Annotated in this window: 51 protein-coding genes and 2 tRNA genes (2 of these 53 only partly in view); 24 read left to right on the forward strand and 29 right to left on the reverse strand. The window is 67.6% G+C overall.

Annotated elements, in window-relative coordinates:
- Window positions 1–92: the 3' portion of a YbfB/YjiJ family MFS transporter gene (locus FZ938_RS06480; protein WP_149197795.1), read on the forward strand. It extends 1132 nt beyond the left edge of the window; only the last 92 of its 1224 coding nucleotides appear in the window; the start codon falls outside the window, past its left edge; it ends in the stop codon at window positions 90–92.
- A 121-nt stretch (window positions 93–213) separates the two neighbouring features.
- The gene (locus FZ938_RS06485) at window positions 214–624 is read left to right on the forward strand and encodes a CBS domain-containing protein (protein WP_246457667.1); all 411 of its coding nucleotides are present in this window, start codon (window positions 214–216) and stop codon (window positions 622–624) included.
- A gap of 38 nt (window positions 625–662) precedes the next feature.
- On the opposite strand, the gene FZ938_RS06490 is transcribed toward FZ938_RS06485, so the two are convergent.
- Both FZ938_RS06490 and FZ938_RS06495 read right to left on the reverse strand, forming a co-directional pair.
- Window positions 663–1382, reverse strand: a complete 720-nt coding sequence (locus tag FZ938_RS06490; RefSeq protein ID WP_149197797.1) for a TerC family protein — start codon at window positions 1380–1382, stop codon at window positions 663–665.
- A 188-nt stretch (window positions 1383–1570) separates the two neighbouring features.
- Window positions 1571–1822: a hypothetical protein gene (locus tag FZ938_RS06495; protein ID WP_149197798.1), complete on the reverse strand. Its 252-nt coding sequence runs from the start codon at window positions 1820–1822 to the stop codon at window positions 1571–1573.
- 330 nt (window positions 1823–2152) lie between these two features.
- On the opposite strand from FZ938_RS06495, the gene nhaA reads away from it, so the two are divergent.
- The 3 genes from nhaA to hemN all read left to right on the forward strand — a co-directional run bounded on the left by nhaA (window position 2153) and on the right by hemN (window position 5437).
- Window positions 2153–3355: a Na+/H+ antiporter NhaA gene (nhaA, locus tag FZ938_RS06500; RefSeq protein ID WP_149197799.1), complete on the forward strand. Its 1203-nt coding sequence runs from the start codon at window positions 2153–2155 to the stop codon at window positions 3353–3355.
- Window positions 3356–3518: 163 nt separating this feature from the next.
- Window positions 3519–3956, forward strand: coding sequence for a DUF4112 domain-containing protein (locus FZ938_RS06505; RefSeq protein ID WP_149197800.1), 438 nt, complete (start codon window positions 3519–3521; stop codon window positions 3954–3956).
- Window positions 3957–4024: 68 nt separating this feature from the next.
- A complete protein-coding gene (hemN, locus tag FZ938_RS06510; RefSeq protein WP_149197801.1) occupies window positions 4025–5437 on the forward strand; it encodes an oxygen-independent coproporphyrinogen III oxidase in 1413 nt (470 codons plus the stop codon).
- A 116-nt stretch (window positions 5438–5553) separates the two neighbouring features.
- On the opposite strand, the gene xopAW is transcribed toward hemN, so the two are convergent.
- The gene (gene xopAW, locus FZ938_RS06515) at window positions 5554–6369 is read right to left on the reverse strand and encodes an EF-hand domain-containing protein (RefSeq protein ID WP_174757209.1); all 816 of its coding nucleotides are present in this window, start codon (window positions 6367–6369) and stop codon (window positions 5554–5556) included.
- Window positions 6370–6651: 282 nt separating this feature from the next.
- Between xopAW and FZ938_RS06520 the strand changes: the two genes are divergently transcribed.
- Window positions 6652–7092 (forward strand): SH3 domain-containing protein, encoded by a 441-nt coding sequence (locus FZ938_RS06520; RefSeq protein WP_246457671.1) that lies wholly within the window; start codon window positions 6652–6654, stop codon window positions 7090–7092.
- A gap of 125 nt (window positions 7093–7217) precedes the next feature.
- Window positions 7218–8153, forward strand: coding sequence for an ImuA family protein (locus FZ938_RS06525; protein WP_246457673.1), 936 nt, complete (start codon window positions 7218–7220; stop codon window positions 8151–8153).
- Between the two features lie 27 nt (window positions 8154–8180).
- On the opposite strand, the gene FZ938_RS06530 is transcribed toward FZ938_RS06525, so the two are convergent.
- Window positions 8181–8363, reverse strand: a complete 183-nt coding sequence (locus tag FZ938_RS06530) for a hypothetical protein (RefSeq protein ID WP_149197804.1) — start codon at window positions 8361–8363, stop codon at window positions 8181–8183.
- Window positions 8364–8794: 431 nt separating this feature from the next.
- On the opposite strand from FZ938_RS06530, the gene FZ938_RS06535 reads away from it, so the two are divergent.
- Both FZ938_RS06535 and FZ938_RS06540 read left to right on the forward strand, forming a co-directional pair.
- The gene (locus FZ938_RS06535) at window positions 8795–9445 is read left to right on the forward strand and encodes a DTW domain-containing protein (RefSeq protein ID WP_246457676.1); all 651 of its coding nucleotides are present in this window, start codon (window positions 8795–8797) and stop codon (window positions 9443–9445) included.
- A 295-nt stretch (window positions 9446–9740) separates the two neighbouring features.
- Entirely contained in the window at window positions 9741–10319 is a 579-nt protein-coding gene (locus FZ938_RS06540; protein ID WP_149198587.1) for a tyrosine phosphatase family protein, read from the forward strand.
- Window positions 10320–10357: 38 nt separating this feature from the next.
- Here FZ938_RS06540 and FZ938_RS06545 read toward each other — a convergent pair whose 3' ends face one another.
- The 3 genes from FZ938_RS06545 to FZ938_RS06555 form a co-directional block, all read right to left on the reverse strand.
- A complete protein-coding gene (locus FZ938_RS06545) occupies window positions 10358–10993 on the reverse strand; it encodes a 2OG-Fe(II) oxygenase (RefSeq protein WP_149197805.1) in 636 nt (211 codons plus the stop codon).
- Between the two features lie 78 nt (window positions 10994–11071).
- On the reverse strand, window positions 11072–11728 hold the full coding sequence (locus tag FZ938_RS06550; protein WP_149197806.1) for a 2OG-Fe(II) oxygenase: 657 nt from the start codon (window positions 11726–11728) through the stop codon (window positions 11072–11074).
- 159 nt (window positions 11729–11887) lie between these two features.
- Complete coding sequence (locus tag FZ938_RS06555; protein ID WP_149197807.1) at window positions 11888–12865, reverse strand: mitochondrial fission ELM1 family protein; 978 nt, start codon at window positions 12863–12865, stop codon at window positions 11888–11890.
- Between the two features lie 152 nt (window positions 12866–13017).
- Between FZ938_RS06555 and FZ938_RS06560 the strand changes: the two genes are divergently transcribed.
- Entirely contained in the window at window positions 13018–13584 is a 567-nt protein-coding gene (locus FZ938_RS06560) for an Lrp/AsnC family transcriptional regulator (protein WP_149197808.1), read from the forward strand.
- 19 nt (window positions 13585–13603) lie between these two features.
- Here FZ938_RS06560 and chrA read toward each other — a convergent pair whose 3' ends face one another.
- Complete coding sequence (gene chrA, locus FZ938_RS06565) at window positions 13604–14905, reverse strand: chromate efflux transporter (RefSeq protein WP_149197809.1); 1302 nt, start codon at window positions 14903–14905, stop codon at window positions 13604–13606.
- A 181-nt stretch (window positions 14906–15086) separates the two neighbouring features.
- Here chrA and FZ938_RS06570 point away from each other — a divergent pair, with 181 nt between their 5' ends.
- Entirely contained in the window at window positions 15087–16016 is a 930-nt protein-coding gene (locus tag FZ938_RS06570) for a dienelactone hydrolase family protein (protein WP_246457680.1), read from the forward strand.
- A gap of 48 nt (window positions 16017–16064) precedes the next feature.
- Here FZ938_RS06570 and greA read toward each other — a convergent pair whose 3' ends face one another.
- Window positions 16065–16538: a transcription elongation factor GreA gene (greA, locus tag FZ938_RS06575; protein ID WP_085090382.1), complete on the reverse strand. Its 474-nt coding sequence runs from the start codon at window positions 16536–16538 to the stop codon at window positions 16065–16067.
- 96 nt (window positions 16539–16634) lie between these two features.
- Window positions 16635–19883, reverse strand: a complete 3249-nt coding sequence (gene carB, locus FZ938_RS06580; protein WP_149197811.1) for a carbamoyl-phosphate synthase large subunit — start codon at window positions 19881–19883, stop codon at window positions 16635–16637.
- Window positions 19884–20145: 262 nt separating this feature from the next.
- Here carB and FZ938_RS06585 point away from each other — a divergent pair, with 262 nt between their 5' ends.
- Window positions 20146–20973, forward strand: a complete 828-nt coding sequence (locus tag FZ938_RS06585) for a PAS domain-containing protein (protein WP_149197812.1) — start codon at window positions 20146–20148, stop codon at window positions 20971–20973.
- Between the two features lie 13 nt (window positions 20974–20986).
- On the forward strand, window positions 20987–21358 hold the full coding sequence (locus tag FZ938_RS06590; RefSeq protein WP_149197813.1) for a hypothetical protein: 372 nt from the start codon (window positions 20987–20989) through the stop codon (window positions 21356–21358).
- A gap of 88 nt (window positions 21359–21446) precedes the next feature.
- Here the strand turns inward: FZ938_RS06590 and FZ938_RS06595 are convergent, their stop codons facing one another.
- The 5 genes from FZ938_RS06595 to FZ938_RS06615 form a co-directional block, all read right to left on the reverse strand.
- Window positions 21447–22064, reverse strand: a complete 618-nt coding sequence (locus FZ938_RS06595; protein ID WP_149197814.1) for a cytochrome c3 family protein — start codon at window positions 22062–22064, stop codon at window positions 21447–21449.
- Window positions 22061–22597, reverse strand: a complete 537-nt coding sequence (locus FZ938_RS06600) for a nitrate reductase cytochrome c-type subunit (protein WP_174757210.1) — start codon at window positions 22595–22597, stop codon at window positions 22061–22063. The genes FZ938_RS06595 and FZ938_RS06600 overlap by 4 nt, the downstream gene beginning before the upstream one ends.
- 14 nt (window positions 22598–22611) lie before the next feature.
- On the reverse strand, window positions 22612–25110 hold the full coding sequence (gene napA, locus FZ938_RS06605) for a nitrate reductase catalytic subunit NapA (RefSeq protein WP_149197816.1): 2499 nt from the start codon (window positions 25108–25110) through the stop codon (window positions 22612–22614).
- 73 nt (window positions 25111–25183) lie between these two features.
- Complete coding sequence (locus tag FZ938_RS06610) at window positions 25184–25450, reverse strand: chaperone NapD (RefSeq protein WP_149197817.1); 267 nt, start codon at window positions 25448–25450, stop codon at window positions 25184–25186.
- 9 nt (window positions 25451–25459) lie between these two features.
- Window positions 25460–25654 (reverse strand): periplasmic nitrate reductase, NapE protein, encoded by a 195-nt coding sequence (locus FZ938_RS06615; protein ID WP_109075229.1) that lies wholly within the window; start codon window positions 25652–25654, stop codon window positions 25460–25462.
- 270 nt (window positions 25655–25924) lie between these two features.
- On the opposite strand from FZ938_RS06615, the gene FZ938_RS06620 reads away from it, so the two are divergent.
- Complete coding sequence (locus FZ938_RS06620; RefSeq protein ID WP_149197818.1) at window positions 25925–26668, forward strand: MgtC/SapB family protein; 744 nt, start codon at window positions 25925–25927, stop codon at window positions 26666–26668.
- 195 nt (window positions 26669–26863) lie between these two features.
- Complete coding sequence (locus tag FZ938_RS06625; RefSeq protein ID WP_149197819.1) at window positions 26864–28876, forward strand: sensor histidine kinase; 2013 nt, start codon at window positions 26864–26866, stop codon at window positions 28874–28876.
- Window positions 28877–28886: 10 nt separating this feature from the next.
- Here the strand turns inward: FZ938_RS06625 and FZ938_RS06630 are convergent, their stop codons facing one another.
- The 5 genes from FZ938_RS06630 to msrA all read right to left on the reverse strand — a co-directional run bounded on the left by FZ938_RS06630 (window position 28887) and on the right by msrA (window position 33317).
- The gene (locus FZ938_RS06630; RefSeq protein WP_149197820.1) at window positions 28887–29501 is read right to left on the reverse strand and encodes a pyridoxamine 5'-phosphate oxidase family protein; all 615 of its coding nucleotides are present in this window, start codon (window positions 29499–29501) and stop codon (window positions 28887–28889) included.
- Window positions 29498–29998, reverse strand: a complete 501-nt coding sequence (locus FZ938_RS06635) for a DinB family protein (protein ID WP_149197821.1) — start codon at window positions 29996–29998, stop codon at window positions 29498–29500. Before FZ938_RS06635 ends, FZ938_RS06630 begins: the two co-directional genes overlap by 4 nt.
- Before the next feature lie 27 nt (window positions 29999–30025).
- The gene (locus tag FZ938_RS06640) at window positions 30026–31963 is read right to left on the reverse strand and encodes a DNA translocase FtsK (RefSeq protein ID WP_149197822.1); all 1938 of its coding nucleotides are present in this window, start codon (window positions 31961–31963) and stop codon (window positions 30026–30028) included.
- On the reverse strand, window positions 31960–32493 hold the full coding sequence (locus FZ938_RS06645; protein WP_149197823.1) for a PAS domain-containing protein: 534 nt from the start codon (window positions 32491–32493) through the stop codon (window positions 31960–31962). Before FZ938_RS06645 ends, FZ938_RS06640 begins: the two co-directional genes overlap by 4 nt.
- A 182-nt stretch (window positions 32494–32675) precedes the next feature.
- Entirely contained in the window at window positions 32676–33317 is a 642-nt protein-coding gene (msrA, locus tag FZ938_RS06650) for a peptide-methionine (S)-S-oxide reductase MsrA (RefSeq protein WP_149197824.1), read from the reverse strand.
- Window positions 33318–33501: 184 nt separating this feature from the next.
- Here msrA and FZ938_RS06655 point away from each other — a divergent pair, with 184 nt between their 5' ends.
- Entirely contained in the window at window positions 33502–33963 is a 462-nt protein-coding gene (locus FZ938_RS06655) for a hypothetical protein (RefSeq protein WP_149197825.1), read from the forward strand.
- Window positions 33964–33969: 6 nt separating this feature from the next.
- Here the strand turns inward: FZ938_RS06655 and FZ938_RS06660 are convergent, their stop codons facing one another.
- From FZ938_RS06660 to FZ938_RS06685, 6 genes are all read right to left on the reverse strand, one after another.
- Window positions 33970–34806 carry a TrmH family RNA methyltransferase gene (locus tag FZ938_RS06660; RefSeq protein ID WP_149197826.1) on the reverse strand — a complete coding sequence of 279 codons (837 nt, stop codon included), beginning with the start codon at window positions 34804–34806 and terminating at the stop codon, window positions 33970–33972.
- Between the two features lie 33 nt (window positions 34807–34839).
- Window positions 34840–35418, reverse strand: coding sequence for a YqaA family protein (locus tag FZ938_RS06665; protein ID WP_085090362.1), 579 nt, complete (start codon window positions 35416–35418; stop codon window positions 34840–34842).
- 120 nt (window positions 35419–35538) lie between these two features.
- Window positions 35539–35922 (reverse strand): winged helix-turn-helix domain-containing protein, encoded by a 384-nt coding sequence (locus tag FZ938_RS06670; RefSeq protein WP_149197827.1) that lies wholly within the window; start codon window positions 35920–35922, stop codon window positions 35539–35541.
- Between the two features lie 136 nt (window positions 35923–36058).
- On the reverse strand, window positions 36059–37054 hold the full coding sequence (locus tag FZ938_RS06675; protein WP_149197828.1) for a glucokinase: 996 nt from the start codon (window positions 37052–37054) through the stop codon (window positions 36059–36061).
- Window positions 37055–37116: 62 nt separating this feature from the next.
- The gene (gene otsA, locus FZ938_RS06680) at window positions 37117–38526 is read right to left on the reverse strand and encodes an alpha,alpha-trehalose-phosphate synthase (UDP-forming) (protein ID WP_149197829.1); all 1410 of its coding nucleotides are present in this window, start codon (window positions 38524–38526) and stop codon (window positions 37117–37119) included.
- Window positions 38527–39109: 583 nt separating this feature from the next.
- Window positions 39110–40066: an N-formylglutamate amidohydrolase gene (locus FZ938_RS06685; RefSeq protein ID WP_149197830.1), complete on the reverse strand. Its 957-nt coding sequence runs from the start codon at window positions 40064–40066 to the stop codon at window positions 39110–39112.
- 194 nt (window positions 40067–40260) lie between these two features.
- Here FZ938_RS06685 and FZ938_RS06690 point away from each other — a divergent pair.
- A tRNA-Val gene (locus FZ938_RS06690) sits at window positions 40261–40335 on the forward strand.
- A gap of 183 nt (window positions 40336–40518) precedes the next feature.
- Window positions 40519–41370, forward strand: coding sequence for a transporter substrate-binding domain-containing protein (locus FZ938_RS06695; RefSeq protein ID WP_149197831.1), 852 nt, complete (start codon window positions 40519–40521; stop codon window positions 41368–41370).
- 175 nt (window positions 41371–41545) lie between these two features.
- Here FZ938_RS06695 and FZ938_RS06700 read toward each other — a convergent pair.
- Window positions 41546–41621 (reverse strand) — tRNA-Ala (locus tag FZ938_RS06700).
- Window positions 41622–41786: 165 nt separating this feature from the next.
- Entirely contained in the window at window positions 41787–42176 is a 390-nt protein-coding gene (locus FZ938_RS06705; RefSeq protein ID WP_149197832.1) for a TIGR02300 family protein, read from the reverse strand.
- A 397-nt stretch (window positions 42177–42573) separates the two neighbouring features.
- On the opposite strand from FZ938_RS06705, the gene aroA reads away from it, so the two are divergent.
- The 3 genes from aroA (at window position 42574) to rpsA (ending at window position 46532) form a co-directional block, all read left to right on the forward strand.
- Window positions 42574–43932: a 3-phosphoshikimate 1-carboxyvinyltransferase gene (gene aroA / locus FZ938_RS06710; protein ID WP_149197833.1), complete on the forward strand. Its 1359-nt coding sequence runs from the start codon at window positions 42574–42576 to the stop codon at window positions 43930–43932.
- 4 nt (window positions 43933–43936) lie between these two features.
- The gene (gene cmk, locus FZ938_RS06715; protein ID WP_149197834.1) at window positions 43937–44635 is read left to right on the forward strand and encodes a (d)CMP kinase; all 699 of its coding nucleotides are present in this window, start codon (window positions 43937–43939) and stop codon (window positions 44633–44635) included.
- Between the two features lie 190 nt (window positions 44636–44825).
- Complete coding sequence (gene rpsA, locus FZ938_RS06720) at window positions 44826–46532, forward strand: 30S ribosomal protein S1 (RefSeq protein ID WP_042694362.1); 1707 nt, start codon at window positions 44826–44828, stop codon at window positions 46530–46532.
- Between the two features lie 393 nt (window positions 46533–46925).
- Here the strand turns inward: rpsA and FZ938_RS06725 are convergent, their stop codons facing one another.
- Window positions 46926–47378, reverse strand: a complete 453-nt coding sequence (locus tag FZ938_RS06725; protein ID WP_149197835.1) for a PRC-barrel domain-containing protein — start codon at window positions 47376–47378, stop codon at window positions 46926–46928.
- A gap of 760 nt (window positions 47379–48138) precedes the next feature.
- Between FZ938_RS06725 and FZ938_RS06730 the strand changes: the two genes are divergently transcribed.
- From FZ938_RS06730 to ppdK, 3 genes are all read left to right on the forward strand, one after another.
- Entirely contained in the window at window positions 48139–51891 is a 3753-nt protein-coding gene (locus FZ938_RS06730; protein WP_149197836.1) for a vitamin B12-dependent ribonucleotide reductase, read from the forward strand.
- A 254-nt stretch (window positions 51892–52145) separates the two neighbouring features.
- Window positions 52146–54401 (forward strand): putative bifunctional diguanylate cyclase/phosphodiesterase, encoded by a 2256-nt coding sequence (locus FZ938_RS06735; RefSeq protein WP_149197837.1) that lies wholly within the window; start codon window positions 52146–52148, stop codon window positions 54399–54401.
- Window positions 54402–54755: 354 nt separating this feature from the next.
- Window positions 54756–55911, forward strand: the 5' portion of a protein-coding gene (ppdK, locus tag FZ938_RS06740; protein WP_149197838.1) for a pyruvate, phosphate dikinase. Its footprint extends 1538 nt past the window's final position; the window shows 1156 of its 2694 coding nt (coding positions 1–1156); it begins with the start codon at window positions 54756–54758; the stop codon falls past the right edge of the window.

Raw genomic sequence — 55911 nt, forward strand, 5'->3', positions numbered from 1 at the left:
TGCTGCTGGTGCTGGGCATGGTGATCGCCGGGCGGCGGGCATCGGCGGGATCGGCGATGGCGACGCCCAATGCTTCGGCCCCAAAAGCTTAGTAAGTATTCGTAAGGTCTGCCTGCGACAATCGGCGCCGCTTCTGCTGCGATGCCGTTGTTCTCCCCGATCGTCAGCTTTGGCTACAGTCTGGTCCACAACAACCAGATCCTCGGGGAAGTCATGAAACGCAAGCTGGTTCCGGACGTCGTGAAGTCGCAGGAGCTGATCCTGGTGCCGGAGGATACCTCCGTCGCCACCGTGTCGAAGATGATGGCCGAAAAGAACATCGGCGCGGTTCTGGTGGTCGATCACGGCGCCCTGATCGGCATCGTCACCGAGCGCGACCTGAACAACAAGGTGCTGTCCAAGGATCTCGACCCGTCGGCGGTGGAGGTCGGCGCGGTGATGACCCGCAACCCCGATAGCCTGCCGCCCGACGCCGATGCGGTCGACGCGCTGAAGCTGATGCACGACAAGCATTACCGCCACCTGCCCATCACCCAGGGCAAGCGCGCGGTCGGCATCGTGTCGATCCGCGACCTGTTCAAGGTCGCCTACGAACATCTGATGGCCGAACGCGCCGAGGCGTGAGGGAAAAGGGGCGCCGGGAAGGGCGCCCCTCTTTGCCGTCAGTGCCCCGGGCTCTGCTTGCGCCGGGCCATCAGGTTCAGCGCCTCCACCAGGGCGGAGAAGGCGATGGCGAAGTACAGGTAGCCCTTGGGAATGTGGAAGCCGAGGCCGTCCGCCACCAGCGCCACGCCGACCAGCAGCAGGAAGGACAGCGCCAGCATCTTCACCGTGGTGTGACGGTTGACGAAGTCGCCCACCGGGCCGGAGGCGAACAGCATCACCGCCATGGCGATGACGACGGCGGCGATCATCACCGGCAGATGGTCTGACATGCCGACGGCGGTGATGACGCTGTCGAGCGAGAAGACGATGTCCAGGAACATGATCTGGACGACCACCGAGGTGAAGGTGGCGTGCTTGGGCGCCGATCCGCTCTCCTCATGGCCTTCGACGGTGTGGTGGATCTCCAGCGTGCCCTTGGCCAGCAGGAACAGGCCGCCCAGGATCAGGATCAGGTCGCGGCCCGACACCTCCCAGCCGGCGACGGTGAACAGCGGCTGGGTCAGCTGCGCCACCCAGGCGATGGAGGCCAGCAGGGCCAGGCGGGTCAGCAGCGCCAGCGCCAGGCCGACGCGGCGCGCGCTGTGCTGCCGTTCGGGCGGCAGCTTCGACGCCATGATCGAGATGAAGATGATGTTGTCGATGCCCAGCACGATCTCCAACGCGGTCAACGTCAGAAGGCTGGCCCAGACATTCGGGTCGGCGAGCAGGTCGAGCATGAAGGGGCGGGGCTCCGGCGGTCAAATGGGGGCGGTCGACAGGCTGCACGCCGGCACCGCAGGGCACCAGCGTGACCGCGACCACATGAGGTCGGGCGCGGTCCGCTGCAAGAGGGGCCAGTTCCATTTTTCCGCCATTCCTCCCCCGTCTTACCGCCGTCTTGCCGCTGATCCGGGGGTGGTGCGTTTCACCTCCAGGAGGCTGCGGCCCGCTGTCCGCCCGCTGTGGCGGGGAGGCGGGCGAAGGGGGCCGGCTCCACCTCGTGCCGTTCGACGGTCTGCCGGGTGGCCGTCCTGTCGTTGCTCACCCGATCGCTCCAGGCGCGCCGGCGGATCGCCATCTGAAGCCGGCAATCCTGGGAGCAATAGAAGGGCGCCGGACCGCGGGCGGACGTGCGGACGAAGGGCCTGCCGCAGCAGGCGCAGTAAAGCGTGGTCATGGTCGTTTCCTCCGGAACGGGCGGCCGTTTGCCGGCCTGCCCAGAGCCTTGCGGGCGATCGCCCTTCGGCTCTGCTGATGCTGTTGGGTGAATTGTGTCGGCTGCCCTCAGACGTCGCCAGCGATCAAAAGACATAAGCCCGACCGGACTCAAGTATTCGGCATCGAAATTCGGAGCAGCAGCAGCAGCTTAGATGCACAGGCGCGTCAATTCGCCGCGATGCTCTGCCGATCGTTGGTACACGGATTTTTTCGACCTCCGCATCTTCCAACGGGAGCCTGACGGTGCCATTTGTTCCTTTCGGCCAACAGACCGGAAAGACGAGATGCGATGACGCTTCGACGCCTCGCCACCTTCCTGAAAACCGAAAGCGCCAGCGGCGTGGTCCTGATGATCGCGGCGGTGCTCGCCCTGTTGTGGGCGAACTCGCCGGCGGCCCCGCTGTACGACACGATCCTGGCGACGAAGCTGGCGGTGACGGCGGGCGGCGTCGGCTTGGACAAGCCGCTTATCCTGTGGATCAACGACGGGCTGATGGCGATCTTCTTCCTGCTGGTCGGGCTGGAGATCAAGCGCGAGGTGCTGGAGGGCGAATTGTCCAGCCCGGCCAAGGCGATGCTGCCGGGCATCGCCGCGCTGGGCGGCATGGCGGTGCCGGCGCTGGTCTATTGCCTGTTCGCCCAGGCCGAACCGGGCGCCCTGCAGGGCTGGGCGATCCCGGCGGCCACCGACATCGCCTTCGCTCTCGGCGTGCTGGCCCTGCTGGGCAACCGCGTGCCGGGCAGCCTGCGCGTCTTCCTGCTGGCGCTGGCGATCATGGACGATCTGGGCGCCATCGTGATCATCGCCGTCTTCTACAGCCACGGGCTGGTGCCGATGGCGCTGGGGCTGGCGGCGGCATCGGCCGTCGGGCTGTGGCTGCTGAACCGGGCCGGGGTGCGTTCGCTGACGCCCTATCTGCTGCTGGGGCTGGTGCTGTGGGTGTGCGTGCTGAAATCGGGTATCCATGCCACGGTGGCCGGTGTCGTTCTGGCCTTCGCCATTCCGCTGCGGGTCAAGGATGCCGACGGCAAGCGGGCGGAGGATGCGCCGCTCTATTGCCTGGAGCATGCGCTGCACCCCTGGGTCGCCTTCCTCATCATGCCGGTCTTCGCGCTGGCCAACGCCGGCGTGCCGCTGGACGGCATCACCCCCGCCAGCCTGCTGGAGCCGGTGCCGCTGGGCATTGCGCTCGGCCTGTTCGTGGGCAAGCAGGTGGGCGTGTTCCTGGCCGTGTGGATCGCCGTGCATATCGGCGTGGTCGAGCGGCCGGCGCGGGCCAGCTGGAGTCAGGTCTACGGCGTCGCCGTGCTGACCGGCATCGGATTCACCATGAGCCTGTTCATCGGGACGCTGGCCTTCGCCGACCCGCAGCATGCGGTGGCGGTGCGGCTGGGCGTGCTGACCGGCTCGCTCGCCTCGGCGCTGGTCGGCTACGGCCTGCTCTATGCCGCCGGCACCGGTCGGGCACGGGCGGCGGCGCGGGCGACCTGATGCCGGTCGGCAAAGGTTATCGTCAACGATAGCTGGTCATGGTATCTGTTGGGGGCGCGAACTTTGTTCCGGTACGGCGGAACCCGTGGGTGTGCTGGGCGGTTCTTTCCTTGTGGGGGAGTCGCGCGGCAGGCGCGGGACCGACAGATCGGGGGGACATGCGATGATCGACGCCATCCGCACACGCCGGCGCACCGTTGCCGAAGATCCTCCACCGGGCGGGTCCGGCAGTTCGGTCTCCATCGATTTCCAGCGGCTGGAGCGGCTGCGCCGCCTGTCCCGCCTGATGGACAGCCGCTGGCGCATCCCCTTCACCCGCATCCCGGTCGGGCTGGACGGCATCGCCAGCCTGGTGCCGGTGGCGGGCGACACCGCGACCGCGCTGGTATCCGCCTACATCATCATGGAAGCCGCCCGCTTCGACCTGCCCAAGACGCTGGTGGCCCGCATGGTCTTCAACGTCCTGCTGGACTGGGCCGGCGGCTCCGTCCCGGTGCTGGGCACGGTGTTCGACATCGCCTTCAAGGCCAACCGGATCAACCTGAACCTGCTGCACGAGCATCTGGAACAGCGACTGGCCGCCGCGGCGGCGAAGCGCTGAAAAGGCGGTCCCTGCGATCTTGACGTGGATCAAGGCATGGGTGGGGGGACTGCGGCACTCTGTCGCTCATGAACGCCATCACCGCCCTGGCCGTAAAGCCGGCCCCCGCCCCGTCCCGTTCCCACGGTGTCGATCCCGCGCTGCTCGCCAAGTATGACGGGCTGCGGGTGCCGCGTTACACCAGCTACCCGACCGCGCCGCACTTCACGCCCGAGGTGAACGGCGACGTCTATGGCGGCTGGCTGGAGGCGATCGATCCCGCCCGGTCGGGTTCGCTCTACCTGCACATTCCCTTCTGCCAGAAGATGTGCTGGTACTGCGGCTGCCACACCAAGATCGTCGCGCGCTACGAGCCGATCGCCGAGTATCTCGGCCATCTGCGGCGCGAGATCGCCATGGTGGCCGAGCGCGTTCCCGGCCGGCTGGCGGTGCGTCACATCCATTTCGGCGGCGGCACCCCGACCATGATGGCGCCGGACGATTTCGAGGCGATCATCGCGCTGCTGCGTACCCGCTTCGAGGTCGTCACCGATGCCGAGCTGGCGGTGGAGATCGACCCCCGCACCCTGACGGCGGAAATGGCCGCGGCGCTGGGCCGTGCCGGCGTCAACCGCGCCTCGCTGGGCGTGCAGGATTTCGACGAGACGGTGCAGCAGGCGATCAACCGCGTCCAGCCGCGTGCCGTGACCGAGCAGGCGCTGGCCTGGCTGAAGGAAGCCGGGATCACCAGCGTCAACCTCGACCTGATGTACGGCCTGCCGCACCAGTCGGTGGAAAGCGTCACCCGCTCCGCCGAGATCGCGCTGGAGATGGCGCCGGATCGGCTGTCGGTCTTCGGCTACGCCCATGTGCCGTGGATGAAGACCCACCAGAAGAAGATCGACGAGTCGGTCCTGGCCGGTTCGCTCGGCCGGTGGGAGCAGTTCGCCGCCATCGGCGACACGCTGGCCGCCGCCGGCTACAGCGCCATCGGTCTCGACCATTTCGCCCGTCCCGGCGACGAACTGGCGGTGCAGCAGGAGGAAGGACGGCTGGGCCGCAACTTCCAGGGCTACACCACCGACGACGCCGAGGTGCTGCTGGGCTTCGGCTCCTCCTCCATCGGTTCGCTGCCGCAGGGCTATGTGCAGAACGCCGTGCCCTTCGACCATTACGCCACCGCCATCGAGGAAGGCCGCCTGCCCACCGGCAAGGGCATCGCGCTGACCACGGACGACAAGGTGCGGCGCGACCTGATCATGCGGCTGATGTGCGACCTGTCGGTCGACACCGCCGCCATCGCCCAAGCTCACGGCTTGCCTGAGTCGGCCTTCGACGCGGAGTTGGAGGGCATGGCCGATCTGGTCGCCGACGGCGTCGCGGTGGTGGAGGGCCGGCGCGTCCATGTGCCGGAGAGCGCCCGCCCCCTGATGCGCATCGTCGCCGCCCGTTTCGACACCCACCTGTCCAAGGGCGCCGGGCGGCACAGTCGGGCAGTCTGAGGGGCTGGGCTGTTTGAGGGGCCGGGCAGTCTGAGGGCCGTTCTTAAAAAAAGAAAAGGCGGTCGGCGCCACCCGCCGACCGCCTTTTCCCGTGCCGCGCATCCGAACCCACAAGGCTACGCGGCAACCTCGTTGATGCCCTGCATCAATGTCCGCAGCACGTCGCCGCTGAGGCGGTTGGACGTCACGCCGCCCGCCTGCTGTTGCGTGCCGCCGCCATAGGCGGCCATCCGTTCCTGTTCCGACACATAGCCGTCCTTGTTGGTGTCCAGCGGGTCGTAGCTGGTCGTGCCGCCCGCCGACGCGGTGCTGCCCGAAGACGAGGCGGAGGACGTTGCCGACGCGCCGCTGCTGCTGTCGGACGTGCTCTCCGAAGCGCTGGCCGTGCCGCTGTCGTTGGCGGGAGGCGGGGGAGGCGGCGGCGGGCGGTTGGTGTCGGCCTGCTTCAGCGCGCTGCTCAGCTCGTCCTCGGAAACCGATCCGTCCTCGTCGCTGTCGAGGCTGCTGAACAGCGACGAGGCGTCGGTGGACGACTGGCCCGCGGAGGTGAGGGCCGAGGTCAGCTCGTCGGCGCTGATGCCGCCGCTGCTGTCGCTGTCCAGGCTGGAATAGAGGTTCTGCGCGAACTGCTGCTGCATCGCGCTCGCCTGCTCCTGCGCCGCCAGCAGGGCGCTGCCGCTGCCATAGTCGAACTGGCTGGAGAAGGAGCTGAACTCCGTCGCGCTGAGCGAGCCGTTCTTGTCGCTGTCCAGGCTGCCGACCAGACTGTCGACCGCCGAGGACAGCTTGTCGCTGTCGGACGCGGCCGAGGTGCCGCCGAGCGCACCGAGAAGCTCGTCCTTGGACAGCGACGAATCGCTGTTGGCATCCGCCTTGGAGAAGAATTTCTGGAGCGTCGCCGCGGTGCTGGAACTGCCGAGGGAGGAGATCATGGCCGGATGCCCCCGTAAGGTGCCGTCGTGATGGTCAAGATACGGGGCACGCGGCCGGACTCCTGCGCTGGGGCGGTGCGAGAAAGATTGGATTTGCGTTAATTTTTTTGGTCTGGGCGACGTGCCCCAAAAAGCGCATAGCGAGGTTGGGTGTGCTGCGGTGGCGAAGAGGGGGGCACCTCCTGTATGGTCGCGCCGAAGGTCCATTGCTCCTGTCTGCCAACCCCTTTCGCCCTTCCTGCAAATCACCGATCCATATCAAGGTGAGCGATGATCCGGCGTGTGCGTTCCCTTCCGCTGATGGTGGCCCTGGCCACGCTGATGGTTCCCGGCTGCATGCCGTACCAGCGGATTCCGAATCCGCCGACCGTGCGCACCGCGCCCGATACCGGGACGGGGCTGGAACCGATCTATGGGGAATGGCAGGTGGACAAGCCGACTCCGCTCCACGCCCAGCCGTCCGCCGGTGCGGGCGTCGTCGCCACGCTGGGGGCGGGCCAGGCGGTGACCACGCTGGGCCGGGTGCGCAACAGCGATTGGGTGGCGGTGAAGGCCGGCGGGTCCACCGCCTATGTCCGGCTGCATCTGCTCAGCCTGAAAAGCAATACGCCGCGTGGCAGCCGCGGCACCTCCAGCACCCTGGCCAAGCCGACCGACAATGCCGGCCCGACCATCAAGGCCGCCCCGCGCAGCAAGATCGGCGTCACCCCCATCGCCAATTGACCTGAGAGGTCGGCGAGCCTTCGGGCAATCGGTCACAGGACAAGACAGGAGTCGCAGACTCCCCCTCGACATGGCTCCATGATAGAACATATCAGGAACATATGCCTGTCGAGCGGAGCCGAGTCATGCCTGTCCTGTCGTCCCCTTCCCCGTCCGCGGAGGCTGCACCGCGCGATCGTGCTGGGGTGCTGGCCGATCTGCGCGCGCGCATCCGGCGGATCGAGGGGGCGGGCGGGGAGGGGGGGAGGATCCTGCCGTTCGGCATCGACCCGGTCGACGCCCATCTGCCCGACGGTGGGCTGCCGCTGGGCTGTCTGCATGCGGTGGCGGCGCAGGATCCGGGGGCGGGCACCGGTTTCGCCGCGGCGCTGCTGGCCCGGCTGGCGACGCCGAGAACGCCGGCGCTGTGGATCCTGCGCGGGCGCGACCTGTATGCCCCGGGGCTGGCGACCTATGGGCTGACGCCGGACCGGCTGGTGGCGGTGCGGGCGGTGCGGCCGGTCGATGCGCTGTGGGCAATGGAGGAGGCGTTGCGCTGCTCCGCCCTGTCGGCGGTGCTGGGCGAGTTGGAGGGGCTGGACCTCACCGCCAGCCGGCGGCTGCAGCTCGCCGCCGAGTCGTCGGGGGTGACCGGCTTCCTGCTGGACCTGAGCGCGGGTTTGAGCGCGGGCGCGTCGGGTGGACGCAACCGGCGGACGGAGGGACTCAGCGCCGCGGTGACCCGCTGGCGCCTGGATGCGGCACCCAGCCTGGATGGGGAGGAGGATGCGGCCCCGCGCCCGGCCGGAGGCCCGCCGGGGCTGGGAAGACCGCGCTGGTCCGTCGCGCTGGAGCGTTGCCGGGGCGGTCGCCCGGGCCACTGGACCCTTTCCTGGGACGGAGAGGGCTGGCGCGACGTGGGGAAAGAGGATGGAAGCGGCCTTGGGCAGGCCGCGCGAAGCGACTCGGGGCTATGGCCGGCCCGGCACTCGATAGCTCTGGACTCGATGGCCCTGGACTCGATGTCCGACAACCGACAGGGTCGCTTGTCGGATCACCGCAAACCGGCTATCGCGCGCTAAACCGGCTATCGCCCGCTGAGCGCCGAATCAGTAGTTGGTGGCCCAGTCGGGTTCGCGGCGGGCGGGCTGCTCCGACCCGTCCGGCTCGGTCATCCAGCGCGGGTCATCCGCGTCCAGCGGGGCGTAGAGCGGCAGCTGGCGGGCGAACTCCGCGCTGTCGGCATCGCGGCGCTGCTTCAGCAGGCGGTCGGCAAGGTGGGCGGGCAGCATGGCAGGTCTCCTTCTGAGCGCCGGATGGCACCGTGGATCAGCCTGACTAAGGCCGGTCCTGGCCCACCCGTCGTCCTGTTTGCCTGGATATTAACTACGCAAGTTCCAGGCCAGCTGTTAAGCGCGTCACACAAGTTCCATGACACACGAGGAAGTCTCTACAAACGGTTTATACGAAGCCACTTGAACCCACATGAACCGGTATGACACGAGGGACTCTGGGGGGATCTGTCGTACACGCCGTGGCGGCCATCGCCCTTCGATCGGGCATCGCCGCCGTCCTGTGTGAGATGTGTTCCCTTCCGTGCCGTTCCAACCCATATTCGGGGCCAATCCTCTTCAAGGAATGCGTACCTCCCATGCACAGCGCCTCCGCACCCGATTCCTGTCCGACCTGCCTAAAACCTAATCATCTGTGCATTTGCGAGGCAGTGCAGCCGATCAACAACGGAGTGTTCCTGCTGATCCTGCAGCACCCGCAGGAGAAGCGGGAAAATCTGGGCACCGCCCAGATCGCCCATCTGCAGTTCGCCAATTCCATGGTGAAGGTCGGGCTGAGCTGGCCGGGGCTGAAGCGCATCCTGGGGCGGGAGGTCGATCCCAAGCGCTGGGGCGTGCTGTATCTCGGCCCGGTGAAGGACGGCGGCGCTCCCCGGCCGGAGGTGGCGGTGGTCGACAAGGACGGCCAGCCCCTCCGCGACAGCGCCGGGATCCTGGAGGATCTGGAGGGCGTCATCGTCCTGGACGGCACCTGGAGCCAGGCCAAGACCCTGTGGTGGCGCAATGCATGGCTGCTGAAATGCCGCCGCATCGTGCTGAACCCGCAGTTCCGCTCGCTCTATGGGCAGGCGCGCAAGGAGCCGCGGCGCGACAGCGTCTCCACCCTGGAGGCCGGCGCCTTCCTGCTGTCGCGGCTGGAGGGTGACCAGACCATCATGGACACCGCGCTGAAGCCCTTCTCGCTGCTGCTGAAGAAGCTGCGCACCCGCCGTCCGCGCCCGATCCCCACGTCGGCGACGCCGCCGGCCGGAGAGGGCGCCGGCCCGGCCGTTTCCGATAACGAGGGGGATGACGAAGCCTGAGCGTTCTTTCCGCCGCTGCAACCAACCGGCGGTTTGAGCCGTTGATGACGGGTGAGAGGGCCGGCTCCGGCCGGCCGCATCGCCCGTTGCAACGACGGAAGGAGAGGCTTCGTGCGCGGTATTCTGCTGTGGCTGGTCGGCATTCCGATCCCCATCATCCTCCTGCTCTACCTGTTCAACATTCTTTGACCTGACCGCCGGGTTGACGGCGCTGCGGCGCCGGGTGCCAAATACGGCTTCCCAGCTCCTTGCCCGGATCCCTGTTTTCTTCCCTCCGCAATCGAACGAGAGAATGATGGCCAGCGATTTCGTGCCTTTCGGCCTGACCGTCTGCGGTCTCAGCGAGCTTTGCAATTTCGGCGGCGGCAAGGTCAGCCATGTCCTGTCCATCCTCGACCCCGAGATGACGGAGCCGAGCGAGTTCGGCGATTACGGCGAGCATGAGCGGCTGGAACTGCGCTTCCACGACGTCATCGAACCGACCCGTGGCCAGATCGCGCCGGAACGGTCGGATGTGGAGCGTATCCTGGCCTTCGGCCGCGATCTGCTGGCCGAGCCGGTGGATTGCCGCCATCTGCTGGTCCACTGCCATGCCGGCGTGTCGCGGTCCACCGCGGCGCTGACCATGATCCTGGCCCAGGCGCGCCCCGACCTTCCGGCGGCCGATGCGGTGGGGACGGTGGTGGGCATCCGCGCCCAGACCTGGCCCAACCTGCGCATGATCGAGTTCGCCGACGACATCCTCGGCCGCAACGGCGATCTGGTCGCCGCCGTCCGCCAGCGTCACCGCACGCTGGGCAAGCAGCGCCCGGAACTGGTCCAGTTCATGATCGACAATGGCCGCATCCGCGAGGTCGAGGATCTGATCGACTGAGGGGGCGCGGCAGCCCGCCCACCCCCTCGGCCTTTCCCTCAATAACCTGCCGACTGCTGGCCGCCGAAGACGCCCTTCGCCCAGGCGCCGATGCGGTGGCGCCACTGTTCGTGCCAGATATAGACGCTGCCCTTGACCCAGTTCATCTGGATCGCGCGGCGCTGGCCTTCGAAGGGATAGTGGCCGTGCCAGGAGGTGTCGCTGCGGCGGAAGCACATCAGGGTGCCTTCCTCCGGCGGGACCTCGGCGGCGTAATCCTCCAGGTTCTGGGAGCGCAGGATGCGCAGGCGGCCGCCGGTCGCCTCCCAGGGCGGGTTCATGTAGATCAGCACGGTGATGACCTTGCTGGCCGAATCCGGATGGATCTTGCCGTCGGTCGGCCGGCACATGCCGCGCGCCGTGAACATGGTCGGATACTTCGACAGATCCAGATCGAACTTGTCGGAGAAGGCCTTGCAGACCTCCGGCCCCTTCAGTTCGCCGATCATCCGGTCGAAGCTCGGCCCCTGCGGGAAGACGCCCAGCGGGATCGAACCGGGCTTGTCGACCTTGGGATAGTCGCGGTGCAGCTCTTCAAGAAACTCCCGCTTCACGAAACCCGGAACGCACAGGAAATCATAGGGATCGTGCTGCAGGGGGGTGGCGCGGAATTTGTCCAGATCAAGCATGGACATGGCTACGGAACTCCCAAAGAGCGTGCCGACGATGGCTTTGCCCCCCAAAACCGGCGTCACTTAATCACGACGGAAGTTTTATGCAACAGGTTTGTCTGGGAAGCACAATTCTTGCCGCGCCCGCCATTCGGGGCCGACATAGTTGACGATGATCGATTTGCGCACACCGTCGATCGGACGTTTCTCGAACCCATGCCAGGTATTGCTTCCGGGGATGAAGATCAGCCCCTCGTTGAAGGCGTAGGGCGCGCGGGCGACGACCGTCCGGCTCCCGTCCAGCACGTCGGTGCCCCAGTGCGAGCAGTTCGGCCCCTTCGAGAGATAGATCAACATCGTGTATTTCTTGACGCCGATGTCAGTGTGCGGCTCCAGCCAGAAGCCGTCGGTGTCCTGGCAATATTCGATGCGCAGGCTGGTGCCGGTCAGGTCGACGTTGCAGGTCTTCTGGATCGCGTCCACCACCGGGCGGCTCTGGAAGGCCTGGGCCACCGTCTCGCACACCGCGTACCTGCCGCGGTTCTCCTCGCCGAAATAGGTGCGCGACGCGTTGTTGGTCTCGCGCTTGCCGTAGGTGTCGGACACCGGGGGCGGGCCCCAGGGCAGGTCGGCGATGGCGTCGGCGGACTCCTCCGGCAGTGCCTCGGACAGCAGCCAGTGATTGTACGGCTGGTCGAACAGCCGGCTGTTTTCCAGGCAACGCAGAAAGGAGGCGGAAACGGCGTCGGGGGTGGTCATGGCGGCGAAGTTCCGGATGGAAGGACGGCCCCGGACCGTGCTTTTCGGAGACGGCCGGTTCGCCAGCGCTTATGGCATGGCCCACGGCGGAACTCCGCACCCAAACCGGTCTTACCAGCGGGGTGCGCGCATTGGTCGCGCCGCACCCCGCCGGCGTCATCAGGACAGGCCGAAGCGCTTCCGGTGCAGGGACAGGCGGCGGCGCACCTCGTCGGCCACCACCTCAGTCTCGTTCAGCGGCGCATAGTCCCAATGGTCCAGGGAGCCGTCGAAGGGCCGCGTGATGCCGTCCTGGTACAGCCCGTCATGGAAGGCGCGGAACTTGGGCGATCCGCCCTCCAGCTCGATCACATAGACCGGCTTGCCGGTGGAGCAGGCCTCCGACGTCATCGACACGCTGTCGCAGGTCACCACCACCGCGTCGGCGAGGCCGAGATAGGCGAAGTAAGGGTTCTCGCCGGTGCCGTCCCACACCTCCGCCGGCAGGCCGGACAGGCGGGCGCGCAGGATCGCCTCGTTGTCGGCGCCGGTGCGGCGCGACGGGGTGACCATCAGCCCGGCGCCGTGGCTGCGCGTCAGGTTGGCCAGCCGTTCGGCCACGTCGCCCATGATGGTGGGCGTCAGGCGGTAGACGCCGTTGTCGCCGCCGATCAGCACGGCGATGCGCGGATGCGGCAGATGGGCCAGCCGTGGAGCGAATCGCTGTGCCGCGTCGGCCAGGATGGCGGGAGTCACCCGGTGCAGGGCGCCGCGGGTCACCAGCACATTGTCGCCGCGCAGCTTGTCGTGGCGCGGCACGACGACGAGGTCGAACCGGCGCGGGTTCATCACCGGATCCTGGATCTGGACGGTGAAGGTCCGGCCGCCCGACTGGCGGCGCACCGCCAGCGAGACGGCGATGGACTGCCGCCCGGTGCCGATCAGCACGTCGGGCCAGGGCGGCTCCACCGGATCGCCCTTCGGACCGGCGGCGAAGCGGTTGCCGATTCGCCAGTAGGGGGTCAGCTGGCGCCAGGGCGTGCGCAGGTGGACGCGCTTGACGACCGGGGTCAGGCCAAGCGACTCCGCCAGGCCGATGCACTGGTTTTCCATGCCGGCCTTGCCGTCCGACACCACCCAGCAGATCAAAGGTTGCATGAGAACTCGGATCGTTGAGGCTGCGAAGGGGATTGCGGCGAAAAGACCGTTATCCGGGTTGCTCGCCCTTGCGGGGGTTTCCGTCTTGGCGTAGACACCATGCCCGTGTAATATCCTTTCTCCAAATCACCCCCGGAGCGACCGAGTAAACCATGCGGCGGGTCAAACTCGACCGAATTGACCGTCGGATTCTGCGTGATCTGCAGAACGACGGCCGGATGACCAATGTGGAGCTTGCCCGACGTGCCGGCATCTCCGCTCCGCCCTGCCTGCGCCGCGTCCGCGCGCTGGAGGAGGCGGGATTCATCCGTGGCTACCACGCCGACGTCAACCCCGATGCACTGGGGTTCGGCGTCACGGTGTTCGCCCAGGTCGGCCTCAGCAGCCAGGCCGAAGCGGACCTAAAGAAATTCGAGGAGCTCGTCAACAGCTGGCCGCTGGTGCGTGAGTGCAACATGCTGGCCGGCGAATATGATTTCATCCTGAAGATCGTGGCGGAGGACTGGGACGACTACCAGCGCTTCCTGACGACCAAGCTGACGGCGGCCCCCAACGTCGCCCATGTGAAGTCGGCCCTGTCGATCCGCACCAGCAAGCATACCCCTGGCGTTCCCATCGACGTCGATTCGCCCGACATTCCGGAAGGGACCGAGGACGACGAGGACGAGGATTTCGTCGAGAACGAGGCCGAGACGCCCGCCCGCGCCAACCGGCGCTGAGCGGGGTCGGCGTTTCGTTTTATAGGGAAGATGCGGCGAGCGCCTGGAGCAGGCCCGCCGCCGCTCCCCCCAGCACCACCCAGTGGATCGCCATGTTGCGGCGGGTCAGCGCATAGAGCGCGGCCAGCATGATCGCCCAGGTCCAGATCATGTGCCCGGCCGTCTGGCCGTCCGGCAGCAGCACAGCCACACCCAGATAGACACCCAGGTTCAGGATCACCCCCACCACCGCCGCGGCGATGGCGGCCAGCGCCCCCGTGGCCAGACGGTTGTGGATCAGCCGCTCCACATAGGGCGCGCCGGCGAAGATGAACAGGAAGCAGGGCAGGAAGGTCAGGTAGGTCGTCAGCGCCGCCCCCAGCGTCCCCGCCAGCGCCGGCGACAGCGCGCCCGGCCGGTTCCAGCCGGCGAAGAAGCCGACATATTGCGTCACCAGGATCAGCGGACCCGGGGTCGTCTCGGCCAATGCCAAGCCGTCGACCATCTCGCGCGGGCCGAGCCAGCCATAGGCGTCCACCGCCTGCCCGGCGATGTAGGGCAGCACGGCATAGGCGCCGCCGAAGGTGACGAAGGCAGCCTTGGTGAACAGCGCCGCGATGCCCCGCCAGGGATCGGCACCGAAGGCCAGCAGGACCGCTCCGACCGGAACCAGCCACAGCAGCACGAACAGGCCCGCAAGGGCCGCCAGCCGGCCGCGTCCCGGCGCCGGCTCCGCCGGGCCGGCATCGCCGTCGGCCAGCGGATGCGGGTGGGCGAACCAATGGCGGCCCATGCGTGCCGCCACGCCGCCGACCACCGCCGCCGCGCCGATGACCAGTGGGAAGGGCAGGTGCAGCGCGAACAGCGCCAGGAAGGCGGCTCCGGCCATGGCGACGGCCGCCGGCCCCTTCAGCGTGCGGCGGCCCATCCGCCAGACCGCGGCGGCGATGATCGCCACCACCGCCGGCTTGATGCCGTCGAACAGCGCAGCGACCGATCCGGCGTCGCCATGGGCGGCGGCGATCCAGGACAGGGCGAGCAGCACCAGCGCGCCGGGCAGCACGAACAGCCCACCCGCCACCAGCCCGCCTCGCACGCCATACATCCGCCAGCCGATGTAGGTGGCGAGCTGTTGGGCCTCCGGGCCCGGCAGCAGCATGCAGAAGTTCAGCGCATGCAGGAAGCGGGTCTGATCGATCCAGCGGCGGCGGTCGACCAACTCGCCCTGCATCATCGCGATCTGCCCGGCCGGCCCGCCGAAGCTGGTCAGCCCCAGCCGCAGCCAATAGAGACAGAAGGCGCCGAAGGGCGGAGCGGGAGAGGGGGAGGGGGATTCGGTCATGGTCCCGCACCCTAGCGCAAACGCCGCCGCAAGGCAGCCGCCGCAGGGAAGCCACCGACACCCAATCCCGGCGATGGAGACAATTGCGGGGCGCCCATGGTCTTCCGCACCGCGGAGGTTTAATATTGCAACCGCGAGCGCCGCCGTCGTGGCCGGCGCCGGACGTCGGGGACGTTGCAGAATGAAGGCTTCCGCCCGCGGTCGCGCGGCTGTGTTGGGCGCGGCGTTGTGTGCCGGTATCGGGTTGACGGCTCTTGGACAATTGGCGCTGGCGGGGCCGGCGCAGGCCGCCGTCGGCGTCCATGCCGAGGAGATCGTGCGTTTCCCGTCCGTCGATGGGGATCTGACCGGTGGCGCGCCGACGATGCTGAGCGGCCGGCTGCTGCGCCCCGCCGGCAACGGCCCGCATCCGGCGGTGGTCATGCTGCATGGCTGCGGCGGCCTCTTTGCCCGCAACGGCCGGGTGTCGCCGCGCCATGTCTGGTGGGCCACCCACCTGCAGCGGCAGGGCTTCGAGGTGCTGATGGTCGACAGCTTCGGTCCGCGCGATGTGGAGGAGGTCTGCACCACCGCGCTGAAGGACCGCACCGTCCGCGCCACGGTGGAGCGCAAGCGCGACGCCTGGGGGGCGCTGGCCTTCCTGCGCAAGCGGCCGGAGGTCGACCATGCCCGCATCGGCCTGATCGGCTGGTCGCAGGGCGCCGGCACCGTGCTGGCCGCCTATGGGGCGGGCGAGGATGGGCCGGCCGGGACGGAGGAGGGCGGCTTCCGCGCCGCCGTCGCCTTCTACCCCGGCTGCAGGGCGCCGCTGAGCGACGAGGACTGGCAACCCGACGGCCCGTTGCTGCTGCTGATCGGCGGCAAGGACGACTGGACCCCGCCGGAGAGCTGCGTCGAGCTGGCCGGCCGCGACGGGGTCAAGGACAAGGTCGATCTGGTGGTCTATCCCGACGCCTATCACGGCTTCGATGCGCCGGACGCCCCGGTGCGCAAGCGCCAGGACCTCGCCACCGCCCCCGGCGGCACCGCCCATGTCGGCACGAACGAAGACGCCCGCTCGGACGCGATCCGGCGGGTGATGGAGTTCTTCAAGGAGAAGCTCAGGGGGTGATGTACGCCTGATGTCCCCTCTCCCCCGCGGGGAGAGGGGAAAACATCATCAACGGAACTCGACCGAAACGATCTCGTACAGCTTGGAGCCGCCGGGGGTGGAGACCTCCACGCTGTCGCCGACGGCCTTGTTGATCAGGGCGCGGGCCAGCGGCGCCTGGATCGACAGAAGGCGGTTCTTGATGTCGCTCTCGTCCTGGCCGACGATCTGATAGGTCGTCTCCTCATCCGTGTCCTGGTCGGCCAGGGTCACGGTCGCACCGAACTTCACGGTGTTGCCGGTCAGCTTGGCCGGGTCGATGACCTCCGCCCGGCTGATCTTGTCCTCAAGCTCCAGGACGCGGCCTTCAATGAAGCTCTGACGTTCGCGCGCCGCGTGATATTCGGCGTTTTCCGAAAGGTCGCCATGTTCGCGGGCTTCCGCGATTGCTTTGATGACCGCCGGGCGTTCGGTGATCTTAAGGTGCTTCAATTCCTCCTGGAGGCGGTTGAAGCCCGCCGCTGTCATCGGAACTTTTTCCATGTTCGGTCCATCACCGCTTGCAGTCGTTCGACCTGTCCAAAGCGACATCAAGGACGAAGACGGCGCGGAGGAGGTCCGCCGCGCCGTCGTCCGTCCTTAATACGATCCGCTAAGGTACGACTGCAACGGGGCGACTTCAAGGCTGCCGTTCCGGAGTGCGGCAATCGCTTCCACCGCCGCGCGTGCTCCCGCTACGGTGGTGTAATACGGAATGTTGTAGGTCAGCGCGGTGCGACGCAGGCTGAAGCTGTCGGCCAGCGCCTGGGCGCCTTCCGTGGTGTTGATGACCAGATGCACGTCGCCGTTGATCATGGCGTCGACGATGTGCGGCTGCCCTTCCACCACCTTGTTGATGGTCTCCGCCGGCACGCCGGCATCGTTCAGCACCTTGGCGGTGCCGGACGTGGCGAGGATGCGGAAGCCCATCTCGTGCAGCTTCTTGGAGATCACCGCCAGCGCCGGCTTGTCGTGGTCCTTGACCGAGACGAAGACGCTGCCCTTGACCGGCAGGGTGACGCCGGCGCCGAGCTGCGCCTTGGCGAAGGCGAGCGCGAAGTTGTGGTCGAGGCCCATGACCTCGCCCGTCGACTTCATCTCCGGACCCAGCACGATGTCGACGCCGGGGAAGCGGGCGAAGGGGAAGACCGCTTCCTTCACCGCGGTGTGCGGCGGGGTCGGGCCGTTCAGGGTGAAGGCGCCCAGCTTCTCGCCCGCCATGACGCGGGCCGCGATCTTGGCGATGGCGGTGCCGGTGGCCTTGGCGACGAAGGGCACCGTGCGGCTGGCGCGCGGGTTGACCTCCAGGATGTAGACGGTGCCGTCCTTGACCGCGAACTGCACGTTCATCAGGCCGACCACCTTCAGCGCATGGGCGAGCGCGTCCGACTGGCGGTTGATCTCGGCGATGATGTCGGCCGGCAGCGTGTAGGGCGGCAGGGCGCAGGCGCTGTCGCCGGAATGGATGCCGGCCTCCTCGATGTGCTCCATCACGCCGGCGACATAGACGTCGGTGCCGTCGCAGACGACGTCGACGTCGACCTCGATGGCGTCCTGCAGGTAGCTGTCGATCAGCACCGGGTTCTTGCCCGACACCTGCACGGCGGTGCCCATGTAGCGCTGGAGCCCGGCCATGTCGTGAACGATCTCCATCGCCCGGCCGCCCAGCACGTAGGACGGACGGATGACGACCGGGAAGCCGATGCGGGTGGCGACCGCCTCGGCCTCCTCCAGCGAGCGGGCGAGGCCGTTGGCCGGCTGCTTCAGGTTCAGCTCATGCAGCAGCTTCTGGAAGCGCTCGCGGTCCTCGGCCAGATCGATGGCGTCGGGCGAGGTGCCCAGGATCGGGATGCCGGCGGCCTCCAGCGCGGCGGCGAGCTTCAGCGGGGTCTGGCCGCCGAACTGCACGATGCAGCCCAGCACGGTGCCGTTGCGCTGCTCGACCCGCACCAGCTCCACCACGTCCTCGGCCGTCAGCGGCTCGAAATACAGGCGGTCGGCGGTGTCGTAGTCGGTGGAGACGGTCTCCGGGTTGCAGTTGACCATGATGGTCTCGATGCCGGCCTCCTGCAGAGCGTAGACGGCATGGACGCAGCAATAGTCGAACTCGATGCCCTGGCCGATGCGGTTCGGACCGCCGCCGAGGATGACGACCTTCTTCGCTTCGGTCGGCTCGGACTCGCACTCCGCCTCGCCGGTCCCGTCGGTCTCGTAGGTCGAGTACATGTAGGGGGTGGCCGACGCGAATTCGGCGGCGCAGGTGTCGATGCGCTTGTAGACCGGGGTGACGCCGGCCATGCGGCGCGCCGCGGCGACCGCCGCCTCGCTGGTCTTGGCCAGCTCGGCCAGGCGGGCGTCGGAGAAGCCCATCTGCTTCAGCTTCAGCCAGCCGGCCTTGTCGGTCGGCAGGCCGCCGTCGCGGATCGCCGCCTCGCGGTCGGTGATCTCCTTGATCTGCTCCAGGAACCACGGGTCGTACTTGGAGACGGCCTGCACCTCGTCGATGGTGAAGCCGTGGCGGAAGGCCTGGGCGATCACCAGCAGGCGGTCGGGGGTCGGGGTGGCCAGCGCGCCGCGGATGGCGGTGCGGTCCGGGTTCTCCTCCCCGCCGATCTTCAGCTCGTTGAAGCCGGTCAGGCCGGTCTCCATCGAGCGCAGCGCCTTCTGCACCGACTCCTGGAAGGTGCGGCCGATCGACATCGCCTCGCCCACCGACTTCATCGAGGTGGTCAGCAGCGGCTCCGACCCCTTGAACTTCTCGAAGGTGAAGCGCGGCATCTTGGTGACGACATAGTCGATCGTCGGCTCGAAGCTCGCGGGCGTGGTGCCGGTGATGTCGTTGGTCAGCTCGTCCAGGCGGTAGCCGACGGCCAGCTTGGCGGCGATCTTGGCGATCGGGAAGCCGGTGGCCTTCGACGCCAGCGCCGAGGAGCGCGACACGCGCGGGTTCATCTCGATCACGATCAGGCGGCCGTTGGCCGGGTTGACCGCGAACTGGACGTTCGACCCGCCGGTGTCCACCCCGATCTCGCGCAGCACCGCGATCGAGGCGTTGCGCATGATCTGGTATTCCTTGTCCGTCAGCGTCAGCGCCGGCGCGACCGTGATCGAGTCGCCGGTGTGGACGCCCATCGGATCGATGTTCTCGATGGCGCAGACGATGATGCAGTTGTCGGCGCCGTCGCGCACGACCTCCATCTCATATTCCTTCCAGCCCAGCACCGATTCCTCGATCAGCACCTCGCCGACCGGGCTGGCGCGCAGGCCGCCGCGCACGATGTCCTCGAACTCCGCCCGGTTGTAGGCGATGCCGCCGCCGGTGCCGGCCAGCGTGAAGCTGGGACGGATGATCGCCGGCAGCCCGACGATCTCCAGCGCGTCCATCGCCTCGTCCAGAGTGCGGACCATGCGCGATTTCGGCGATTCCAGGCCCAGCTTGTCCATGGCGTCGCGGAACAGGATGCGGTCCTCGGCCTTGGCGATGACGTCGCGCTTGGCGCCGATCATCTCCACGCCGAGCCGCTCCAGCGTGCCGTCGTCGGACAGCGCCATCGCCGTGTTCAGCGCGGTCTGGCCGCCCATGGTCGGCAGCAGGGCGTCGGGACGCTCCTTCTCCAGGATCTTGGCGACGACGGCCGGGGTGATCGGCTCGATGTAGGTGGCGTCGGCCAGACCGGGGTCGGTCATGATGGTGGCCGGGTTGGAGTTGACGAGGATGACCCGATAGCCTTCCTCGCGCAGCGCCTTGCACGCCTGAACGCCGGAATAGTCGAACTCGCAAGCCTGTCCGATGACGATCGGACCCGCGCCGATGATGCAGATGGATTTGATGTCGGTGCGTTTGGGCATGGGTCCGCTTCTCTGAAGTGTGGTCAGCCGAAAACCCCCCGGCGCCGGAGGACCGGAGACGGAGAGCGGGGATGGGCATGTCGTGCAAGGCCCCCTTATAGGGGGTTCCGGGCCGGGGGGGAAGGGGTGGCATGGATGCCACCCTCGCATGACTGAATCTCGGGCAGGACAGTTCCGGCCCATGCGGCCCTTGAACCGATGGGGAAAGGGACGCATCAATTCCCATTCTCCCGTTTCGCATACCCTTTGGAGATACGCCCCGATGAGCCACGCCTTCGCCAAGGACAGCCGCGCCTGCGCAGCCTGCGTCTCGTGGGGCGGGGAGCGCGCGCTGTCGGAGGACAACACGCTGGTGTACGTCGCCCGCCACGGGGTGGAGGGCGAATGCCGCACCGCCAGCAGCCAGGACTACCGCCGCGTCACCAAGGGCTATCACACCTGCACCGCCTGGGCGCCGCTGCCGATGCTGAAGAAGCATGGCGGACGGATCGGCCACACGCCGGCGGGACAGGCGCACACGCTGGTCACCGCCGCGGCCTCGCGGCCGATGCCTCCCGTCTCCCAACCGGTGCCGGCCGCCGCCGCCTTCGCCGACGCGCCGGTCGCGACGCCGGTGCTCGACGTGCCGCCGCCGCCCTGCCGGGCCGACCCGATCGACGTGGAGCAGTCGCCGCAGGTCCGGGTGCTCTACACCCACTGGCTCCGGCTGAAGCGCAAGCGCCGCATGCCGCTGGCGACGGAGATCGACACCTCGCAGGTTCGCGAAAGCGTGCCGCGCATCGCCCTGATGGAGCCGACCGCCGACGGCACCGATTTCGTCTACAAATCCTGCGGCCGCGCCCTGCAACGCCGGCTGTCCGAACGGCCGACGACGCGGCGGGTAAGCGACTGCCATCCGGAGCAGGCGGCGAAGCGCTGGCTGTCCGACCTGCGCGCCTGCCTGGAGAGCGGCGAGCCGCGCTGCCTGCTGGTGCGCGATGACCCGATGCTGCCGGGGGCGAAGTTCGTCGAGTTGCTGCTGCCGCTGGCCGATGTCGAGGGTGGTCCGGCAACGCGCGTGCTCGCCTACCGCCACGTGCCGGGCGGCTGAGGGGGCGGCGGCGATGGGGGAGGGGCAGAAGGAAGGGCAAAAGGGAGAAGGACCCGGTCCGGAGATCGTCGGCGTCTGGCCGGCGGCGGTGTGGATCATCGTCGGCGCCGGCCATTACCTGAACGACCCCGATCATTTCGCCGGCTGGAAGGGCGCTCTGTATTTCGTGCTGGGTACAGGGGTGGTGGCGCTGGTCGGCGGAATCGCCGGCCTGTCGGCCCGCCGCACCGTCGCCGGCATCCAGGAGCGATTGCTGAAGGAGGTCCGCCACCGGCGCGATTGGGCGAGCTGGTGGGTGGCGCTGGGTTTGCGCGGCTTGGTGGGCTTGGGCGAGGCGGTGCTGGTGACGCTGCTGGCTCTGTGGGTGGTGGCGATGCTGGGGTAGGTGTCTGATTCGAATGCCTCCCACGTTTCCCGTGAAACGCAAACAGCCCCGCTCCTTCCGGAGACGGGGCTGTTGCAGCAACTGATCCTTACTTGGCGCTGGTCTTCATGCTCCAGCCGGGCTCCACGCCGTGCATGTCGGGCAGGCGGTGGGCGATGCCCTTGTGGCAGTCGATGCAGGTGTTCTCGCCGGTGAACAGGTAGGTCTCGTGCATCTTCGCGGCGCGCGGATTCTGTTTGGTGATGTCCATCGAATCGGCGCTGTGGCAGTTGCGGCATTCCAGCGAGTTGTTGTTCTTCAGCCGCGCCCATTCGTGCTCGGCCAGTTCGCGGCGCTTGTCCAGGAACTTCTCGCGGGTGTCGATGGTGCCGAAGATCTTGCCCCAGACCTCCTTGGATGCCTGCATCTTGCGGGCGATCTTGTCGGTCCACTGGTGCGGGACGTGGCAGTCGGGGCAACTGGCGCGCACGCCCGACCGGTTGGTGAAGTGGATGGTCTGCTTCAACTCCTCATAGGGATTGTCGCGCATCTCGTGGCAGCTGATGCAGAAGGCTTCCTTGTTGGTTGCCTCCAGGGCGGTGTTGAAGCCGCCCCAGAAGACGACGCCGGCGATGAAGCCGCCCAGCGTCAGGAAACCCAGGCTGAAATGGACGCTGGGACGGGCGAACAGCCGCCAGAGGCCCAGCAGGGCGGAGCGGATCGTCATTTCTGGCCGCCTTGGGCATGGCCCAGGACCGAGTCGAAGTCTTGGAAGCTGTTGGGAACGATCGGCTGGGCGTCGGTCTGCGGCACATGGCACTGGGTGCAGAAGTAGCGGCGCGCCGCCACCGTGCCCAGGGTCTGGCCGTCACGGTCCTGGAAATGGGTGACCGACAGCATCGGCGCCTGCGAGCCGGCCGTGTTGCGGCGGTCGTGGCAGGTCAGGCACTTGTTGATGTTCAGGTCGATCTGATAGTCGCGGATGGCATGCGGGATCAGCGGCGGCTGGTCGGCGTAGTTGCGCACGCGCTTCTGGTCGTCGGTGATCTCGCGGTGGGTCGCCTCGGCCGGGACATCCAGCGTGATCGGGTGGTTGGCGGAGGGGACCTTGATCCCCCCGACCGTGCCGGTGCCGCTGGAAACGATGCCGCTGGAAACCGCGGGCTTGTCGGCGGCCACGCCGTTGGTGGCGACGCCGATGGTCAGGGCCGGAACGCCGGCCAGAAGGGCCAGCGCGGCAATCAGGAAACGGGTCTTCATGATGCCGACACTCCTCAGGCGTTCACGGGCGTGATCTTGACCGCGCATTTCTTGTAGTCGGTCTGCTTGCTGATGGGGTCGGTGGCGTCGAGCGTCACCTTGTTGATGAGGACCGTCTGGTCGAAGAAGGGGACGAAGACCAGGCCGCGCGGCGGCTTGTTGCGTCCGCGCGTCTCGACCCGCACCCGCACCTCGCCCCGGCGGGAGGTGACGCGCACCTCCTGGCCGCGCCGGACGTTCAGCTCCTTGGCGTCGTCGGGGTGCATGAAGACCACGGCGTTGGGGAAGGCCTTGCGCAGTTCGGGAACCCGCATGGTCATCGACCCGCTGTGCCAATGCTCGATCACGCGGCCGGTGCTGAGCCAGAACGGATAGTCGGCATCGGGCGCCTCGGCCGGCGGCTCGTAGGGCAGGGCGAAGACGTTGGCCTTGCCGTCCTTGTTGCCGTAGAAGCGCATGCCCTCGCCGGCCTTCACGTAGGGGTCGGAGCCCTCGCGGTAGCGCCACTTGGTCTCCTTGCCGTCCACCACCGGCCAGCGCAGGCCGCGTTCCTGGTGGTACTGTTCGAAGGGCGCCAGATCGTGGCCATGGCCGCGGCCGAAGGCGGCATATTCCTCGAACAGGCCCTTCTGGACGTAGAAGCCGGCTTCCTTGGCCTCAAAGTTGTTGTAGTTCGGGTCGAGGTCGGACAGCGGGAAGCGGTCGACCTGACCGTTGCGGAACAGCACGTCGTAGAGGGTCTTGCCGCGCAGTTCCGGCTTCTTGTTCAGCAGTTCCTCCGGCCACACCTCCTCGATCTGGAAGCGCTTGGAGAACTGCATGATCTGCCACAGGTCGGACCGCGCGCCGTCCGGCGCGTCGACCAGCTGGCGCCACAGCTGGGTGCGGCGCTCGGCGTTGCCGTAACCGCCCTCCTTCTCCACCCACATGGCGGTGGGCAGGATCAGGTCGGCGGCCAGCGCCGTGACGGTCGGGTAGGGATCGGAGACGACGACGAAGTTCTCCGGGTTGCGGTAGCCGGGGAAGGTCTCCTTCGCCGTGTTCGGGGCCGTCTGCATGTTGTTGTTGCACATGACCCAGTAGGCGTTGAGCTTGCCGTCCTTGAGCATGCGGTCCTGCTGGACGGCGTGGTAGCCGACCTTGTCGGGGATGGTCCCCTCCGGCAGCTTCCAGATCTCCTCGGCGTGTTTGCGGTGCTCGGGGTTGGTCACCACCATGTCGGCGGGCAGCCGGTGGGAGAAGGTGCCGACCTCGCGCGCGGTGCCGCAGGCCGACGGCTGGCCGGTCAGCGAGAAGGGGCCGCTGCCGGGCTGGGAGATTTTGCCGGTCAGCAGGTGGATGTTGTAGACGAGGTTGTTGGCCCAGACGCCGCGGACATGCTGGTTGAAGCCCATGGTCCAGAAGGACACGACCTTCACCTTCGGGTCGGCGTACAGCTCGGCCAGCGCCTCAAGCCGGTTCTTCGGCACGCCCGACAGCTCGTGCGCCTTGTCCAGCGTGTAGGGTTCGACGAACTTGGCGAACTCGTCGAAGGTGATCGGATCGGAATCGTTGGCCTTGTCGGCGTTCTTCGCCTTCTTCTCCAAGGGGTTGTCGGGACGCAGGCCATAGCCGATGTCGTCGCGGCCGCGCTTGAAGTTGCAGTGTTTCTCGACGAACTCCTTGTTCACCCGGCCGGTCTTGATGATGTGATTGGCGATGTAGTTCAGGATCGCCAGATCGGACCCGGGGGTGAAGACCAGGCCGATGTCGGCGAGGTCGAAGCTGCGGTGCTCGAAGGTGGAAAGGACGGCGACCTTGCAGCCGGGGTGGCTGAGGCGGCGGTCGGTGACGCGGGTCCACAGGATGGGGTGCATCTCCGCCATGTTGGAGCCCCACAGCACGAAGGCGTCGGCCTGCTCCATGTCGTCGTAGCAGCCCATCGGCTCGTCCATGCCGAAGGTGCGCATGAAGCCGGCCACCGCCGACGCCATGCAGTGGCGGGCGTTCGGATCCAGGTTGTTGGAGCGCAGCCCGGCCTTCATCAGCTTGGAGGCGGCATAACCCTCGTAGATCGTCCACTGGCCGGAGCCGAACATGCCGACGGCGGTCGGACCCTTCTTCTTCAGGGTCTCCTTCCACTTCTGCGCCATGATGTCGAAGGCGGCATCCCAGGTGATCGGCTCGAACTCGCCATCCTTGTCGAACTTGCCGTCCTTCATGCGCAGCAGCGGCTGGTTCAGCCGGTCCTCGCCATACATGATCTTCGACAGGAAATAGCCCTTCACGCAGTTCAGGCCGCGGTTCACCTCGGCCTTCACGTCGCCGTGGGTGGCGACCACGCGGCCGTCCTTGACGCCGACCATCACGCTGCAGCCCGTGCCGCAGAAACGGCAGGGCGCCTTCGACCAGTTCAGCTTGGCGCCTTCACCGGTCAGGATGTTGGCGGCCGATGCGGGCAGCGAGATTCCGGCCGCCGCGGCGGCGGCAGCGGCGGCTTGCGCCTTCAGGTAATCGCGGCGGGACAGGAACATGGCAGGCAGACTCCAGTTTCGGAGGAAATTCGGTCGGGAAGAGCGGATGCGGCGCGCCCGGATGGCGGTGCCGTCAGGCGGCGTCGATCGCGTCCGCGGGTTCGTAGTGGTGGTAGACCATGGTGGTGCTGTGCACGCCGGGGACGGCGTTCAGCAGGGCGATGCGGTCGACCACCTCGGCCGCGCTGGCGGTGACCAGGGTCACCACCGCCTTGCCGTTCTCCGCCGCGCACCACTCCAGCCCGGCGACGGAGGCCGCCACCTCGCGCACCGCGTCGGTGCGGTCGGGGCTGTGCTGGATCACGAGGCTGGAGATGTGGACTTCTGGGGCGCGGGGCATATCGGGGACTCAGTGGGTGAGGAGCTGGTACATCCAGATCGAGAATCCGTAGGCGGAGACGGTGCCGACGGCGATCACCGGCCAGACCAGGAATGCCAGCGACAGGAACATCAACCCTTCGGCCCGGCGGGTCGGGGCCGGCGCGGAGTCGGTCGCCTTCCGGTCGGACGGATGGGACAGGACGGGGGAGGGGATGGGCCTCATGGCGACACTCTCGGGCAGAGCGGGAATGGATCGGGCGGGAATGGTTTGAGCCGGCTCAGGTGCCAATCCTTTTGGCTGGTCCTTAGGTGCCGGTTTTCGGCCCTTAGTATCGGTACTTTCCGGCGGGCTGGAATTGACCCAGGTCAAGCGAGGCCATACACGCCCTGTGACGGAATGGCGCCTTGCGCCGCGCGGGCGCTCCGGCCCCGGCTGCGCTAGACTGGCGCCGAGGGCATGAGCCGGACGCTCCGGTTTGCGATAGGATGGGCCATGGACTTGCTGCGCTCCTACTGGTCGCCGGCCGAACTGGCGACCAACGGTTTGATTCTCCTGCATCTTCTGGGGGCTTTGGCGGTCGGGCTGCTGCTGGGGTACGAGCGCAGCTATCACGGCCGGGCGGCTGGGATGCGGACCTATGGGCTGGTCTGCCTGGCGTCGGCCGCGCTGACGGTGGTCAACGCCTACCCGTCGATGTGGTATGGCGGCATCGGGACGCAGGGGGCGGCGCAGGGGACGGCGCTGGCCGGCGATCCGACGCGGGTGATCCAGGGCATCGTCACCGGCATCGGCTTCCTCGGCGCCGGGGTCATCATGCGCGAAGGTCTGTCGATCCGCGGCCTGTCCACCGCCGCGTCGATCTGGGCGACCTCGGCCATCGGCATCACCATCGGACTCGGCTTCTATATGGTCGCCATCGCGGCGGCGCTGCTGACCATTCTGGTGATGAGCCTGCTGCGACCGGTCGAACGGCTGCTGCCCCATCAGTCGGTGGTCCATCTGACGCTGGTCTTCCCGCGCGACAAGGCGCCGCCGCCTGAGGCGTTGCGGGCGCAGGCCAAGGCGCACGGGTTCGAGGTGATCGACTGGGCCTTTCACCTCGCCAGCGGCAGCGGCCAGTTCGAATGCCAGCTGGTGCTGCAGGGAAAGGGCGATCCGGATCCGATGGCGCTGGTCGGCGCCCTTGCCTCGACCGACGCCGTCGTGGAGTTCAGGCTGTCTCCCTCGCGCATCTGAGGCGGCTCAAGAAGGAATGGCGGTTCCGGAGGACAAAATACATACCAGCTTAATCTTTTCCTAAAACTTTAGCTTTATTGATGCCTTGCTATGACGACGGACTTGAACAACGGCCGTGGAGGCGGAAGCGGGAAAGGCTGTTTGCCGGCCCGGCGGTCGGTCGGCGGCGCATGCGACGCGGCTCCCGCGGCTTCGATGTCCGTTCGTCTTCCCCGGATCGCAAGGCTGTTCGTCCTGCTCTGGGCGGCCCTGCCGTGGTTCGCCGGTGTGGCGCATGCGGCGGGAGCGGCCGTGGAGCCCTTGCTGCTTGGCCCCACCACCACCAGCGCGACTCTGGCCGGCCATTTCGCCCGGCTGATCGATCCCGACCGCAAGCTGGACTTCGCCGACGTTCTGAACGCCGATGCCGAGGGAGGGATGGAGCCGCGGGAGGATTTCCGCGGCGCCGGCCAGACCCGCGACATCCATTGGTACCGCTTCGACCTGATGCGCGCCCCCGGCGCCCCGGCGGACTGGCTGCTGGAGATGGGCGAGGCCTATATCGACCATCTCGACCTGTTCATTCCAAAGGCGACGGCGGCGGCAAAGGTGGCGGGGGGCCGGCCGCAGGAACCTGCCGCCTACCGGCTGGTCCGGCTGGGCGATTTCGTCCCCTTCAGCCAGCGGCCGATGAAGACCCGTCTGCACGCCCTGCCGCTGACCCTGCCGGAGGGAAAGCCGGTCTCGCTTTATCTGCGCGTCGATTCGGTCAGCGCCATCCGCCTGTCGGCGCGGGTGTGGTCACCCTCCGCCTATATCGGCCACCAGACGACCGATCTGCTGTTCCAGGGCCTGTTCCTGGGTGTGCTGGGCATCCTGGTCCTGGGCTATGTCGCGCTTGGCCTGCTTCTGCGCGACGGTGCGCTGCTCGCCTACACCGGCTATGTCGCCACCGTCTTCTGTTACTACCTGTTCGCCAACGGCATCGCCGCCACCCTGCTGCCGGACCTGCCGGGCTGGTTCATGAACATGATGGTGGGCAGCAGCGGTTTCCTGGGCTTTGCCGCGGCGCTGATCATGTGGGTCTATATCCTCGACCTGCGGACCTGGGCGCCCTGGCTGCGCCGCTGTTACCAGGGGCTGGCGCTGCTGGCCCTGCTGATGCTGCCGTCGACGGTTTCGCCGCTCTACACCCTGACCAATCCGATCGTGACGGTGTCGGCGCTGATCGTGGTGGTGGTCGCGCTGGTGCTGACCGCGCGGATGGCTTGGCTGAACCGCGGCGACCCGACCCCGCGCTTCTACCTTGCCAGCACGCTGATCTCGCTCGGCGGACTGCTGTTGACGCAGATGTCGCTGCGCGGCGTCCTGCCGGCCGATTTCGCCGTCGCCGATCCCTATCAGATTTCCTCGATGCTGGCGGTGCTGGTGCTGGGCACCGGTCTGGCCTTGCGCATCGGCCGCCTGCAGACGGAGCGGCTGCGCGCCCGCGAGGAATCGGCCTTCGCCACCAAGCGGGCGGAGGAGCAGCGCAGCTTCGTCGCCATGCTGTCGCACGAGTTCCGCACCCCCCTGGCCTCCATCGACAGCGCCGCGCAGATGATCGAGCTGTCGGGCGCGGTGGAGGCACCGTCGGCGGTGACCCGGCTGCAGCGCATCCGCAACACCACCCGCAAGATGGCGGAACTGGTGGAGCTGTTCCTGTCCGCCGACGCGCTGGACCAGGGGGCGCTGGCCCTGAAGCCGGAGCCGGTGGCGCTGGGCCAGTTGTTGGAGGAGGTTCGGGCCGGCCTGACGGGGACGGAGGCGGAAGAGCGTCTGGAGTTGTCGGTGGAGGTCCCCGACCGCGCGCTTCTGGCCGACGCGCCGTTCCTGGGGGTGGCGATCGGCAATCTGGTGCAGAACGCGCTGCGCTACTCGCCACCGGAAACGCCGGTCCGGGTGAGCGCCGGCGAGGATGGGAGCGGCATCGTCATCCGCGTCGCCGACCGGGGTCGCGGCATGAGCCCCGACGAGGTGGAGCGCATCGGTTCGATCTATTTCCGCGCCTCGTCCTCGCGTGGGACCAAGGGGTCGGGGCTGGGGCTCTATATGACGCAGAAGATCGTCGCCGCCCATGGCGGAACCCTGACGGTGGAGAGCGTGCGCGACGAGGGCTCGGTCTTCACCATCAGGCTGCCCGATGACGGCGCAAAGCTGCCGGCCGTCGGCAGGCTTGCCGCGCAATAGCGGTGGCGGTTCAGTAGAGCGACTTCGGGATCCGCTCGGCCAGCGACCGGTCATAGGCGTCGCCGCCCTCGCGTCCGGCGCTGGCCTCCGCCAGCAATGCGCCCACCGACGGCAGGTCGCTCCGCGGCACCTGGGCCGTCGGGTCCCACAGGCGGGAGCGCAGCAGGGCGCGGGCGCACTGGAAGAACACCGTCTCGATGGTGACCACCAGCACCGACTTCGGCGCCTTGCCGTCGACGGCGAAGCTGTCGCACAGCGCGGGGGCGGTATCGATCACGGCGCGGCCGTTGACGCGCAGGGTCTCGTTCAGGCCCGGCACCAGGAACAGCAGCCCGACCCGCGGATCGGCCAGGATGTTGCGCAGGCTGTCGATGCGGTTGTTGCCGCGGCGGTCGGGGACCAGCAGGGTTCGGTCGTCCGCGACCCGGACGAAGCCCGGCCCGTCGCCGCGCGGCGAAGCGTCCAGCCCGCCCGGCCCGCTGGTGGCGAGGACGAAGAAGGGCGATGCCTCGATCAGCGCGCGATAGCCGGGGGTCAGCGCCGGCACCTCCTTGGCGATGGAGGCGGTGGCCGGCTCGCCATAGAGGGCTTCCAGTGCGGCGATGTCGGTGATGCGGCGGCTCATTTCGACTCCAGCAGGAAATAGACGAAATCCAGCACCGGAGTCGCCAGCCCAAACTGGCCCAGCAGCGTGTGGGCCTGTCCGCGATGATGGGTCTGGTGGTTGAAGACGTGGGTCAGGATCTGGGCGAAGGGCAGTTCATAGGGCGCGCCGGCCATGCTGCGGTAGGAGAGGACCGACTCGAACCGCTCCGCCGGAGTCGCGGCGACCACGCGCAGGATGCGCTCGTCCTCCGCCTCGCGGGCGGCGCGCAACGCGGCGAAATCGTCATGCAGGATCTCGTCGAGCGACGACGGCTTCGGCCCGCTGCCCTCGATCCGCTCCAGCCAAACCCGGTCGGCGACCAGGATGTGGTTCAGCGTGCCGCACGTCGAGCCGAAGAAGGCGCCGCGATCCTCGCGGAACTGCGCATCGGACAACTGGGCCGCGGCGTCGTACAGGCGGCGGTTGGCCCAGCGGTTGTAGCGGGCGAGGGTCTCGAAATGCGGCTTGGGATCCATAGGGAGCCTCTTACGGGGGAGAGAGGATCAAACCCCCGCGCGCTTGGCGGACAGGCCGGCGTGGGACAGCAGGACTTCGCGCTTGCCCTGGTGGTTGGCCGGGCCGACCACGCGCTCGGTCTCCATCCGCTCGACCAGACGGGCGGCGCGGTTGTAGCCGATCTGCAGCTGGCGCTGGATGAAGCTGACCGACACCTTGCCCTCGCGCACCACCAGATTGACGGCCTGCATGTAGAGGTCGTCGCCGGTCGCGGCCGAACCGCCCTCCTCGTCCTCCACCGCGGCGGTTTCCTCCTCCTCCTCGGTGATGGCGGTGACGTAGTTGGGTGCGCCCTGGGCCTTGACGTATTGCACGATCTCCTCGACCTCCGAATCGGAGACGAAGGGGCCGTGGACGCGGGTGATGCGGCCGCCGCCCTGCATGTACAGCATGTCACCCTGGCCCAGCAGCTGTTCCGCCCCGGCTTCGCCCAGGATGGTGCGGCTGTCGATCTTGCTGGTGACCTGGAAGCTGATGCGGGTCGGGAAATTGGCCTTGATGGTGCCGGTGATGACGTCGACCGACGGGCGCTGCGTCGCCATGATCAGGTGGATGCCGGCGGCGCGCGCCATCTGGGCCAGACGCTGGATCGCCGCTTCGATCTCCTTGCCGGCGACCAGCATCAGGTCGGCCATCTCGTCGACGATGACCACGATGTAGGGCAGCGGCGTCGGCTCCGACGGCGTCAGGTCGAAGACATTCTCCGGCTCGCCCGGCGCCGGGGTGCGGCGCGGCATCTTCTCGCCGGCGGCGATCATCTCCGTCATGCGGGCGTTGTAGCCCTCGATGTTGCGCACGCCGAGCTTGGACATCGCCTCGTATCGGCTTTCCATCTCGCGTACGGCCCAGCGCAGGGCGACCACCGCCTTCTTGGGATCGGTGACGACGGGGGTCAGCAGGTGCGGGATGCCGTCATAGACCGACAGCTCCAGCATCTTGGGATCGACCATGATGAAGCGGCAGCGCTCCGGCGGCAGCCGGTAGAGCAGCGACAGGATCATGGTGTTGATCGCCACCGACTTGCCCGATCCGGTGGTGCCGGCGACCAGCAGGTGCGGCATGCGGGCGAGGTCGGCCACCACCGGCTCGCCGCTGATGTCCTTGCCCAGCGCGATGGCGAGCTGCGCCGTGGTGTTGCGGAAGGCGTCGTGGTCGAAGCTCTCGCGCAGGTAGACCATCTCGCGCACCGGGTTCGGCAGCTCGACGCCGATGACGCTGCGGCCGGGGACGATGGCGATGCGGGCGGTGACCACGCTCATCGAACGGGCGATGTCGTCGGTCAGGTTGATGACGGTGGCCGACTTGGTGCCGGGGGCCGGCTCGAACTCGTACAGCGTCACCACCGGGCCGGGACGCACGTCCATGATCTCGCCGCGGACGCGGAAGTTCTTCAGGACGGTTTCCAGCATCCGCGCGTTGCGGGCCAACACCGATTCGTCATGCTGCTGGACCGGGCGCGGCGGCGGGTTCTGCAGCAGCGAGACGGCGGGCAGCGAATAGACGGCAGGATACTCCACCGGCTCCGCCGGAGCGGCGGGCGCGGCCGGGGCGCAGGGTGCCACCGCCGCCGGCATGGGGGCTGAAACGGAGGTCGCGGCAGCCGGGGCGGCCTCGCACGGGGCGGTGGCGGGCGCTTCGGCCTCCGCCGGGTCGCGCGCCTCATAGGCCCATTCGACGCCCGACAGGAAGGCGAAGCCGGCGACCACCGCCAGCGCCTCGTCCGACAGGTTGGTGGAATAGACGGTGCCGGCGCGCGGCGTGCCGGGCAGAACCTCCACATCCCACATCACGCGGCCATCGGGGCGCGGGTTGGGGACGAGGTTGAAGGGGCGGCCGTTCAGCGCGCACCACAGATTGAACTCGTCGGCGGTCACCACGCCCGCCTGGGTGGGCGGGGCGGCGAGATGCGGCATACGCGGGGTCATGCCGAGGCTCCCGGCTTCTGAACGGTGAGGGGGACTGGACCGGAGGAGGAGCCGCCCGGCAGGGGTCGGCGCGCAGCCAGTTCGCGCGGCGTCATCTCGTAGGCGGCGACCAGCAGCTTGTCGATGCTGACCCCGTCGCTGGACATCGGCAGAACCAGCCGCTCGAAGCTGCGGGTGCGTCCGCCGAAGACGGCGGTGTGGACACGGGCGACGGGCAGCCGTTCGCGGCGCACCGTCTCGTATTCCGGCTGCAGCAATGCCCGCTGTTCCGGCGGCAGATCGTCCAGCGTGGCGCCCAGGCGCGACTGGCCGAAGGCGGCGGCCAGCGCCTTGCCGTAATAGGAATAGACGAAGGTACCGGATTCCTCTCCGATCACCTCGAACACGGCGATGTTGTCCTTCCACGGCCGCAAATCGGCCGGGGCGATGCTGCTGGGGACCGGCGGACGGCCGGCGACGGATTTGGTGAGCCAGAATTCGAGCAGGCCGCTGAGATACGGCGTCGCCAGCTCGGTTCTTTCCTTGGTCATGACAATCGCAGCTGGACGGGCGGCGCTCCCGCGGGGTAACGCCGCCGGAGCTTTCAAGAGCCGCCCGAACCATACCCGCAAGGGCCGGTGCGGCGCAACCGCAAGGGCTAAGCCCGGCAGGGACGCCGCACCCCCGCTTTTTACCGGCCGGCGTTTACCTGCGCTTCATCAGGCCTCGCCAATCACGCCGCACAGGTGACGCCGGTCCCGCCCAGCCCGCAATAGCCGTTGGGATTCTTGGCGAGATACTGCTGGTGATAGCCTTCGGCGAAGTAGAAGGGCGGGGCCTCGCGGATCTCGGTAGTGATCGGGCCGTAGCCGGCCTGGGCCAGCCGTTCTTGGTACGCCGCCAGCGTCGACTCCGCCGCCGCCTTCTGGGCAGGGCTGTGGGTGTAGACGGCCGAGCGGTACTGGGTGCCGACATCGTTGCCCTGACGCATGCCCTGGGTCGGGTCGTGCGATTCCCAGAAGACGCGCAGCAGATCCTCGACCTTCACCATCGACGGGTCGAAGACGACGCGCACCGCCTCGGTGTGGCCGGTGCGGCCGGAGCAGACCTCCTCATAGGTCGGATTCGGGGTGTGGCCGCCCTGATAGCCGACGGCGGTCACCCAGACGCCGGGAAGCTGCCAGAATTTGCGCTCCGCCCCCCAGAAGCAGCCGAGTCCGAGGTCGATGACCTCCAGCCCCGGCGGGTAGGGGCCGGTCAGGCGATGGCCGTTGACGTGATGCTGTTCGGGAACGGGAACGGGTTGGCTGCGGCCGGGCAGCGCCTCCTCCGGCGTCGGCAGCGTCGCCGGCTTGCGCAGAAAATGCCCCAGCATGGTCGGGTCTCCCATTAGTGACGATCCGGTGGATCGATGACGATCCGTTGGAGTGACCACTTATGTCGGGTGGAGTCCGGGCCGCGGCAAGGTGGCGCAGGGGAAGGGTGTGCCAGTGAACCTTCGGGCGGTTCCAGGCGTTTGACCTGTATCTCGCAAGGACCTTGAAGAAGGAAAAGCCATCATGGCCAGCACCGCCGACGACCGCCTCATCCAATCGCTGATCGACCGTGGCCGCCGCAACGGCAACCGCCTGAGCGCCGAAGCGCTGGGTGAACTCCTGCCCGTCGATACCATGACCCCGGAGGAAACCGCCGCGGTGATCGAGCGGGTGGAGGCTGCCGGAGTCGAGGTCGAACTGGACGATTCCCGCCTGATGCGGGGCCGCCCCAATCCGGCATTGGCACGCCGGCACGGCGACTATCACCGCGGCGACGGGGTCGTCGATATGGCGAACCCGGCGGCTCCGGCGGTATCGGCTCCGGGTGCTGTGCCGTCGCGCCATGGCTGGGCCAACGACATCGCGGACGGCCATGCCGGCGGCCATCACGGCAATGCGCCGACCTGGAAGCGTGACGGCGTGGAACTGCTGCCGCTGGCCTCGATGGCCGTGGTTGCGGTGGTGTTGATCGCGGCGCTCGGTTAAGCCGGCTTACCCGGCGGCCAGCGCGTGGATGAGGATGGCGGCGGTGGCGGCGACGTTCAGCGACTGGACGCGTCCGCTGCCGGGGATGGTCAGCACCGCCTCGCAGGCCGCCAGGGTGGCCGGCGGGATGCCGTCCTCCTCGTTGCCCAAGACGACCGCCGGGGGCTTTGCTCCCTGCTTGCCGCGCCAGCCGGTCAATGCGCCGGCATCGACCGTCGGCCGGGTCTGGTCCAGCGCCGTTCCGAACACCCGGTGGCTGGCGCGCAGCCGCTTCAGCACGGCCGGCAGGGCGGGCGCGCGTTCAAGCGTCACCCACTCGAACCCGCCCTCCGCCACGCGATAGGCCGCCTCCGACGGCAGGGCCTGGCCGGGATGGTCGGAAACCAGCACGCGGGGCAGGCCGAAGAAGGCGGCGGTACGCAGGATGGCCCCCAGATTGTGCGGATTGCCGACCCCATCCAGGATCAGCAGCGGCTCCGCCGCCCGGCGCGCGGCCTCCGTGTCGAACAGTGGCAGCGTCCGCGGCGCCATCAGCGCCACCACCCCGCCATGCAGCACGGTGCCGGCGACCTTCGCCAGTTCGTCGCCCTCCACCATGCGGTAGGGCTTGCGGGCCGCCGCCATCGCCTTGCAGAAGGCACCCACCGCCGGTTTCAGCCGCTCGTCGAAGAACAGGCGCTCCACCCGCTCCGGCTCATGGGCGAAGAGAGCGGAGACAGCCGACAGCCCGGCGACGCGGAACAGCTTGCGCGATTCGGTGGGCTCCGGGGCTGACGGAGGGACGGGGGCGGCGGTCCGGGTACGGGCGCGGCTGGGTTGGGGCGGGCGCCCGCGCGGAGGCATGGAGGTCCTGTCTGTCTGGAAAGAAGTGGCGGCTTACAGCAGCTTCACCACCAGGAAGCCGCCGATCAGCGCCACCGCGAACACGCTGGTGACTAGGGTCAGGCGCTTTTCGATGAAGGCGCGGATCGGCGGGCCGAAGAAATACAGCAGAGCCGCCACCAGATAGAAGCGGATCGACCGCGAGATGATCGAGGCGCCGATGAACACCCACAGCGGCAGATGCGCGACGCCGGCGGTGATGGTCAGCAGCTTGTAGGGGATGGGCGTCATGCCCTTGATGATGAGGATCTCGGCCCCATACTCGACGAAGGTGTGGCGCAGCTGCTCGAACTTGTCGGTCAGGTGATAGAACTCGATCACCCAGCGGCCGATCGTCTCGTACAGGAAATAGCCGATCATGTAGCCGGCGATGCCGCCGACGACGGAGGCCAGCGTGCAGATCGTCGCCAGCTTCCACGCCGCCTTGCGGTTGGCGATGACCATCGGCACCAGCAGCAGGTCCGGCGGCAGCGGGAAGAAGGAGCTTTCGGCGAAGGACACCCCGGCCAGCCAGGCCGTCGAATCCTTCGACGCGGCCTTGGCCATCGTCCAGTCGTAAAGACGCTTCAGCATGAATGGGCCGTCCTTCGTCGCTGCCGTTGCGGTGCACGAGGCATCTTTTAGGCGCGACGGTCGCGGTGCGCCAGTGCCCAATTCGACCGCCCCCGGACAGGGTGAAGCCCTCCGGAGGCGTTAGCCCGTTCCGGCCGGACCCGTGCCGGGCTTTTCTTCAGGAGCTTCCTCCTTCAGCACCTCGTCCAGCCAGCGCAGGTGCGGCTCGGCGGCCTTGCGCGCCTCTTCCTGGGTCCGGCGGTAGCGGGCTACCACCTCCTGGCCCAGCGGGGTCAGGCCGGCGCCGCCGCCTTCACGCCCGCCGACGCTGGTGCGGATCACCGGTTCGCGGAAGGCGGTGTTCATCGTCTCCACCAGGAACCAGGCGCGGCGGAAGGTCATGTCCAGCGCGCGCGCGGCGGCGGAGATCGAGCCTGTGCGGTCGATGGCCTCCAGCAGGGCGATCTTGCCGGGGCCGATGGCGCCCGACGGGTGCAGGAAGCGGACACGAAGATCGGCGGGCATGGTGTTCCGTTACGAATCCGAAAGGGATGGGAACAACCATGTGGGGTCCGCCCCACCGGTTCAAGCGGCAAGTGGGGCGAAAGGGGGCGGCGCCGATTGGGGGTGCGATCCGCCGCACCCCCGGCATAGATCGCACTTACTCCGCCCCGGCGGCCTCGGCGAGCCCCAGGAAGGCGGGCAGATCGTGGGTGATGACATAGGTGGGGATCGGGGCCAGGAAGTCGCGCATGCGGCCCTTTTCCGTGAAGCGCTTGCGGAAGCGGGAGTGGGTGAACAGCGTCCCCAGCTTCGGCACGATGCCGCCGGCGATATAGATGCCGCCGCGCGCGCCCAGCGTCAGGGCGAGGTTGCCGGCGACGGTGCCCAGCATGGCGCAGAACATCTCCACCGCCTCCACGCAATGGGGCTCGCTGCCGGTCATGGCGTTGTCGGCCACCTGGGCGGGGGTGAGGGCGGCCGGTTCCCGCCCATCCAGGATCGACAGCGCGCCATAGAGGTTGACGAGGCCCGGCCCGGACAGCACCCGCTCGGCCGAGACATGGTCGAAGCTCTTGCGCAACTGGCCCAGCACGGCGCTCTCCCGGTCGCTGATCGGCGCCATGCTGACATGGCCGCCTTCGCCCGAGAGCGCAGTCCAGCGGCCGTTGGCGCCCGGCACCAGACCGGACACGCCCAGCCCGCTGCCCGGCCCCAATACCCCGACGACGGCCCCCGGCTGCGGCGCGCCGTCACCGATCTGGCGCCGGTCCTCGTCACCCAGACGCGGCACCGACAGGGCGACGGCGGTGAAGTCGTTGATGACGGCCAGCCCGTCCAGCCCCAGGGCGTCGCGCACCCGGTTGACGGAGAACTGCCAGACCAGATTGGTCATGGCGATGTGATCGCCGGTGACCGGCCCGGCCACCGCGAAGGCGCCGCGCCGCGGCCGGCCGGGGGTGCCGACCGCCGCAAGTCCGACCGCCGACAGATAGGCGGTGGCCGCATCCTCGATCGAGGAGTAATCGGCGCAGCGGAGCACGCGGGTGTCGCGCACGATACGGCCGTCGATCAGGCCGAAGCGGGCATTGGTGCCGCCGATGTCGGCAACCAGAATGGGGGCGAGACTGGGGGCGGAGGAGAGGTCGGCGGCCATGGATCCGGGTCTGCGATGTTGGTGGGCCGAGCGGACGCTCGATTGATGGACCGAGCGGATGCTCAGGTGACCGGAAAGTCATACGGTGCCCGGGTCAGTGCGTCTACATAGCTTTCGCGCCACCAGCTGATGTCGTGCCGCCGCAAGGTCTGCATCAGGGCGGCATGGCGTTCCTTGCGCTCGCCCAGCGGCATGGTCAGCGCCCGCTGCAGCGCGTCGCCTACGCCCTCGATGTCGAAGGGGTTGACGATCAGCGCCTCGCCCATCTCGTGGGCGGCGCCGGCGAACTGCGACAGCACCAGCACGCCCGGATCGTCGGCGTCCTGGCAGGCGACATATTCCTTGGCGACGAGGTTCATGCCGTCGCGCAGCGGCGTCACCAGCCCGACGTTGGCCAGCCGGTAGAATCCCGCCAGCACGCGCTGGCCGAAGCTGCGGTTCAGGTAGCGGATCGGCTGCCAGTCGAACTCGGCGAAACGGCCGTTGATGCGGCCGGCCATCTCCGACAGCTCGCGGCGGATGGCGATGTATTCCGGCACATCCTCGCGCGAGGGCGGGGCGACCTGCAGGAAGGAGACGCGGTTGCAATGCTCCGGATAGCTTTCCAGAAGCTGTTCGAAGGCGGCGAATCGCTGGGGCAGGCCCTTGGAATAGTCGAGCCGGTCGACGCCGATGATCAGGCGGCGGCCGACCAGGCTCTCGCGCAACCGTTCGGCCTGGCGGGAGCGGCCGGCGGTGCGGGCCAGGCTTTCCAGCGCCGGGGTGTCGATGCTGATGGGAAAGACCTTCGCCAGCAGGGTGCGGCCGAAGGCGCGGATCATCGCCGTCCCATAGGCGCCGCGCTGTTCCACCGTGCCGTCGGTCTCGGTGCGGATGTAGTCGCAGAAGCCGCGCAGGTCGGTGATGGTGTGGAAGCCGACCAGATCATAGGCGCACAGTTCGCGGATCAGGTCGCGGTGGTTGGGCAGGGCGGTCAGCAGTTCCGGCGGCGGGAAGGGCGTGTGCAGGAAGAAGCCCATGCGCTGCGAACAGCCGCGCCGGCGCAGTTCGTCGCCGAAGGGGATCAGGTGATAGTCGTGGACCCAGATCATGTCGTCGGTGCGCAGCAGCGGCTCCAGCTTGTCGGCGAAATAGGCGTTGACCCGCTCGTATCCTTCGCGCGTGCGCCGGTTCACCGAGATCAGGCCCAGCCGGTAATGGAACAGCGGCCATAAGGTCTGGTTGGCGAAGCCGTTGTAATATTCCTCGTGGTCGCGGCGGCCCAGATCCAGCGTGGCATAGGTCAGCTTGCCGGCTTCCGTCCGGGTCGGTTCCACCTGGGACTCGCCATCGACGACCTTTCCGCTCCACCCGAACCAGATGCCGCCGGTCTTCTTCAAGGCCGCCAGGATGGCGACGGCGAGACCGCCGGCCGCCTGTTTGCCCTCTTCCATCAGGGCCACCCGGTTGGATACGACGACGAGCCTGCTCACGATGTTCTTCTCCTTATTGGCCGCCGGCAGGGGGGTCCGCAGTCCGCGAAGTCCGGCTGTCCTTGCGGACACCCTATGCGGGACCACTACGAAACGACCGTGGGCGGGCTTGGTTCCGAGCGCCGGCCGTCAAGCTCAAGACGCTGGTCCGAAGGTCCGGTACTCCCTGTCCTTTGGGTCAGATCACTCCACGAAAGGTCATGGTGCAGCGCAACATGAACTGCCTAGGCGCTATCCGGTTCGCGATACCTCCAACTCCGGTTAACGCAATGTAATGAATAAGAAATTCTTTTTGGGCTTGAAGCCGGGCGCCGCCGCGTTCATATTGTGCAGTGCGGCAACGGTCGCGCCTCGGCGTGGACATTGGCGTAACGCACTTCTTGGGCGTTTCCTCCCTAGACTGAGGCCGCGGGTTCGCCCGCGGCCCTTTTTTTATGGGAAAAGTGCCCGGATCCGACGCGCCAGCGCGCCGGCCCGGAAGGGGACGGGGGGCGGTGCCAAGCCGAAGCTTGGCCCTGACGTGATAAGGCGGAACTGTGGCAGGGACGGGGCAATGGTCCTTTGCGGGCGCCTCATCCGCGGATCAGCGCGGACCCAGCCTGTGCGGCGGAAGCAGGCCCAGCGTGTCGACCAATTCGGTCATGTGGCGGGCGAGAACGTCCAGGTAGGGTAGGGGTGTCAGTGCCGCCTCGTCCATGTAGAGGTCGCGGGCGATTTCGATCTGAAGCGTGTGGATGCCCTGGCGCGGCCGGCCGTAATGGCGGGTGGTGTAGCCGCCGGCATAGGGATTGTTGCGGCTGACGGCATAGCCCAGCCCGCACAGATACTCCTCCGCAGCGTCGATCACCGCCGGGGCGCAGGCGTTGCCGAAACAGTCGCCCAGCACGATGTCGGGATGGCTGCCGCCGCGGCCGCCGCCTCGTCCGTTGCCCCGCCGTCCATCGGTGGTGGCGCTGGCGGAAGGCATGGAATGGCAGTCGATCAGCAGCGCGTGGCCGAAGGCGTCGCGGGTTGCGTCCACCAGCTGGCGCAAGGCGTTGTGATAGGGGGTGTAGCAGCGGCTGACCCGATCCAGCGCCTCGGCGAAGCGCAGCTTGCCTTTGTAGATGTCCTCGCCGTTGGCGACCACGCGGGCGATGGTGCCCAGCCCCGCCGCCACCCGGGGCGAGCGGGTGTTGACATAGGCCGGCAGCGGATCGGTGAACATCTCCGGATCCAACTCGTAGGCCTCGCGGTTGACGTCCAGATAGGCGCGCGGGAACAGGGCGCGGATCAGCGGCACGCCCAAGCCGGGGGCGAAGGCGAAAATCTCGTCGACGAAGCAGTCCTCCGACTTGCGCAACGCGCGGGCATCCAGGCGGGATGAGGCGAGAAACGCGGCGGAATAGGCGTTCCCGCTGTGCGGCGACGCCAGCACGAGCGGCAGCCTCTGGCTCTGCGGGGCCAGGATTTCGAAGGCCGGGGCGTTTGGCGGCGAAGCGACGGCGGCCGGATCGGGACCGGCGCCGGCGTCGCGCTGCGCGTCGAAGGAGGCATCCATGGTCGAATGATGTAATGGACGCCAGCCGCCGTGTCACGGGACCTCTGTCACGGGATTGGCCACCGCTCTATCACCGGCGGATAAAAAAAGCGGGTGGGGCGATGAAAGGGCTTGCGTGTCGGCAAGGAGGTCGGTATACACCCGCCCACGCCGGACGGAACGACGCCAGACGCTCCGCCACCGGCCGCTAAAGTGGGCGGTTAGCTCAGCGGGAGAGCACTACGTTGACATCGTAGGGGTCACTGGTTCAATCCCAGTACCGCCCACCATTCTGAAGGCCGCGAACCGGAACGGGTTCGCGGCCTTCTCCATTTTGGCGCTTCCGCACCCCCACGGACGCCGCATATCTGCACTCCGCCCGCTCGGTTTGCTTCCCCCGCCAAGCCCCCTCGCCAGATCCTTCCCTGCGCCGTACCATCCGGTTCGCAAACAAAGCATTGGGAGGATCCTTCATGCCTGTCCGTACCCTGCGCCGTCGCGGCCGGAGCCTTGCCGCCGCCGTCGGCGCGGTTCTGGTCTGTGTCGTCGCCGCCCTGTCGCCCACCGGAGCCGCGGCGCAGACGGCTCCCGCCGCACAGGTCGCCGGCACGGCCACCGAGGCGTCCCGCCTGGATTCCGTGCTGTCGGCGGGCACGCTGCGTGTCGGAACGACCGGCGATTACAAGCCCTTCACCTACCTGAATCCGCAGACCCAGAAGTTCGAGGGCATGGACATCGACCTCGCCGAAGCCATGGGCAAGGCGCTGGGCGTCAAGGTTGAGTTCGTGAAGACGACGTGGGGCAACCTGCTGCCCGACCTGCTGGCCGACAAGTACGACATCGCCGTCGGTGGTGTTTCCGTGACGCTGGAGCGGCAGAAGAAGGCACTGTTCTCCGATGCGCTGATGCGCGACGGCAAGACGCCGATCACCCGCTGCGAGAACAAGGACCGCTTCCAGACCGTCGCCGACATCGACAAGCCCGGCGTCCGCCTGATCGTCAACCCCGGCGGCACCAACGAGAAATTCGCCCGCGCCAACATCCACACTGCCCAGATCGAGGTGCATCCGGACAACGTCACCATCTTCGACCAGATCGTCGCCGGCAAGGCCGACCTGATGATCACCGATGCGGTGGAGACCCGGCTTCAGCAGAAGCTGCATCCGGAACTGTGCGCCGTCCATCCGGACAAGCCCTTCGACTTCTCGGAAAAGGCCTTCCTGCTGCCGCGCGACATCGTGCTGAAGCTGTGGATCGACCAGTGGCTGCGCCGCGCCGTCGCCACCGGCGAGTATCAGGCGGTGTTCGATCGCTGGCTGAAGTAGCCGGCCGGAACCATGCGGATGCCGCCGCTCCGTTTGCCTGCGCGGCGGCATCGCATGTGTCCGTCAATATGTCCGGACCGAACCGGCAAGTATGGGCAAAGCCGGCGGTTCGACCGGGAGCACGGTGCAAAAGCATCAAGGGCCCGGCGATTGCTCGCCGAGCCCTTGATCAATTTGGTGGAGCCAAGGAGGATCGAACTCCTGACCTCTACAATGCCATTGTAGCGCTCTCCCAGCTGAGCTATGGCCCCTTTTAACTCTGGGGGCCGGTCGTTTCCGTCCGGCCTTGGTGGAGCGGGATAATAGTCAGGCGGTGGAGTGATGCAAGCGGAAAATTCGCCCCGCCGCGCTTTTTTTCACCACCCCGCCGGACTTCCCGCACTCACCGGAAAAGCAGTATCCGGGAAGGGCGCCGGTCAGCGCTCCTCCTCGTCCTCGCCTTCGACATCGACGACTTCATCCATGTCGTCCTCGCCCAGTTCGGACGTGTCCTCGATAAGGACGTCGTCCTCATCCTCGGTGGCGTCGTCGGCTTCCTCGATGTCGTCGACGGACATGTCGTCCTCGACGTCCTCCAGCTCCGCGGTCTCGGTCTCAGCCTCGACCTCTTCCTCGTCCTCCGCCACGGCCACCACCTTCTTGGTGTCGTCGACCGGGGCCGGACGGGCCTTGCGGGACTTCAGCAGAGCCTCGGGATCGAACTGCGCGCCACAGCTCGGGCAGACCGGCGGGTCCTTGCGCATGTCATAGTAACGAGCGCCACAGCTCGGGCAGATGCGCTTGACGCCCCATTCGGGTTTGGCCACGCCACGTCCTCCGTCACAAAAATCAGGGGGTTCTCAAGAGGCGCCCTTTGCCATGCCCGGCGGCGCTTGTCAAAAAAAAGATGAAGCGGCCGGGTTCCCGCCGCATCGCAGCAACAGCGGGAAAGAGGTATCCCGCCCGGGCAGGGATTGCCTTTACAGGCTGTTAACCATAACTCGCTAGAACGGACCTGCACAGTGTGCAACTCCTCCATTTGGTTTCCTCCTTGAACTCGGGGCCGCCTTCGGGTGGCCTCTTTTCATTGGTGCCCGGCCGTATTTGCCAGGTCTGCCCGAGGGAGGTGTGGGCGATTGCCCCGGCCCTCTCGCATCGGGGCGGGGGCTGTGATAGGAACGGCGGCCATATCCGCTTCCCGTTCCGATCCGAAGGACCCGTCCCATGACGCACGCAAGGCCGCTGCGCTCCACCACCACCGGCGCGATCCGGGGCAGCATCCGTGTGCCCGGCGACAAATCGATCTCGCACCGGTCGCTGATGCTGGGCGCCGTCGCGGTGGGCGAGACGGTGATCCACGGCCTGCTGGAGGGGGAGGATGTCCTGCACACCGCGGCCGCCATGCGCCTGCTGGGCGCCGAGGCGGAGCGGGAAGACAATGCCCAGGGGGACGGCGTCTGGCGCGTGCGCGGCGTCGGGCTGGGAGCATTGCAGGAGCCGGCGCAGGTTCTGGACATGGGCAACAGCGGCACCGCCGCCCGCCTGCTGATGGGGCTGGTTGCCGGCCATCCGATCACCTGCGTCTTCACCGGCGACGCCTCGCTGAACAAGCGGCCGATGGCCCGCGTCACCAAGCCGCTGGAGGAGATGGGCGCCCGCTTCGTCGGCCGCTCCGGCGGGCGGCTGCCGCTGACCGTGGTCGGCAGCGGCGAGCTGGTCCCGATCACCTACCGCCTGCCGGTGGCCTCCGCCCAGGTCAAGTCGGCGATCCTGCTGGCCGGCCTCAACACCGCCGGGGCCACCACGGTGATCGAGGCGGAGCCGACGCGCGACCACACCGAACTGATGCTGCGCCATTTCGGCGCAACCGTGACGACCGAGCGGCTGGAGGACGGTGCGCTGGCCGTCACCGTCATCGGTCAGCCGGAGCTGACCGGCCGAACCATCCATGTGCCGGCCGATCCCAGCAGCGCCGCCTTCCCGGCGGTCGCCGCCCTGCTGCGGCCGGGCTCGGAGCTGCTGCTGAATGATGTCGGCATGAATCCGCGCCGCACCGGCCTCTACGACACGCTGGTGGAGATGGGCGCCGATATCGCCTTCGAGAACCGCCGCGACCAGGCGGGCGAGCCGGTGGCCGACCTGCGGGTGAAGCACAGTGCCCTGAAGGGCGTGGTGGTGCCGGCCGACCGCGCCCCCAGCATGATCGACGAATACCCGGTCCTGGCCGCCGCCGCCGCCTGTGCGGAAGGCACCACGGTGATGCTGGGCCTGAAGGAACTGCGGGTGAAGGAGAGCGACCGTCTCGCCATGGTGGCGGAAGGCCTGACCCGCTGCGGCGTGTCGGTCGAGGTCGGCGCCGACGACAGCCTGACGGTGCACGGCACCGGGGGAACCGGCAAGGGGCCGAAGGGCGGCGCCACCGTCGCCACCGCCATGGACCACCGCATCGCCATGAGCTTCCTGGTGTTGGGCATGGCGTCGGAAGAGCCGATTTCGGTCGACGACGGCGCCTTCATCGACACCAGCTTCCCCGACTTCGTCGGGTTGATGAACCGGCTCGGTGCGAAGATCGGTGAGGCGTGAGGCGATGACGCAGCCGCTTTCCAATCAGGAGACCCCGGCCAGGGCGGTCGTCGTCGCCATCGACGGTCCGGCCGCCAGCGGCAAGGGTACCCTGTCGCAGCGCATCGCCGACGCCTTCGGCTTCGCCCATCTCGACACCGGTGTGCTGTACCGCGCGGTCGGCGTGTCGGTCCTGCGGGCCGGCGGCGATCCGGCCGACAATGCCGCGGCGGCGCGCGCGGCTTATGAGTTGCACCCCGAGCACCCGATCCTGCAGGAGGTGGCGCTGCGCACCGACGAGGCGGCGCAGGCGGCCAGCAAGGTGGCGGCGGTGCCGGAGGTGCGGGCCGCGCTGCTCGACTTCCAGCGGCGCTTCGCCACCCACCCGCCGGGCGGCGCGCCGGGGGCGGTTCTGGACGGGCGCGACATCGGAACGGTGGTCTGCCCCGATGCCCAGGCCAAACTGTTCATTACCGCTTCGGTGGAGGTCCGGGCCGAACGGCGACTCAAGGAGTTGCAGAGACGGGGGATTCCGGCTATATCCTCCGATGTCCTGGAGGACATGAAGGCTCGTGATGCGCGCGACAGCCAGAGAGCGGTGGCCCCGCTCCGTCCGGCTGCCGACGCTTTTGTGCTTGATACGTCCGCTCTCGATGCCGATCAGGTGTTCTCGATGGCGGTCGCCCACATCGGTTCGAAAACCGGTCTGAAGCCCAAGGCGTAACGCCTCTGCTTCCGGCCTCCGTTGACGGGCCGCCGGTGGCGGCGCGAACGGGTCCGACTCCCTCCACGGAAAACCATCAACCAAGTCGCCGGGCGTGGTGCCCGGCGCGGCGGTTCGGTCGAGGTTCCACCCGTTTTGCCGCGGGAGGGACCGGAACGGGGCCGCTTTCGCGCCACCTTTAGGAGTTTCAATGGCACAGTCACTGGCCCGCACGGTCGAAAAGGAAAGCTTTGCGTCTCTGCTCGAAGAGTCGCTGGGCGCGGCCGAGTCGCTCGAAGGTACGGTCGTCAAGGGACGCGTCGTCGCCGTCGAGAACGACATGGTCACCATCGACGTCGGTCTGAAGTCGGAAGGCCGCGTCGCGCTGAAGGAATTCGCCGTTGCCGGCCAGCCGCCCGAGCTGAAGGCGGGCGACACCGTCGAGGTCTACCTCGAGCGGATGGAAGACAAGAACGGCGAAGCGATGCTGAGCCGTGAGAAGGCGAAGCGCGAAGAGGCCTGGGCCCTGCTGGAGAAGTCGTTCAACGACCAGACCCGCGTCACCGGCGTCATCTTCGGCCGCGTCAAGGGCGGCTTCACGGTCGACCTGTCGGGCGCCGTGGCCTTCCTGCCGGGCAGCCAGGTCGACATCCGTCCGGTCCGCGACATCTCCCCGCTGCTGGGCACCCCGCAGCCGTTCCAGATCCTGAAGATGGACCGCTCGCGCGGCAACATCGTCGTGTCGCGCCGCGCCGTGCTCGAAGAGAGCCGCGCCGAGGCCCGTTCGGAGCTGGTGGCCAACCTCAAGGAAGGCCAGATCCTCCAGGGCGTCGTCAAGAACATCACCGACTACGGTGCGTTCGTCGACCTGGGCGGCGTCGATGGCCTGCTGCACGTCACCGACATCGCGTGGCGCCGCATCAACCATCCGTCGGAAGCCCTGCAGATCGGCCAGACCGTCACGGTCCAGGTCATCCGCTTCAACCCGGAAACCCAGCGCATCAGCCTGGGCATGAAGCAGCTCGAAGCCGACCCGTGGGAAGGCGTCGAGGCCAAGTATCCGGTCGGCGCGAAGTTCAAGGGCCGCGTCACCAACATCACCGACTACGGCGCCTTCGTGGAGCTGGAGCCGGGGATCGAGGGCTTGGTCCACGTGTCGGAAATGTCCTGGACCAAGAAGAACGTCCATCCGGGCAAGATCGTGTCGACTTCGCAGGAAGTCGAGGTCATGGTCCTGGACGTCGATCCGCAGAAGCGCCGCATCAGCCTCGGCCTGAAGCAGTGCCTGGACAACCCGTGGGAGACCTTCACCGACAAGTTCGGTCCTGGCACCGAGCTGGAAGGCGAAGTCAAGAACATCACCGAGTTCGGTCTGTTCGTCGGCCTGCCGGGCGATATCGACGGCATGGTCCACATGTCCGATCTCGACTGGAACAAGTCGGGTGAAGAGGCGATCGCCGAGTACAAGAAGGGCGACCGCGTCAAGGTCAAGGTTCTCGACGTCGACGTCGAGAAGGAGCGCATCAGCCTCGGCATCAAGCAGCTGGCCAGCGATCCGTTCGAGTCGGCCACCGCCGGCCTGAAGAAGAACGAGGTCGTGACCTGCACCGTGACGCAGGTGACGGACGGCGGCATCGAAGTGACCGTCGGCGAGGGCTACACCGGCTTCATCCGCAAGTCGGACCTGTCCCGCGACCGTTCCGAACAGCGCCCGGACCGTTTCGCCGTCGGCGAGAAGGTCGACGCCAAGGTCACCCAGATCGACCGCGCTTCCCGCCGCATCTCGCTGTCCATCAAGGCCCGCGAGATGGAGGAAGAGAAGCAGGCGATGGCCGAGTTCGGTTCGTCCGACTCGGGCGCCTCGCTGGGCGACATCCTGGGCGCCGCTCTGAAGCGCAAGCAGCAGAACGACGAGTGACCGTCTGAGGCCATCCTCCCCTGCGGTGACGTGGGGGAGAGGGCCTAGCGATCTCCCGGAAGGGTAAGAGAAAGGCCGCGTCCCGCTTGGGGCGCGGCCTTTTTCGTTGTGGGCTGATGATGAACGGCAGGGTGCCGCGGTGTCGGGCAAGATCGACACGGATTTCACGGATTTGAGCACGGATTTCACGGATGTGGCGTTGCCAAGCCGTCGCCGGCCAGGCAGCGGTATCGTCCATGAACCAGGATCGGACTCGCATCACGGTCGCTGGTCGGCGAGGGACACGTTTCCCAAGCCAAAGAAAAATCCGTGTAATCCGTGTCTAAATCCATGACATCCGTGTAAAACTTGTATCCAGAAGTGCGATCTCCCGAACCGCCAAGCACCCGTCGCTTACCGCTGCGGCTCCGGGCTGCGGGTCAGGGACGTGATGCTGTCGTTGTAGCGGAATTCCGGCATGTCGCGGACGCTGGCGGCGGTCACCTCGCGCAGCCGGATCGCTTCGTTGCCGGTACGCAGGTCGGCCAGGGTCAGGTCGGCCGCGATGTCCTTGCCGCCGAAGCCCAGAATGCCGCCGGAGTGGATGACGATGTATTGGGCCTCGCCCTTGTCGTCGAGGATCACGTCGGTCACCGTACCGATCTTCGACCCGTCGGCGCCGACGACGTTGCGGTTCATCAACTGGTCGACGCTGGGACCGGTCTTGCGCTCCACCGTCGCGCCGACGGCCGGAGTCGAACCGTTGATGATGACTGTCTGGGCCGTGGCCCCAGGCGGAGTCGCCAGGCCGACCAGCAGTGTCAGCGCGGGCAACGTGAACCACATCTTGTGGGTGATCTTCAACATGGGCGCCTCTCCTCCCCCGGGATCACGCGGGATCCACCTTGGCTCCATGCGCCTCAACCGGGGACGCATGAATTAGTTGCGGGATGGCCGTCCCTACCCCTCTTCCGTGCCGAAACCTGGGTGAGCCGGCGGCGACTCGGGAGCGGGGATGGTGGGCCTTTTCGAGTCGCCCCTGGGATTCCGCCGGCTTGGTCCGAGTCGCCCCGCGGCGAATCGGTGGTGGGTACAACGGCATATTAGCAACAACATGTTGATTTTTACTGTAAGGAAGCTCTGGCGGTCGGGCGCGTTTTGCGCTCTAATCGGGGGTGCTCCGGTCATCTTCAGCGCCGGCGGCCATTGAGTGCCCACAGTTGGTGCCTTCCGGCCGCGATGCGGCCCAGCCGCCGCCTCCCCCAAAAAATTTGCTTGGCGGGCGGGAACAGGATCCCCGGTAACGGGTTGAACACCACAAGATCAAGGTTTTGAGGGGTTCGGTCATGTCAACCACAATATCTAGCAGAGTGGGGCTTGCTTGGCCCCGTCGCGCTGGCTAGGATGCAGTCCACGTGACCCGGCCGGCCTCAAGCGGCGGCCCCGGTCCCGGCAGCACAGCGGCGACGGCGGACAGTCGGGCAAGAGGCCCCTGTTTGTACGGCGCCATCTGCGTTGACGGGCCGGACGGCGGACAGAACCGCCGGCCGCTTCGGATCGGTACAGGTCGCACCACATTTCCATTCGAGCGCGCCGCGGCGTGCTCCAAGCAGGGGACAGTCTCATCATGCGGATCGAGCGTCGTTTCACGCACGAAGGTCAGGACGCCTACGCCAGCCTCGGCTTCCGCCCGGCGACCAGCGAGATCCGCAACCCGGATGGAACGATCGTCTTCCAGCAGACCGGCATCGAGGTGCCGGACAACTTCTCGCAGGTCGCCAGCGACATCCTGGCGCAGAAGTATTTCCGCAAGGCCGGCGTTCCCGCCGCGCTCCGCGCCGTGGAGGAGAACACCGTTCCGTCCTGGCTGTGGCGCAAGGAAGCGGACCAGGAGAAGCTGGCCACCCTGCCGAAGGAGAAGCGCTTCGTCGGCGAGCATTCGGCCAAGCAGGTCTTCGACCGTCTGGCCGGCACCTGGACCTATTGGGGTTGGAAGGGCGGCTATTTCGACACCGAAGCCGACGCCCGCACCTTCTTCGACGAGATGCGCTTCATGCTGGCCGCCCAGATGGCGGCCCCGAACAGCCCGCAGTGGTTCAACACCGGCTTGCACTGGGCCTACGGCATCGACGGCCCGAGCCAGGGCCACTTCTACGTTGATTTCAAGACCGGCCTGCTGACCTCGTCCGCCTCGGCCTACGAGCATCCGCAGCCGCATGCCTGCTTCATCCAGTCCGTCGCCGACGACCTCGTCAACGAGGGCGGCATCATGGACCTGTGGGTGCGTGAGGCCCGCCTGTTCAAGTACGGCTCCGGCACCGGTTCCAACTTCTCCAAGCTGCGCGGCGAGGGCGAGAAGCTGGCCGGCGGCGGCAAGTCGTCGGGCCTGATGAGCTTCCTGAAGATCGGCGACCGCGCGGCCGGCGCCATCAAGTCGGGCGGCACCACGCGCCGTGCGGCCAAGATGGTCACGGTGGACATGGACCACCCGGACATCGAAGGCTACATCGACTGGAAGGTGAACGAGGAGCAGAAGGTCGCGGCGCTCGTCACCGGCTCCAAGATCTGCCAGAAGCACCTGACGGCGGTGATGGCCGCCGCCCAGTCGGGCCTGGACCCGAAGGAGAACAAGGAGCTGAAGAAGGCGATCCTCGCCGCCCGCAAGGATCAGGTGTCGGAGAACTACATCCAGCGCGTGATCCAGTTCGCCGGCCAGGGCTTCACCTCCATCGAGTTCAAGACCTACAACACCGACTGGGATTCGGAAGCCTACCTGACGGTCTCCGGCCAGAACTCCAACAACTCCGTGCGCATCTCCAACGAGTTCGTGCAGGCGGTGCTGGACGACGCCGACTGGAACCTGATCGGCCGCACCAACGGCAAGGTGGTGAAGACCGTCCGCGCCCGCGACCTGTGGGACAAGGTCGGCTACGCCGCCTGGGCCTGCGCCGATCCGGGCGTGCAGTTCGACAGCACCATCAACGAGTGGCACACCTGCCCGGCCTCGGGGCGCATCAACGCCTCGAACCCGTGCTCGGAGTACATGTTCCTCGACGACACCGCCTGCAATCTGGCGTCGCTGAACCTGATGTCGTTCCGTCTGAAGGACGGTTCCTTCGACGTCGAGGCGTTCGAGCATGCCTGCCGGCTGTGGACCATCGTGCTGGAAATCTCCGTGCTGATGGCGCAGTTCCCGTCGAAGGAAATCGCCCAGCTCTCCTACGAGTTCCGCACCCTGGGTCTGGGCTTCGCCAACCTCGGCGGCCTGCTGATGGCGTCCGGCCTGTCCTACGACTCGGATGAAGGCCGTGCCTATTGCGCCGGCATCTCCGCCGTCATGACCGGCGTCGCCTATGCCACCTCGGCCGAGATGGCGCAGGAGTTGGGGCCGTTCCCGGGCTTCGAGGCCAACCGCGACCACATGCTGCGGGTCATCCGCAACCATCGCCGCGCCGCCAACGGCGAGATGAACGGCTATGAGGGTCTGGCGGTCGAGCCGGTGCCCTTCGTCGCCGACCTCTGCCCGGACCAGGAACTGGCTCTGGCCGCCGTCCGCGTGTGGGACGAGGCGCTGGAACTGGGCGAGGCCCACGGCTACCGCAACGCCCAGGCCACGGTGGTCGCCCCGACCGGCACCATCGGTCTGGTGATGGATTGCGACACCACCGGCATCGAGCCCGACTTCGCCCTGGTGAAGTTCAAGAAGCTGGCCGGCGGCGGCTATTTCAAGATCGTCAACCGACTGGTGCCGGAGGCGTTGAAGACGCTCGGCTACACCCCGGAGCAGATCGAAGAGATCGCGCTCTACGCCGTGGGCCACGGCACCCTGAAGAGCGCGCCGGGCGTGAACCACGAGTCGCTGAAGGCCAAGGGCTTCACCGACGAACTGCTGGAGCGGCTGGAGGGCAACCTCGCCACCGCCTTCGACATCAAGTTCGTCTTCAACCGTTGGACCATCGGCGCCGATTTCTGCACCCAGACGCTGGGCATCCCGGCCGAGACGCTGGACGCTCCGGGCTTCGACCTGCTGAGCTACATCGGCTTCACCAAGGCGCAGATCGAGGCGGCCAACACCTTCTGCTGCGGCGCCATGACACTGGAAGGCGCCCCCTTCCTGAAGGACGAGCATCTGTCGGTGTTCGACTGCGCCAACCCCTGCGGCCGCATCGGCAAGCGCTTCCTGTCCTGGGAATCGCACATCACGATGATGGCGGCGGCGCAGCCCTTCATCTCCGGTGCCATCTCCAAGACCATCAACATGCCGAACACGGCGACGGTCGACGAGTGCAAGGACGCCTACCTGATGTCCTGGCGCCTGGGCCTGAAGGCGAACGCGCTGTACCGCGACGGCTCCAAGCTGAGCCAGCCGCTGCAGGCCGCCTTGCTCGACGACGAGGAGGATGGCGAGGCGGTCGAGGCGGTGATCGAGGCGCCGGCCGCCGCCCGTGCCCAGATGATCACCGAGCGCATCGTCGAGAAGGTGATCGAGCGGGTGGTGGAGCGGAAGAGCAGCTCGCGCGAGCGTCTGCCGCACCGCCGCAAGGGCTACACGCAGAAGGCCAATGTCGGCGGCCACAAGGTGTACCTGCGCACCGGCGAGTATGAAGACGGTCGCCTGGGCGAGATCTTCATCGACATGCACAAGGAAGGCGCCGCCTTCCGGTCGCTGATGAACAACTTCGCCATCGCGGTGTCGATCGGCCTGCAGTATGGCGTGCCGCTCGAGGAGTTCGTGGAGGCCTTCACCTTCACGCGCTTCGAGCCGTCGGGCATGGTGACCGGCAACGACACCATCAAGATGGCGACCTCGGTCATCGACTACATCTTCCGCGAGATCGCCATTTCCTACCTGAACCGCACCGATCTGGCGCACGCCACGCCGGAGGATCTGGTGCCCTTCACCGTGGGCAGCGGCGACAAGCAGGGCGACCTGCCGGACACCCAGGTGCAGCCGTCCGACATCGTCCGCCGCATCGCGTCGACCGGCTATGTCCGCAACAACCTGCGCGTCCTGCATGGTGGCCAGACGGGCGGCCAGACCCAGCGGGCCAGCGCCGCGGCGGCCTTCGCCGCCACCGGCACCGACACGGCTGCCGTGAGCGTCACCGCGTCGGCCGGCACCCAGGCTTCCGTCCAGGCTGCCATGGCGGCCAGCCCGGCGGTCGCCGCCGCCACCTCCCAGGGCCATGTCGCTGCCACCGCGGCCACCGGCACGGCCTATGGCGGCAGCACCAGCGACCAGCGCTTCGACCGCATCCGCGAGGCCCGCGCCCGCGGGTACGAGGGCGATCCCTGCGGCGAGTGCGGCAACATGACCCTGGTCCGCAACGGCACTTGCCTGAAGTGCGACAGCTGCGGGTCGACCACCGGCTGCAGCTGATCCTCCACAGAGCGCTCCCCTGGGAGGCTCACCGGACGATGAACGATGAAAGGGAGGGAGCGGGAAGCCGCTTCCTCCCTTTTGCTTGTGTACGAACAAAATCGCCGCGCGCTGTTTGGAACCATTCTTGTGTGGATGCAACAGGATGGCCGGATCATGAGGGGCCTTGACCGCGCCGCGTGTGTTCATGTTAGCTGACTCCCCCGGGGCGCCGGAGCGGCGTTCCCGAAGCATGTCCGGAGGGATCAGGGGTCATGGATTCGGCCGGGACCGCGCTGGACGACCGCCTGCCGTCCGATCGCCTGTTGCGGGCGACCGCCGCGCAATGGAGCGCGGCCTTGGTCTGGACATCGGCCGACGGCACCATCGTCGGCGCCAATCCCGGTTTCGCCCGGCTGGCCGGTGTCCCGCTGGATGCGCTGATCGGCCGCCCGCTGCCCGGCCTGCTCGATTTCGGTGGCCGTGACTGGCAGGCGGTATGGGATGGGGCGCAGGAGAACGACCATCCACCGCCCGGCACCGGTGCCTTGCGCGTTCCCCGCCGCGATCCGGTCCCGGTCGATCTGCACTGGCAGCATCTGACCGACGGCGACGACGTCCTGCTTCTGTGCGAGATGCGCGATTTCGACGAGCGCGAACGGGCGGAGGCGGTGGCACGCCTGCAGCAGGATGTTCTGGAACTGGTGGCCGCCGGCCGGTCGCTGAAGCAGGTCCTGGATTTCCTCTGCCGGCAGGTGGAGGCCTGCGCGCCGGAGGTCGCCTGTTCGGTGATGCTGCGTGACGCCGAGAACCGCATGCGGGTGGCCGCGGCCCCGTCGCTGCCCGCCGTCTATGCCAACGCCATCGACGGGCTGGCCATCGGTCCGGACGTCGGCTGCTGCGGCAGCGCGATGAGCCGGGGCGAGGCGGTGATGTCCGTCGACATCGCCGAAGACCCGCGCTGGGCACCCTATCGCGAGGTTCCGCTGGCCCATGGCTTGGCCGCCTGCTGGTCCAACCCGATCAAGGGGCGGGACGCCCGCATGCTGGGCAGCTTCGCGCTCTATTACCGCGAGCCGCGTCCCGCCGCGCCCTTCCATCGCCGACTGGTGCAAGCCTGCGTGCATCTGTGCGCACTCGCCATCGAACATGACCGGGCACGGGCGGAGATCAACCGGCTGGCCTATTTCGACACGCTGACCGGGTTGCCCAACCGCCAGCTTCTGGCCGACCGCGCCACCGCGGCACTGGCGCTGGCCGGACGCACGCGGCAGCCGGTGACGCTGATGTTCCTGGACATCGACCGCTTCAAGACCGTCAACGATTCGCTGGGCCATGCGGTCGGCGACCGGCTGCTGGTGGAGGTGGCGACCCGGCTAGAGCTGCTGTTCATCGAGGGCGACACGCTGGCCCGGCTGGGTGGGGACGAGTTCGTGGCATTGCTGCCGGGCTGCGACGCCGCCCATGCCTCGCTGCTGGCGGAACGGGTGCTGGCTACCCTGTCGGTGCCGATGACGGTGGCCGACCTGACGCTGACCCCGACCGCCAGCATCGGCATCGCCGTGCATCCCGACGACGGCATGGATTTCGACACGCTGCTGCGCCAGGCCGATGCGGCGATGTACCGGGCCAAGCAGGCCGGCCGCAACCGCTGCCATTTCTTCCGCCGCGACATGAACGAACAGGCGGTGCGCCGGCTGGAGATGGAGGCGGCGCTGCGCGAGGCGCTGGACCGCCAGGAGGCCGGCTGCCCGGACGAGGAGGCTCCGTTCGAGCTGCATTACCAGCCCCAGGTCCGGCTGAAGCCGCAATGCCTGCATCGGGTGGAGGCGCTGATCCGCTGGACCCACCCGCGCTGGGGCGCGGTGTCGCCGGTGGAGTTCGTGCCGCTGGCCGAGGAATGCGGGCTGATCGACCGGCTGGACAGCTGGGTGCTGCAGACTTCGGTGGCGCAGCTCGGCCGCTGGCGTGCGGCGGGGGTACCGGTGCCGGGGTTGGCGGTCAATGTCTCCGCCGTCCGATTCGCCCGCGGCGATCTGCCGGATCAGGTCCGTGCCGCGCTGGCCGCCAACGGCATCCCGGCCAACGACCTGACGCTGGAGATCACCGAGCGGCTGATGATGACGGAGGAGGTCGGCGTCCATGACGCGCTGGATGCCCTGCATGCGCTGGGTGTCACCCTGTCGATCGACGATTTCGGCACCGGCTATTCGTCCTTGAGCTACCTGAAGCGCTTCCCCGTCGGCGAACTGAAGATCGACCGCAGCTTCGTCAAGGAACTGGACATCGACGCCGCCAACCGGCCGCTGGTGCGCGCCATCATCCAGATCGGCGAGGCGTTGGGCCTGACCGTCGTCGCGGAGGGGGTGGAGCGCGAGGCCCAGCACCTCATGCTGGAGGCGGAAGGCTGCGCCATCGGCCAGGGCTACCGCTTCGCCCGGCCGATGCCGGCCGATGCGCTGGTCCGCTGGCTGGCAGGGGAGGGCAAACACTGGGTGGAGTGTCCGGCCGACGCCTGCTTCAGCATCTGAAACATTTGCAGTGGAAATGGTCCCGTTTTTCTTTGGATTTACGGGGTACTTCGACCGCATTTCACCATTCGAATCGGTGCTTATGCGGTTCCGCCGGAGTAATGGGGATCCGGCAATACGATATAGTCGCAACGCTCCTTTGCCGGCAAAGCGCAGGTCATCCCGATTTAGACCACGCGACTGTCTTGTGTCCCAACGTTTGGGGCGATAGAAGGTCCACTCAGCGGCATGTGCGGTCAAGCAAACTGACCACGGCGTTTCGCTGAGCGGAAAAGACCCGCCCGGTGGATCGCCCGTGGAGCACAAGGGGAGCACCCGCATGCCGGACGACCATGGGGCGAGAGGAATTCCGCGATGGCGAGCCAGGGTGAATCCAAGTGGGTCTACAGCTTCGGGGCCGGTGCCACCGAAGGACGGGCCGATATGAAGAACCTGCTGGGCGGCAAGGGCGCCAATCTGGCCGAGATGGCCAATCTTGGCCTGCCCGTTCCGCCGGGCTTCACGATCACCACGGAGCTGTGCACCTATTTCTACGCCAACGGCCGCTCCTATCCGCCGGAGCTGACGGCGCAGGTGAACGCCGCCATCGCGCGGCTGGAACAGGCGATGGACGCCAAGTTCGGCGATCCGGTCAACCCGCTGCTGGTGTCGGTCCGCTCCGGCGCCCGCGCGTCGATGCCCGGCATGATGGACACCGTCCTGAACCTGGGCCTGAACGACGCGACCGCCGCCGGTCTCGCCAAGCGGTCGGGCGACGGCCGCTTCGCCTACGACAGCTACCGCCGCTTCATCCAGATGTATTCCAACGTCGTGCTCGACGTTGAGCATCACCATTTCGAGGACATCCTCGACAACCACAAGCGCGACAAGTCCTACAACCTCGACACCGACCTGTCGGCCGAGGATTGGCAGGCGGTGATCGAGGACTACAAGAAGGCGGTCGAGCGCGAGCTGGGCCGGCCCTTCCCGCAGGATGTGCAGGAGCAGCTGTGGGGCGCCATCGGCGCCGTCTTCGGCTCCTGGATGAACGCCCGCGCCATCACCTACCGCAAGCTGCACGACATCCCGGCCGACTGGGGCACCGCGGTCAACGTGCAGTGCATGGTCTTCGGCAACATGGGCAACGACTGCGCCACCGGCGTGGCCTTCACCCGCAACCCGTCGACCGGCGAGAATGCCTTCTACGGCGAGTATCTGGTCAACGCCCAGGGTGAGGACGTCGTCGCCGGCATCCGCACCCCGCAGCACCTGACCATCGCCGGCAAGATCGCCAACAAGTCCGACCTCCCCGCCATGGAGGAGGTGATGCCGGAGGTGTTCAACCAGCTGAACGAGGTCCGCCTCAAGCTGGAAAAGCACTACCGCGACATGCAGGACATCGAGTTCACGGTCCAGCAGAACAAGCTGTTCATGCTGCAGACCCGCAACGGCAAGCGCACCGCCCCGGCGGCGCTGAAGATCGCCGTCGATCTGGCGAACGAGGGCGTCATCGACCAGAACGAGGCGGTCC

Origin of the sequence: Azospirillum oryzae (assembly GCF_008364795.1) — a bacterium.
Lineage (GTDB): Bacteria > Pseudomonadota > Alphaproteobacteria > Azospirillales > Azospirillaceae > Azospirillum > Azospirillum oryzae.

What these genes read in the sequence shown, in the direction of transcription:
- FZ938_RS06485 (WP_246457667.1), top strand. Translation starts at nt 214, where the DNA reads ATGAAACGCAAGCTGGTTCCGGACGTCGTGAAGTCGCAGGAGCTGATC.
- FZ938_RS06490 (WP_149197797.1), bottom strand. Translation starts at nt 1,382, where the DNA reads ATGCTCGACCTGCTCGCCGACCCGAATGTCTGGGCCAGCCTTCTGACG.
- FZ938_RS06495 (WP_149197798.1), bottom strand. Translation starts at nt 1,822, where the DNA reads ATGACCACGCTTTACTGCGCCTGCTGCGGCAGGCCCTTCGTCCGCACG.
- nhaA (WP_149197799.1), top strand. Translation starts at nt 2,153, where the DNA reads ATGACGCTTCGACGCCTCGCCACCTTCCTGAAAACCGAAAGCGCCAGC.
- FZ938_RS06505 (WP_149197800.1), top strand. Translation starts at nt 3,519, where the DNA reads ATGATCGACGCCATCCGCACACGCCGGCGCACCGTTGCCGAAGATCCT.
- hemN (WP_149197801.1), top strand. Translation starts at nt 4,025, where the DNA reads ATGAACGCCATCACCGCCCTGGCCGTAAAGCCGGCCCCCGCCCCGTCC.
- xopAW (WP_174757209.1), bottom strand. Translation starts at nt 6,369, where the DNA reads ATGATCTCCTCCCTCGGCAGTTCCAGCACCGCGGCGACGCTCCAGAAA.
- FZ938_RS06525 (WP_246457673.1), top strand. Translation starts at nt 7,218, where the DNA reads ATGCCTGTCCTGTCGTCCCCTTCCCCGTCCGCGGAGGCTGCACCGCGC.
- FZ938_RS06530 (WP_149197804.1), bottom strand. Translation starts at nt 8,363, where the DNA reads ATGCTGCCCGCCCACCTTGCCGACCGCCTGCTGAAGCAGCGCCGCGAT.
- FZ938_RS06540 (WP_149198587.1), top strand. Translation starts at nt 9,741, where the DNA reads ATGGCCAGCGATTTCGTGCCTTTCGGCCTGACCGTCTGCGGTCTCAGC.
- FZ938_RS06545 (WP_149197805.1), bottom strand. Translation starts at nt 10,993, where the DNA reads ATGTCCATGCTTGATCTGGACAAATTCCGCGCCACCCCCCTGCAGCAC.
- FZ938_RS06550 (WP_149197806.1), bottom strand. Translation starts at nt 11,728, where the DNA reads ATGACCACCCCCGACGCCGTTTCCGCCTCCTTTCTGCGTTGCCTGGAA.
- FZ938_RS06555 (WP_149197807.1), bottom strand. Translation starts at nt 12,865, where the DNA reads ATGCAACCTTTGATCTGCTGGGTGGTGTCGGACGGCAAGGCCGGCATG.
- FZ938_RS06560 (WP_149197808.1), top strand. Translation starts at nt 13,018, where the DNA reads ATGCGGCGGGTCAAACTCGACCGAATTGACCGTCGGATTCTGCGTGAT.
- chrA (WP_149197809.1), bottom strand. Translation starts at nt 14,905, where the DNA reads ATGACCGAATCCCCCTCCCCCTCTCCCGCTCCGCCCTTCGGCGCCTTC.
- FZ938_RS06570 (WP_246457680.1), top strand. Translation starts at nt 15,087, where the DNA reads ATGAAGGCTTCCGCCCGCGGTCGCGCGGCTGTGTTGGGCGCGGCGTTG.
- greA (WP_085090382.1), bottom strand. Translation starts at nt 16,538, where the DNA reads ATGGAAAAAGTTCCGATGACAGCGGCGGGCTTCAACCGCCTCCAGGAG.
- carB (WP_149197811.1), bottom strand. Translation starts at nt 19,883, where the DNA reads ATGCCCAAACGCACCGACATCAAATCCATCTGCATCATCGGCGCGGGT.
- FZ938_RS06585 (WP_149197812.1), top strand. Translation starts at nt 20,146, where the DNA reads ATGAGCCACGCCTTCGCCAAGGACAGCCGCGCCTGCGCAGCCTGCGTC.
- FZ938_RS06590 (WP_149197813.1), top strand. Translation starts at nt 20,987, where the DNA reads ATGGGGGAGGGGCAGAAGGAAGGGCAAAAGGGAGAAGGACCCGGTCCG.
- FZ938_RS06595 (WP_149197814.1), bottom strand. Translation starts at nt 22,064, where the DNA reads ATGACGATCCGCTCCGCCCTGCTGGGCCTCTGGCGGCTGTTCGCCCGT.
- FZ938_RS06600 (WP_174757210.1), bottom strand. Translation starts at nt 22,597, where the DNA reads ATGAAGACCCGTTTCCTGATTGCCGCGCTGGCCCTTCTGGCCGGCGTT.
- napA (WP_149197816.1), bottom strand. Translation starts at nt 25,110, where the DNA reads ATGTTCCTGTCCCGCCGCGATTACCTGAAGGCGCAAGCCGCCGCTGCC.
- FZ938_RS06610 (WP_149197817.1), bottom strand. Translation starts at nt 25,450, where the DNA reads ATGCCCCGCGCCCCAGAAGTCCACATCTCCAGCCTCGTGATCCAGCAC.
- FZ938_RS06615 (WP_109075229.1), bottom strand. Translation starts at nt 25,654, where the DNA reads ATGAGGCCCATCCCCTCCCCCGTCCTGTCCCATCCGTCCGACCGGAAG.
- FZ938_RS06620 (WP_149197818.1), top strand. Translation starts at nt 25,925, where the DNA reads ATGGACTTGCTGCGCTCCTACTGGTCGCCGGCCGAACTGGCGACCAAC.
- FZ938_RS06625 (WP_149197819.1), top strand. Translation starts at nt 26,864, where the DNA reads ATGTCCGTTCGTCTTCCCCGGATCGCAAGGCTGTTCGTCCTGCTCTGG.
- FZ938_RS06630 (WP_149197820.1), bottom strand. Translation starts at nt 29,501, where the DNA reads ATGAGCCGCCGCATCACCGACATCGCCGCACTGGAAGCCCTCTATGGC.
- FZ938_RS06635 (WP_149197821.1), bottom strand. Translation starts at nt 29,998, where the DNA reads ATGGATCCCAAGCCGCATTTCGAGACCCTCGCCCGCTACAACCGCTGG.
- FZ938_RS06640 (WP_149197822.1), bottom strand. Translation starts at nt 31,963, where the DNA reads ATGACCCCGCGTATGCCGCATCTCGCCGCCCCGCCCACCCAGGCGGGC.
- FZ938_RS06645 (WP_149197823.1), bottom strand. Translation starts at nt 32,493, where the DNA reads ATGACCAAGGAAAGAACCGAGCTGGCGACGCCGTATCTCAGCGGCCTG.
- msrA (WP_149197824.1), bottom strand. Translation starts at nt 33,317, where the DNA reads ATGCTGGGGCATTTTCTGCGCAAGCCGGCGACGCTGCCGACGCCGGAG.
- FZ938_RS06655 (WP_149197825.1), top strand. Translation starts at nt 33,502, where the DNA reads ATGGCCAGCACCGCCGACGACCGCCTCATCCAATCGCTGATCGACCGT.
- FZ938_RS06660 (WP_149197826.1), bottom strand. Translation starts at nt 34,806, where the DNA reads ATGCCTCCGCGCGGGCGCCCGCCCCAACCCAGCCGCGCCCGTACCCGG.
- FZ938_RS06665 (WP_085090362.1), bottom strand. Translation starts at nt 35,418, where the DNA reads ATGCTGAAGCGTCTTTACGACTGGACGATGGCCAAGGCCGCGTCGAAG.
- FZ938_RS06670 (WP_149197827.1), bottom strand. Translation starts at nt 35,922, where the DNA reads ATGCCCGCCGATCTTCGTGTCCGCTTCCTGCACCCGTCGGGCGCCATC.
- FZ938_RS06675 (WP_149197828.1), bottom strand. Translation starts at nt 37,054, where the DNA reads ATGGCCGCCGACCTCTCCTCCGCCCCCAGTCTCGCCCCCATTCTGGTT.
- FZ938_RS06685 (WP_149197830.1), bottom strand. Translation starts at nt 40,066, where the DNA reads ATGGATGCCTCCTTCGACGCGCAGCGCGACGCCGGCGCCGGTCCCGAT.
- FZ938_RS06695 (WP_149197831.1), top strand. Translation starts at nt 40,519, where the DNA reads ATGCCTGTCCGTACCCTGCGCCGTCGCGGCCGGAGCCTTGCCGCCGCC.
- aroA (WP_149197833.1), top strand. Translation starts at nt 42,574, where the DNA reads ATGACGCACGCAAGGCCGCTGCGCTCCACCACCACCGGCGCGATCCGG.
- cmk (WP_149197834.1), top strand. Translation starts at nt 43,937, where the DNA reads ATGACGCAGCCGCTTTCCAATCAGGAGACCCCGGCCAGGGCGGTCGTC.
- rpsA (WP_042694362.1), top strand. Translation starts at nt 44,826, where the DNA reads ATGGCACAGTCACTGGCCCGCACGGTCGAAAAGGAAAGCTTTGCGTCT.
- FZ938_RS06725 (WP_149197835.1), bottom strand. Translation starts at nt 47,378, where the DNA reads ATGTTGAAGATCACCCACAAGATGTGGTTCACGTTGCCCGCGCTGACA.
- FZ938_RS06730 (WP_149197836.1), top strand. Translation starts at nt 48,139, where the DNA reads ATGCGGATCGAGCGTCGTTTCACGCACGAAGGTCAGGACGCCTACGCC.
- FZ938_RS06735 (WP_149197837.1), top strand. Translation starts at nt 52,146, where the DNA reads ATGGATTCGGCCGGGACCGCGCTGGACGACCGCCTGCCGTCCGATCGC.